The organism is Rhodococcoides kyotonense (assembly GCF_900188125.1).
In the GTDB taxonomy this organism is placed as follows: Bacteria; Actinomycetota; Actinomycetes; order Mycobacteriales; family Mycobacteriaceae; genus Rhodococcoides; species Rhodococcoides kyotonense.
The window spans coordinates 341,380-398,089 of sequence record NZ_FZOW01000004.1 but is presented as its reverse complement, the minus strand read 5'-3'; the positions used below and the strand labels follow the sequence as shown (position 1 = coordinate 398,089).

Below are 56,710 nucleotides of genomic sequence, written 5' to 3'. Positions count from 1 at the left end.
GTCCGACTCGCGACGGTGGCTGGTTCATGCGAGTCGCGCACTGGTCGGTGTGGTCGCGGTCTCGTCGTTGATCGTCAGCGGTGCGGGGTGGGCGGTCTACCGGGAGGCGACGACGGGTCTGACGACGTCCAATGCGTTGGCGGACCTCCCGGACAACGATCCGGCGCAGAACGGCGAGGACACCAACATCCTCCTCATCGGTCTCGACAGCAGAAAGGACATGGACGGCAACGATCTTCCCGCGTCGTTCGTCACCGACGCTCTCCACGCCGGCGACAGTGACGTCGGCGGCTACAACACCAATACCCTTCTGCTTCTTCATCTTCCGGGCGACGGCAGCCGCGCCAAGGCGATCTCGATCCCGCGTGACGATTACGTCGACGTGCCGGGGTACGGAATGCGGAAGATCAAAGAGGCGTACGGGCTGGCGAAGGCCGATGCGGACGCGCAATTGATGGAGGATGGCGTCACCGACCAGGCGGTACGGGAGCGGCAGGCGCGGGAAGAAGGTCGCCGCTCGACGCTCACAGCAGTTCAGCAGTTGCTGCACGTTCCGATCGACCACTTCGCGGAGGTGAACCTCCTCGGCTTCTACGACATCGCCAGCGCCGTCGGGCCGATTCAGGTGTGTCTCAACGACGCCGTCGACGACGATTATTCGGGTGCCAGATTTCCAGCGGGCATCCAGACGCTCGACGCGTCGCAGGCCTTGTCCTTCGTGCGCCAGCGTCACGGTCTCGTCGACGGGGATCTGGACCGGACGAAGCGTCAGCAGGCCTTCGTCGCAGGGGTCATGTCGAAACTGAAGGAGTCGGGCATTCTGGGGAACCTCGGCGAGCTGCGTGCACTCGTCGCAGGTACCAAACAGGACATCGTCGTCGACAACGCTCTCGATCCGGTGTCCCTGGTTTCGCAAGCGGGAAGCATCGTCGACGGGGACATCGACTTCTTCACGCTCCCGGTCGAAGGCTACGAGACGGTCGACGGGCAGGACGTCAACATCGTCGACGTCGACAGGCTGCGGGCCGAGACGGCACGGATTCTCGACCCGGCACCCGCGCCACTCCCGGCCCAGGCGGACACCGTTCTACCCGAGGAGATCCCGTCGCCCGACGCTGCGATTCCAGACGGAGTGCGCGTCGACGGCGGCATCCCATGCGTCGATTGATCAGTACGAGCTGATCAGAACATCCATCAGATCGGCTTCGATTCGAGCGAACTCGGGCGTCGTGACGACGTCGAGCCCGCGCGGCCGCGCCAGCGGGACCTCGACCTGCCGTCGTACGCGAGTGGGCTTGTCGGACAGCACGATCACGCGATCGGACAGGTACACGGCCTCACGTATGTCGTGAGTGATCATCAGGACGGTCCACCGATAGGTCAGCCAGACGTTCTGCAGCCAGCCCTGCATCGCAGTGCGAGTCAACGAATCGAGGGCGCCGAAGGGTTCGTCCAACAGCAACACGTCCCTGCCCTGAACGACGGTGCGCAGCAACGCTGCTCGCTGGCGCATACCGCCGGACATCTCGGCAGGGCGTGCCCGCTCGTACCCGTCGAGGCCGAAGACCGGGAAGAGTTCCTGCGCGCGTCGTCGTGCCTCCTTCTTGTCCACACCCTGGACCTCGAGGCCGAGCGTGGTGTTGTCGAGCACCGACCGCCACGGAAACAACAGGTCCTTCTGCGGCATGTACGCGGACTCGGGCGCCTGCACGACGCCGGAATCCGGGGTGTCCAGTCCGGCGATCATGTTGAAGATGGTGCTCTTTCCGGATCCACTCGGACCGATCACGGACACGAACTCACCTTGCTCGACGTCGAAATTCACGCCGTCGAGCACCGTGCGATCACCGAAAGACTTCGTCAGACCGGAGAGATGTACATGCGTCATGACGACGTCCGTTCCTGCGCCCACGGTGCGACGACGCGTTCGACGGCGTACGTCAGCAGGAACAGTGCGACGCTGATGACGGCCGTGACCAACACGGCGGCCAGGACCAGATCGGTACGGAACGAGTTCTTCTGCTGGCTCATGTAGATACCGAGTCCTGCGCTCGCTCCGGCATATTCGGCGAAAATTGCACCGACCACGGCATACGTGACTCCGATGCGCAACGACGTGAAGAACCGTGGCATCGCCGACGGCAGTCGCACGTAGCGGAATTGCTGCCACCTGCTCGCGCCCATACTCGCCAACAGGGAACGCGCGTCGCGGTCGGTCGATGCGAACCCTTCGATCAGCCCGATGGCCATCGGGAAGAACGTCGCCAGGGCGATCACCAGAATCTTGGGAAGTAACCCGAACCCGAACCAGATGATCAGGAGCGGTGCGATCGCGATGATCGGCAGCGTCTGCGACACGACGAACAACGGGACGACCGCTCGGCGTAACCATGGCGAGAAGTCCACTGCCACAGCAAGAATCCATGCGACGACGAGCGATACTGCGAACCCGACGACCGTGACCTGCACTGTGGCCGCGGCGTTCTCGGCGATGGCGTCGCGGTGTGCCCATCCCTGCGTCACGATGCGCGACGGCGACGGCAGCACCTGAGGCCGGATTCCGCTGACCGAGACGTAGATCTGCCACGCAGCGACGAGAACGACGACGATCGACGCGGACGGTAATGCCCACCGTACGGCTGCTCGGATACGGTGGGTCGAAAGCGACGACGCGTCGGCTGTACCGAGCGCTCGACTCATCTCAGGTCGCTCCGCAGGCTCCGCTCCCGCCGCCGCGTTACTGATCGCCGAGGTACTCATCGGTGAAGTACGTCGACCAGTCCGGCTCGGACTGGAGTGGATTACCGGACTCGTCCGCGAGAACGCCGTTGTCGTACAAGAACTTCGAGTACGCGGTCCACTCGTCGAGGTTCTGTGTCCCGACAGTGCCCGACGGATCCTTCATGTAGCGGTCGGCGAGCATGCGCTGACTTTCGAACACCAGGCTTTCGTCCGAGAACGCGCCGGGGTTGGCGTCGATGACGTCCTGCGCTGCCTTGTCGGGATCGTCCGCGGCGAGTTGGTACCCGCGCTGCAACGCCTGCACGAACTTCTTCGCGTCGTCGGGATTGTCCTCTAGCCAGTTCTCGTTGCCGCTGATGGTGATCGCGTACGCGTCGGGGAATCCGTAGTCGGTGTAGTCGAAGTACTTCATCGGAGTGCCGCTGTGCTCGGCCTCGATCCCTTCCCAGGCCAGGTAGGAGACGGTGAAGTCCGCGGTACCGGAGTACACGGCCTCGTACGCGGAGGTGCCGAGTACGACGGTCTCGTAGTCACCCGTGCCGCCGTCGTTCTGGATGACCTGCCGCAGGCCTGCCTTCTCGCCGGTATCTCCGAATCCTGCGTAGACCTTGCCGTCCAGCGCTTTCGGGCTCGGAATATCGTCGCGATCCGCTTTGACACCGATGCCCGTCGCCCAGTGCTGCAATGGGGCGAGGACGGACACGATCTGCGCTCCGGCTGTCTTCGCGAACGTCGTCGAACTCTGTGTGCTGATTCCGAATTCGGCGTTGCCGGAGTCGACGAGAGTGTCGGGCGAGGAGTTGTTGTAGGGCAACACCTCGACGTCGAGACCCGCGTCGGCGAAATACCCCTCCTGCAGTGCAACGTAGAGACCGGTGTGGTTGGTGTTCGGTGTCCAGTCGAGTGCGAACCGAATGGTGTCGGAGTTCTCGGATTGTGCGCACGCGGCGAGCCCGACGACGGACACAGTCGACACGGCAAGTGCCATGAGCTTTCTCATTGCGACACCGCCATACGGGAGTGGGGCCACGGCGTCGGATGCAGGGCTGTGTCCCAGAACATCGCTTCGTATCGTGTTGCGACCACGAACGCGTCGATCATGGCGTCGCGCTGTGCATCCGTTGCCTGGTTCGCGGCCTCGTCGACGAGTGCTCTTGCTGCCGAGACGATCTCGCGAAACTCCTCGGAATCGTACGTCGAGACCCAGCGTGCGTACGGGTGCTCGGGATCGCGTGCCACCACATCGTGTGCAGCGCCCGCCAATCGGACCGCGACGTCGGCGTAGATCCAGAAGCAGGGCAGGATCGCGGCGGCGGCGACCGGGTACGGCTCGGTGGCCGCCGTGGCGATCAGGTACGACGTGTACCCGAGGCACGTGGGAGAGTGCTCGACCTGCACATCGGACGGCGGCAGAGCGCTCCCCGACAGCAACGACTCGTGCAGCGACGCCTCGTCGACGGCACTCGCGGCCGATGTCGCCCAGAACGCGGCGGTGGTCGCATCGGGTGCCCGAGACGCCAGCAGTGACAGAGCTTTGGTGTATCCGGCCAGGTAGAGCCGGTCCTGCTCGATGTAGAAGCGGAAGGCGTCGAGCGGCAGCGTGCCGTGCCCGAGTTGTTCGAGAAACTCGAGGCGGTCGATGTCCGCGCGGAGTGATTCCGTCGCGTCCCACATTCGGTCCGTATGGCGGACAGAGTCCACCGGTTGCACAGGCGTGTTCATCGCCTTGACATCCCTTCGTCAGCATTAACTGCATCAGGTTCGACGGGTGTGATCTCAGCATCCCTAGGTACGGACGCACCCCGTGTCAGAACAGTGCCGACCATAGCACCATGCGCCGAGCTGCCGTTTCCCGGAGTGCAACGGGCTGCAACCCTGTCGCGTGTGCCTCAGGTCACATAGACATGTGCGTAACCGAAGAACCGATCGAGGAGGATCCGATGCGCGCAGCCGTCTACTACGGCCCGAACAAGGTGGAGATCGCCGACGTTCCCGAGCCGACACCCGGGGAAGGTCAGGTGAAAGTGCGCGTCGGCTACAACGGCATCTGCGGCACCGATCTGCACGAGTACTACGCCGGGCCCATTTTCATCCCGATCGAGCCGCATCCGCTCACCGGGCAAGAATTGCCTCTGATTCTCGGCCACGAATTTTCCGGAACCGTCACCGAGGTCGGTTCGGGCGTTGTGGGCACGACAGTAGGCGATCGTGTCGCGATCGAACCGCTCTATCGCTGTGGGCAGTGCGGACCCTGTCGCGCAGGCAATTACAACATCTGTCAGCAGATCGGATTCCACGGTCTGATGTCCGACGGCGGCATGGCCGAGTACACGGTGGTGCCCGAGAACATGATTCACCGACTTCCCGACAACGTCTCGCTCGAACTCGGTGCACTCGTCGAACCGATGTCGGTGGCGTATCACGCTGCAACACTGGGTGATCCACGGCCCGAGGACACGGCGATGGTGTTCGGTGCCGGGCCTATCGGTATCGGTCTGTGGTTCGCGTTGCGCGGCAAGGGAGTCGAGGACGTCTACGTCGTCGAACCGTCGCCGACGCGTCGGGCATCGATCGAGAGACTCGGTGCGAAGACTCTGGATCCGAGGGCCGTCGACGTACCCGACTACATCGCCGACGTGACCGACGGACGCGGCGCCGACGCCGTCTACGACGCGGCAGGCGTGCAGCCTGCCGTCGAGACCGCACTGGGATGCATCGGCGCTCGGAAACCGTTGGTGAGCGTCGCGATCTACGAAAAGCCTTTGACCACACCGCTTCAGAAGCTCGTCATGAACGAATCGCGGATCCAAGGCTCGCTCTGCTACACCTCTGCGGACTACGACGCCGTCATCGACCTGATGTCGGAAGGCAAGTACGACACGACCGGGTGGGTGGACAAGATCACGCTCGACGGCGTCGTCGAGGACGGTTTCGAGGCATTGCACGCGGGTAACAAGATGAAGGTTCTGGTAACTCCATCGGAAGGGAACTCATGACAGTCGCACTCGTCACCGGAGCCGGCCAGGGAATCGGGCGCGGTATCGCGCTGCGCCTCGCGCAGGACGGACACGACATCGCGCTCGTGGACGTGGCGTCGGACAAGATCGACAAGGTGGCCCAGGAGGTTCGCGACATCGGCCGTAGAGCAACGACTTTCGTCGCCGACGTGACCGACCGCGACCAGGTTTTCGCCGCCGTCGACCATGCGCACGAGACGCTCGGTGGGTTCGACGTCATCGTCAACAACGCGGGGATCGCGCAGGTCGCACCACTCGACGACGTTCGCCCGGCCGACACCAAGAGCATCTTCGCCGTCAACGTCGACGGTGTGCTGTGGGGAATCCAAGCTGCCGCAGCGAAATTCAGAGCATTGGAGCAGAAGGGCAAGATCGTCAACGCGTCGTCGATCGCGGGGCACGACGGCTTCGCGATGCTCGGCGTCTACAGTGCAACGAAATTCGCCGTGCGCGCACTGACACAGGCGGCGGCGAAGGAATACGCGTCGGACGGAATCACCGTCAACGCGTACTGCCCCGGCGTCGTCGGCACGGACATGTGGGTGACCATCGACAAGCGATTCGCCGAATTGACCGGTGCCGAGGAAGGCGCGACGTACGACAAGTTCGTCGGTGGCATCGCTCTCGGGAGGGCGCAGACGCCGGATGACGTCGCAGCATTCGTCTCGTACCTGGCCGGCCCGGATTCGGACTACATGACCGGGCAGGCGCCGCTCATCGACGGTGGCCTCGTCTATCGATGACCCCCACCTTTACATCGACTTGTGAGCTGGAGCACAATTGCCGGTGATGACACAGTCGACAGGCCCCGAACCTGCGCTGGCGGCCGGTGAGGATCCGCGCCGCTATGCGCAGATTCTCACTGCCGTGTACGACGCGACGATGACGGGCGGCAAGTCGCCCGCGCGTCCTCGCGACGTCATCGGCGATTCCTGGCGACGACTGCAGACGCTCGGGATCGATCCCGAGAAAGCGAGCATCGCGGCCCCGCAGATCGATGTCTCGGATCTGGAGCTGAGCCGTCGGGAATCGGGGTTGTTCGACGTACTCGACGACCTGGCGCGCGGGCTCGAATCGGTCGTACAGGACGGGGACAACATCCTCGTCGTCGCGGACCGGCACGGCCGGGTGCTGTGGCGCAGTGGTTCGACGTCGGTGCTCGATCGCGCCGACGGCCTCGGATTCGTCGAAGGTGCCAGCTGGGCCGAGGATTCCGTCGGAACCAACGCGATCGGTACCGCGCTCGTCTCGCGTCGCGCCGTGCAGATCTTCTCCGCGGAACACTATGTGCGAAGCCATCATCCGTGGACATGCGCCGGAGCTCCGATCAAGGATCCGCGGACCGGGCACGTCATCGGGGCGGTCGACGTCAGTGGACCCGCGAACACCGTGCATCCGACGACGCTCGCTCTGGTCGACGCCATCGCCCGGTTGGCGGAATCGCAACTGAGAGAACATCATCGGCAGAATCTCGATCGACTCCGATCGGTGGCGGCACCCATGCTCGCGAGGTTGCATTCGCCTGCATTGGCCGTCGACTCCAACGGGTGGGTCGCGGCGGTCGAGTCCGTCGCGCTGCGTAATCGAATCCTGCTGCCGGACGGTGTCGGTGCCGGTCGGTTCTGGATGCCCCAGCTCGGTGTATGCGATTTCGAGCCGCTCCCGGGAGGGTGGCTCGTGCGCCCGACCGCGGAAGACACCGGAGATGCAACGGCGGTCAGCATCGACCTCCGGCATCCCGGGCAGACACGCGTACGGATCCGTAGCGACGCAGGCGAATGGACGCACGAGCCGACGCCGCGTCACGCCGAGATTCTGTACCTTCTCGCAACCGCACGGGACGGACGAACCGCATCGCAGATGGCCGCCGATCTGTTCGGCGACGACGGTAGAGCCATCACCGTCCGTGCCGAGATGTCGCGTCTGCGTAAGCATCTGTCCGGGATACTGGTGACGCAGCCCTATCGATTCGACGAATCCGCGGCCGTCGAACTGCTTCTTCCCGACGACATGAGCCGGCTGCTGCCGCACTCCACGGCACCCGGGGTACGGGCCCGACGAGACATGCGCTGACGCATCCGGGTGGTGGAGCCGCACTCGCCGCATAGGGTTGCAAGAATGCAACCGCGGATCATCGGAGAGACAGCGCGATTCCTTGCGATCTCCGATCCTGGCCGGTTGCGGCTGCGATCCGCGACGGCGACGACCGTCACCGTCGTCCTGGCGATGCTCGTGCTTCTGCCCAGCTCGGCGGCACTCGGGCAGCCGATCACAGTCGCGATGATCGGAACGGTCGTCGCGATGCAGTCATCGGCGGCGGTCAAGGACAAGGACCAACGCAGCCGCATCGTCACGACCTTGTTCCTGGTGTTTCCGGCCATCGGGGCGGTGACCCTGTCGGCTGTGCTGTCGCAGTTCGGCAAGATCGCCGACGTCGGATTCATCGTCGTGCTGTTCGCGGCGGTGTGGGTGCGCCGGTACGGGCCACGCGGCACTGCCCTCGGCATGGTCGCGTTCATCTGCTACTTCTTCGCGCTGTTCCTGCGCGCGACGCCCGGGCAGGTGCCGATGCTGGCCGCGTCGATCGTCGTCGGCGTCGCGGTGTCGCTCGTCGTGCGCACGGTGATCCTGCCGGACCGTCCCCGGCTCGAATTGCAGCGTCTCGTTCGTGCGCTGCGGGCGTCGTGCATCGATGTGCTCGACGTCGCGTCGAACAGGGGTGACCGCAACATCGACCTGCTGCGCAAGAAGCTCGACCGGCTGGGCAGTACAGCGCTGATGATCGACGACTGGCTCGACCGCAACGACGCCGCGCAGCTGCTCAGCGTCACCAACGCCGACCTGTCGTTGCGCATCTTCGACGCTCAGATCGCCACCGAACAGCTCGTCAGCGCGCTGTGGGCGCTCGATCCGGGCAAACCGTGGCCGAAACAGCTCGGCCAGGCCACCACCGCCCTTGGGTCGTGCCTGCTGAACAATCCACCCGAGGACCAACTGCGGGCTGCCCGACGGCTTGCCGCGTCGGCTGCGGACAAGGCCGACCCGTCGACTCAGGCCGGCATCGCCACCGCAGTGGCGATGCGTGCGGTGCAGGCGCACATCGCAATTCACCACATCACGAACAATGCACTCCGTAGTGAATCGGAGCCATCGGAGGACGACGACAAGGTCGACGACGAGACCACGGGCCTGAACCCGAGTACCAAAGCAGCGATCCAAGTCGCCGTCGCGACCAGTGCCGCAACGGTTCTCGGTGAACTGATCTCGCCGGATCGCTGGTACTGGGCGGTTCTGACGGCATTCCTCGTGTTCACCGGTGCGTCGACGCGCGGCGAGATCCTGACGCGGGCCGGACATCGCGTCGTCGGGACGATCGCGGGAGTCCTTGCGGGAGTTGTGTTGTCGGCCATGGTCGGGCACAACCAGCCGCTTCAGGTGGTGTTGCTGGTCGTGTGCGTGTTCTTCGCGTTCTACCTCGTCACGGTCGCGTATGCGTTGCTGTCGTTCTTCATCACCGTCATGCTCGCGATGCTGTACGGCCTCCTGGGGACGTTCAGCGTCGACGTGCTGGAACTCCGCATCTACGAAACCGCGGCCGGAGGGCTGGTGGGGATCGCGTCTGCCTACTTCATCTTCTCGACCGGTACTCGTTCGACGATGACCGAGAAGATCGACGACTACCTCGATCAGATGTCGGCGATCGTCGACACCGCCATTGGATCCGTCGTCGAGCCGGGTAGGGACACCGATCTGGTCGCGGACATGCGCAAGCTCGACAACGCACTCAAAGACCTTGTCGCAGCGGGTAAGCCACTCGAAATGGGTCCGACGACGCGGACGCGGCACGGCGCGAAACGGCTGCTGCGGATCATGACCGTCAGTAACAGATCCGGGCATGCCCTCGCCCGCGCCGGGGTTGGCGCGTCACGAGCAGAGAAGACCAGCGGCCCGTCCGACGCGACCGCCACTGCGCTCCGCGACGCAGCCGATGTCACCAAGACGATGATCGACGACGTCAAACGCGCGTTGTCCGGCGAGCACGTCGAGCCGCCGGAGAAGCTCACCGAAACGTCGGCATTGGACGTCATGCTCGCGTCGACGACGACGCCCGGGTCGGTGCGCAGCGCAGTCCGGTCCCTGAGCACGCTCAACCGGACGATGGGCGAGGTGTTCACGCGGGCGTGAGCACCTCGGCGCGGCCGTCTGTATGGTGTTCCGCATGGCACACCGGCCCGACGCACGCGCGCGTATCCGCGGCGCATTCGTCGGTGCTGCCTCCGGGACGCTGAGCATCGCCGCCCACGGCGTCGGAGGCGGTGCGATGATGCCGTCGGAATCCGCGCTCGTCTTGCTCGTGGTCGTCAGTGCTGCGCTCGGCGGTGCCGTTGCCATGCTGGGTGGGCGCTTGTCGATGGTCGCTGTCCTCGCACTCGGGCAGGTGTCCGGCCACACGGTTCTGACGATCGCGAGCGAACACCATCATGGGACGTCGATCACGCCGTCGATGCTCACTGCGCACGCCGTCGCAACTGTGGTGTGTGCGTTGCTGATTCACGCAGCACTTCTCGGTTACGGGCGCGCTGTGTCCATTCTGCGCCGGATCGTTCCGGTGCTGTGTCTCGTCCTCCCCGTCGAGGATGCGCGGCCTCGCGAACGCACCGAATACCGCCCCGACGTCGTACTCCGGTTGCCGGTGTCCTCCGGCGTCGGAACGCGCGGCCCTCCCGTCGCTGCTTGATTCGAGTCTTCACGGAGCTTCAGCGCTTCGCTTTCCCCCACCCCCGCGCACACATATGCGTGTGCGCGGGGGTGGGGCTGAGTCCCCAGGTCCCGATGTCCCCCGTTCGTGGGGGTTCACGTGCGGGTTCCTGTGCGCTGGAGCCTTCCGCTCCACATCCACCTGTCGACGTTGCGTCGACGAGACGAATCGAGCACACCCATGTCCACAGTCGTGGCCGAACAACATACGCACGACCCATCCCCACCTGCGCCGTCTCTGGTGATGAGACTGCACTTCTACGCAGGAATCCTCATCGCCCCGTTCATTCTGGTCGCCGCGATCAGCGGTGGGCTCTACGCACTCGCGCCGACGGCCGAAGCCGTCGTCTACCGGGATCTTTTGACGACCGATTCGACGGGGCCGACCCAGTCCGTCGCGTCGCAAGTGCGTGTCGCGCAACAGGAACGACCGGATCTGACGGTCGCCGCGGTGCGGCCGGCGTCGGAACCCGGCGAAACCAGCCGAGTCATGTTCACCGATCCGTCGCTGGGCGAATCGAAGCGTCTCGCGATCTTCGTCGACCCGGTGACAGGCGAGTCCGTCGGCGAATCCGTCGTGTACGGCAGCAGCAACGCGCTACCGCTTCGCACCTGGATCAGCGAGCTGCATCGTCACCTCCACCTGGGTGAACCCGGCCGAATCTACAGCGAACTCGCCGCGTCGTGGATGTGGATCGTCGCGCTCGGAGGTGTCGTGCTGTGGGTACGACGCCATCGCCGTGGCGGCAGATTGCTGACCGTCGACCGTTCCGTGACGGGCCGCGCCCGGACGCGCAACTGGCACGGAGCCGTCGGCCTCTGGATCGCGGTGGGCCTGGTCTTCCTGTCCGCGACGGGCTTGACGTGGTCGAAGTACGCGGGTGAGAACATCTCCGAGCTGCGATCCGCGTTGAGTTGGACGACGCCTGCGACCGCCACGTCGCTCAGCGGAAGCGGCAGCACCGCAGGCGGTGACCATGCGGGACATGACATGTCGTCGATGATGCCCGCTGCTTCCGACGTTCTCGACACCAACGTGGGGCGACTCGACTCCGTTCTCGGCACGGCACGATCTCAGGGGATCGACGGCAAGGTCGAGGTCTCCGTTCCCTCGGATTCGGACACGGCGTTCGTCGTCGCGCAGACGCGTCAGCCGTTCGTGTTCTCGACCAGTTCGGTGGCCGTCGACGGTGCGACCGATGCCGTCGTCGACGTGAATGCGTTCTCCGACTGGCCCATTGCGGCGAAACTGGCCGCGTGGGGCATCGCTCTGCACATGGGCATTCTGTTCGGTGTCGCCAACCAGATCGCGCTGGCGCTGCTCGCTGTGGCACTGGTGACCGTCGTCGTACGCGGTTATGTGATGTGGTGGAAGCGTAGGCCGACGGCCCATCTGCCGGCGCGGGGTGCCGTCAGGACGCGGCCGGTGTGGCAGGTGGCGACGATCGTCGTCGGCAGCATCGTGCTCGGGTGGTACGTGCCGCTTCTCGGAATCAGCTTGCTCGCTTTCCTTCTCGTCGACGCCGCTGTCGGTCTTCGGCGTGGACAACGGACTACGGAGTCGAAATGAACCTCTACAGAACACTTTTCGCGGCAGTGGCCGTAGCACTTCTCGCGTCGGGATGTGCGACGGAAGAACCTGGAACAGAGGCCGATTCCGTCACCGTGCGCGAGGCGTGGATCAAGGCGGCCGACAGCGGAATGACATCGGCCTTCGCGGAAATCCAGAACACCGGTGACGATCAGGTTCGGGTGGTCGCCGCATCGACCGACAGTTCGTCGATGATGGAACTGCACGAAGTCGTCTCCAGCGCAGATGGTTCCATGGTGATGAAGCCGAAGGAAGGGGGATTCGCCGTGGCCGGGAGCGATACGAAAGTGCTGCAGGCCGGCGGTGACCACCTGATGTTGATGGATGTGACGTCACCTCTGACTCCCGGCGTCGACACCGACATCACGCTCACGTTCGAAGACGGTTCGACGTCGACGTTCACCGCGCAGGTCCGTGACTTCGCGGGCGCGCAGGAAAACTACGGTGGCTGAGCATGCACGGCTGAGTCGGCGACACCTCCTCGGAGGGGGCGTCGCCGCACTCGGCGCGGCGGGGTTGACGTACGGAATGGCAAGGGAGCCAGACGAAGTCGCGTTCGGAGGTGATGTCGTGCCGTTTCACGGGAAACATCAGGCGGGGATCGCGACTTCCCCTCAGGCCCACGGGATGTTCGTCGCCTTCGATCTGCTGGACGGCCGAGGGCGGGATGATCTGATCGCGATACTGCGGATGTGGACCGCGGACGCCGGACGCCTGACGCAGGGCTTGCCTGCGCTCGCGGATACGGAGCCCGAACTTGCAACGGAGCCATCGCGTTTGACCGTCACGGTCGGTCTCGGCCCCGGCGCGTTCGAAGCAGCCGGTGTCGAGTCGCCGGTGGGCCCACTGCCGGCATTCGGGATCGATCGGCTCGAATCTCGTTGGAGTGACGGCGATCTCCTTCTGCAGATCTGCGCCGACGACCCGGTGCCCGTTGCGCATGCGGTGCGGGTGTTGACCAAGAACGTGCGGTCGATGGCGTCGACCAGGTGGGTGCAACGTGGATTCCGACCGGCGCGAGGATCGCAGGTGTCCGGGACGACGATGCGTAACCTGATGGGGCAGATCGACGGAACGGAGAACCTCGCTCCGACAACGGATTTCGACACACTTGTCTGGGACGATTCGGGTGGTACGACGCTCGTGCTGCGCAGGATCGCCGTCGAGATGGACGCGTGGGACGAACTCGACCGGGGAGGCCGGGAGTTCGCCGTCGGGAGGCGTCTCGACACGGGTGCCCCGCTGACCGGTGAATCGGAGCACGACACAGCGGATTTCGAGGCGACCGACAAGTTCGGAATTCCCGTGATCTCGCCCGCGTCGCACATCGCTCGGGCGCGTCACCGCCGCGACGGTGAACGGTTCTTCCGGCGGGCATACAACTACGACGATCCACCGAGTAGCTCGGGGTTGATCTTCGCTGCGTACCAACGCGATATCGAGCAGCAGTTCCTGCCGGTGCAGCGCCGTCTCGACGAGCACGACGCGTTGAACGAGTGGACGACGCCGATCGGGTCGGCGGTGTTCACTGTTCCTCCCGGTGTGGCGGAGGGCGGCTACCTGGGGGAGGGGATGTTGTAGCGCATCACGGAACCCACCAGTTGCCGGCGCCGCGGAGGATTGTCCACCCACCCGGAATCTCGACCCACGCGGACACGTCGCCCGACCCGGTGCGAATGGGGCCGGTGTCGAGCGGACCGGGGAACGCGACGCCGGCTTCCTGCGTGGTGTGGTTGAACCAGTTGATCGCGCAGTTGCACCAGTTGTTCAGCGTGAAGTCCGACAGACCGGGCAGCGACGGGTCGACGCGCACGAAGATCTGCTGGTTGACGAAGATCTGGTCCGGACGCCACTCGACGATCGCAGCCGGATCGAAGCCGACGGTGGGGCTGATCGCGCCTGCCGGAACGAAACGGGCCTGTGCCGTTCCTGCCCCGAAGAGCGCGGTAGCGACCACGATGAACACGGAAAACAGGGCAGCGGCGATACGAGCACGTCGCTTCGTCATGGGTGGAACCTCCGTCGTGAGTACGCGGTGATGTTACCCGAGCTCACGGCCTGCCATCGGGGTGAAGTCCGTCGGTAGTGTGGACCTGGTGCGACTACGAAGTGCGGTGCTGGGTCTTGTTCTTCTCGCCGGCGTCGGATGTTCGGCACCGGCCGAGGAGGCGTCGGCTCCGGAGTACCCGAACCAGGTCACCGTCGTGAATCGCGCGTACTCGCCGCAAGCGATCACTGTCCGCGTCGGCGACACCGTCACCTGGGTGTTCGACGACGGTGGCATGACGCACGACGTCGTCGCCGACGACCGCTCGTTCCGTAGCCCGCTGATGGTGTCGGACACGTTCGCGCATACCTTCACCGAGCCCGGGACGTTCACGTACCACTGCACGCCGCATCCCGACATGATCGGAACCGTGATCGTCGAAGCCTGACGCCCGTGAGATGGGAAGGGGGCTTACGGCACCCAGTACCTCGTGGCCAGCTCGTCGACCAGTGGGTGGTCGTCGGCGACCTCGTCGAGCGCGGCGAGGTCGTCTCGGATCGCCACGAGGCGAGGGTCGTCGCCCTCGGCCACCTCGGCCTCGGTGCCGCCGTCCTCGGCGAGCAGCTCACGCATCTTGGCCTGCAGGCGCGCCTTGAGAGAGTCGCTCATTCGTCGTCACCCTTCTTGAACACTCGGCGCGCGGTCGGAATCAGCACTATCAAGGCTCCGACCAGGACCACGATCGACAGAACTTCCAGCCACATGCGTTTCAGCCTACGGTGCGAGCCAGCTGCCTGCCGGGATGTTCCGCAGGACGGTGAAGGTCGACACGATCGCGACGCCGACAGCAATCGACCACACCGGAAGCCGCCACGCGAACAACGGCCTGTCGACGATGCGCGCCCGGACCCACGCACCCCACACGCCGAGCGCGACCACCGCGAGCACGACGAACAGAATGTTCGACGACACCGCCGACGCCACATCACCTCGCACGAGGTCGCCGAATGCACGCGTCGCACCGCAGCCCGGGCACCACACGCCAGTGACAGCGTGAATAGGGCAGGGCAGATACGTCGACGAGCGAGGGTCGCGAATCGACACGACGACCGCCGCCGACGCCACTGCTCCTGCGGCGAGCAGCGGCCCTCGCAATGCGGCGATCGACATGCTGTCGACGATAACGCTCGTCAGTCGTCCGACCGTTGTGCTGCGTGGTCGTAGTAGCCGACGACACCCTTGGCCCCGTGCACCGCGAAGTCGGCCTGCCCGTCTTTCGCCTGCCCGTTCTCGGTGATGCCGCGCAGTAGTCCGTCGACGAGCCGGTCCAGCTCGTGCCACCTGGCAGCAGGGTCGTCGCCGTCGTGTTCGGCCGTCGGTTCGAACCCGCGTCCGACCGACGCGTCGACCGTGGCCAGGTCGTCGAACACAGCTCGGTCGGGAACGTCGATCTCGGCAGCGTTCTCGAGCACGACGCGCACTGCCCAACGGATGTCGTCGACGTGATTGCCGAGCCACGTGCGTCGACGATGAATGTCGCCGAGCGTCGGCCATTTCTTGCGCGCTGCCTGACGCGTTCTGCCGGTGACGACGGCGAGGTCGGCAAGGCTCGCACCGAGCCACAACGCGGTCGCCGCGGCCTCTGCGGTCTGCTCGGCCGCCTCGCGTTCGACGCGTTCCTCGCTCTCGATCGCGTCGCGCAACGCGAGCAGCGCGTCATGTCTGCGGCGGCGCTCGTCCGACACATCGGTCGGCTTGTCACCCGGGTCCAGATCTGACAACTTTTGGTTCACACAGTGAGCGTAGACCGTAAACCAGCGGTTTACAACGGCAGCGTTTGCGTAGGTGCCAGGGCACTGATCTAGTATCTATGTTGTGTCTATGCAGCCATCGGCGTCGGAAACCGCCTACCTGACCGTCAAGGAAATGATCGTCACCGGTGAACTGCCGGGCGGCGAGCTGGTCAGCGAAGGCGACATCGCAGGCCGGATGGACGTCAGCCGCACCCCCGTCCGCGAAGCATTTCTGCGCCTTCAGGTCGAGGGCTGGATGCGGCTCTATCCCAAACGCGGCGCGCTCGTCGTACCCATCGCTCCCGGCGAAGCCGAGCACATCGTGTCCGCGCGCTGGCTCGTCGAGTCCGGCAGCGTACGCACCGTCGTCGCGGACCGACGGGCTCGAACCGAACTCGTGACAGATCTGCGCGCCAACCTCGAGCGCCAGCGCACTATCGCCGCGAGCGGCACCGCAGCCGAATTCAGTGCCGCCGATGCCGATTTCCACCGTCTCATCGTCCGGTCCGGCCGCAACCCGCTTCTCGACGCGTTCTACGACGGCCTTCGCGAGCGACAGCGGCGGATGACGACGCATTCCCTGTCGCGCGATCCCGGCCAGGTCGAACGCATCATCGACGACCATGCCCGGCTGACGGACCACATCGAAGCAGGCGACGCCGACGGTTTCGCGTCGGACGTCGACAGCCACATGCGCCGCGTGCACCGGCTGAACGAAGAAGGTAGGCAATGACACTCACGCAGGACGCACAGACCAAGACCGCGAGGTGGATCCTCGTGGCGGCAGGCATGTTCGCCGTCGCGTGGGGCGGTAACGAGTTCACTCCGCTGCTGGTGATGTATCGGCTCGAGCACGGATTCTCGGCCGTCACCGTCGACACGTTCCTGTTCGCGTACGTCATCGGAATCGTTCCGGCGCTTCTGATCTGCGGCCCGTTGTCCGATCGACTCGGTCGACGACCCGTCATGCTGCCCGCGCCAGCGGTCGCCGCTGCGGGTTCGATTCTCATCGCGCTCGGCGCCGATCACGCGCCCGTCCTGTTCAGCGGACGCGTGCTGAGCGGCGTCGCGCTCGGTATCGGCATGGCCGTCGGTGGCAGCTGGATCAAGGAACTGTCGGCGCACGACGCACCGGGTGCAGGTGCTCGTCGGGCAGCGATGAGTCTGACGGCCGGGTTCGCGCTCGGTGCAGGCGTCGCGGGCATCCTCGCGCAATGGGCCCCGTGGCCGACGCATCTCGCGTACCTCGTGCACGTCGGCATCTGCCTCGTCGCAGGAATCGCGATGCTCTCCGTGCCCGAGAGCCGCCCGGCCGTTCCGCGGCAGGACCGAGCGAGCCTGTTCGACGACCTGAAGATCCCCGCCGCGTCGCACCGCCGGTTCCTGATGGTCGTCGTTCCGTTGGCGCCGTGGGTCTTCGGCGCAGCGAGCGTCGCGTACGCGGTGTTGCCGTCGTTGATGGCCGATCGCAGCGGTGGTCATCCGATCGCGCTGTCGGCGCTGATGTCGGTGATCGCGCTCGGTGCAGGCTTCGCCATCCAAGCCGTCGGACGCAGGATCGACACTCCGAACGCGGCGCGCGGTGCGCTCGTCGGACTCACCATCCTGGTCGTCGGCATGCTGCTCGCCGCGTGGGCCGCTTCGGTGCTGACCATCGCGGCCGCACTGATCGCCGCGACAGTGCTCGGCTGCGGGTACGGCATGGCGCTCGTGTCGGGATTGCAAGAGGTGCAACGCATTGCGGGTCCGAACGACCTCGCGGGGCTCACCGCAGTGTTCTACTCACTGACCTATCTCGGGTTCGCGGTGCCGGCGATTCTGTCGGCACTCACCGAACAGTGGCCGGGCGTGATCACGTACCCCGGCATCTTCACGGTCGGCGCGATCATCGCGGCAGTGTGCTGGATGTTCGTGCGTACCCAATCCACCTCACACCTACCGGTGGAAGAGTCCACGATGCCCTGACCATGTCGGACACACCGGTCAGGGCAGCGCCGGTAGCTGCGTCTGATTCAGCCACTCGTCCCACAGAGTCCGCGGGCATCCGTACCGCGAGGCGAGGTCGGTGAAATCGGCGGTGCTGACCGTCGAGTACCGGTACTTCGACGTCCATTCCTGGATGAGCGGGAAGAACTTGTCGTCGCCGACCGTCGTTCGAAGTGCATGCAGCGCAAGGGCTCCGCGCTTGTAGACGCGGTCGTCGAACATCTTGGCCGGGCCGGGGTCGCCGAGTACGAGATCGCGTGGCAGGCCCCGCTGCATCGTGTGGACGCGTCGCGCCTTGTCCTTCGCCGACGAGCCGCCCGAGTTCTCTGCCCAGATCCACTCGGAATAACACGCGAAGCCCTCGTGCAGCCAGATGTCTTTCCACTTGCCGAGCGTCAGACTGTTGCCGAACCACTGGTGCGCCAGTTCGTGCGCGACGAGTCGCTCGAAATACCGTGTGCCCGAACAGTGATTCGCGCCGAAGATCGACAATCCCTGTGCCTCGATGGGGATTTCGAGGTCGTCGTCGGTGACCACGACGGTGTACGCCGCGAACGGGTACGGACCGTACAGTCGCTCGAACGTGCTCATCATCTCGGTCTGACGGCCGAAATCGTGCTCGAAGTTCTGTCGAAGACGTTGCGGCAGAATTGCTTTCATCGGAACTGGACCGGCGCTCGTGGTGTGTGAGACGTACGGGCCGATCTGCACGGTCGCCAGGTAGGAGGCCATGGGCTCGGGCTGCTCGTACACCCACGTCGTGCGGCTGGCTCGTGTCTGCTTGCTGACGAGCGTGCCGTTCGCGACTGCGTAGTACGGCGAGTCCGTCGTGATCGTGATGCCGTAACTGGCCTTCGACACGGGATGGTCGTCGCACGGAAACCACGACGCGGCCCCGTTGGGCTGGCTCGCGACGATGGATCCCTCGGTCAGCTCGTCCCAGCCGACCTCGCCCCAGAAACCGTTGATGGGCTTGGGAGTTCCGCTGTACTGAACCGTCACCACCAAGGCGGCACCCGACGGGATCGGTTTCGCGGGCGTGATCTTGAGCTTGCCGCGGTGCTGAGCGAACTTGACCGATCGCGACCCGTTGACCGATACCTTGGCCACGCGTAGCGCAGGCCCGAGGTCGAACGCGAACTTCGCGACGGTGGCCGTGGTGACCGCGGTGATCTTCGCCTTGCCCGCGAGCCGATTGCTCTCGACCTTGTACTCGAGGTCGAGTTCGTACCGCGAGACCCGGTATCCGCGATTGCCGTTCTGCGGTAGGTACTCGTCGAGCGGTGCGTCGCCGCCGTCGACGTCGAACACCGGAGTCACCATCTTCGAACCACCCAGTTTCACAGGCTCACCTCGGCAGGCACGATGTGCGAGTAGGGATCGCCCTTGGCCCACGGCGCGATGGGGTTGCCCTGCCACCGCGTGTGCGCGGGCACGGTGTCACCGCGCATCACCAGCGAGGCGGGGCCGACGGTTGCGCCGTCGCCGATTCCCGCCGCAGGCAACGCGACGCAGTGCTGGCCCAGTGTTGCTCCTCGTCCGAGTGTCACGCTGTCCATGGACATGATCCGATCATGGAACAGGTGTGTTTGCACAACGCACCCGCGGTTGACGGTGGCGCCGTCGTCGAGAGTCACAAGATCGGCCTCGGGGAGCCAGTACGTTTCACACCACACGCCGCGGCCGATGTCGGCGCCGAGCCAGCGCAGCCACATGTTCAGCACGGCAGTGCCTTCGGCTGCCCGTGCGAACCACGGGGCTGCGACTGTTTCGACGAACGTGTCCGCGACCTCGTTGCGCCACACGAACGAGCTCCACAACGGGTGCTCGACCTTGTCGATCCGGCCGACCCAGACCCACTTGGCCGCGGCGGACACCGCCGCGGCCACCGCGCCCGCGATAAGCAGCACGACGCCACTGAGCAGAGCCGCCGCCCAATAGCCTGCCGCGTCGGCGATCGCGGTCAACCCGAACAGCACACCCAAACCGATTCCGAACGTCACGACGACGGGAATCAGTCGGCAGGTCTCGACGAGTGCACGCGCGATCTTCAACTTCGTCGGCGGATCGAACGTTCGCGAGCTGTCCGCCCGACCGGCCGCGCGTCGCAACCTGACCGGCGGGCTACCGAGCCACGACGAGCCCGATTTCGCCTTGTCGGGCGTCGCCGACAACACGGCGACGAGGCCGTTCTTCGGGACGGTCCGACCGGGCCCCGTCATACCGGAGTTGCCGAGGAATGCGCGCTTGCCGACCTTCGCGTCGCCGAGATGCATCCAGCCGCCGCCGAGTTCGTAACTGGCGACCATGGTGTCGTCGGCGAGGAATGCCCCGTCCGCGACGGTGGTGAACTTCGGGATCATCAGCACGGTCGACGCCTCGACGTCCTTGCCGATCTTCGCACCGAGCAGCCTCAGCCAGTGCGGTGTCAGCAACGACGCGTACAGCGGGAACAGGAACGTGCGCGCCGAATCCATCAAGCGCTCGGTGGCCCACACCTGCCATCCGATCCGGCTGCGTACGGGGTGGTACCCCTCGGTGAGTCCGATGCTGAGCAGTCGAACCGCGACCAACGTGACGAGCGCGAACACCCCGAGCGACACCAGCGTCGCAACGGGCAGCATGAGCGCGGCACGCCCGACGGCACCGAGAAGCGTCGTCGCCGTGTGCAGCCACCAGCCCATCAGCACGAGCGACACACCGAGCGAGAAGATCGCCATTCCGGACAGGAACAGCGACGCGACGCCGTACGCGAACACCCATTTCGTCGCGCGCGGTGGAGTTTCCTCCGGCCACGGGTGCTCGGCCTTGCCGACCTTCTGCGCAGGCGAGCCCGCCCACAATTGGCCGGCCTTGACGCGGCCCACGACGGCTGATCCTGCACTGACCACGGCGTTCTTGCCGACGGACGTGCCAGGAAGCAGCGTCGATCGTGCACCGACCGTCGCGCCCGCGCCGATCTTGATGTCACCGATGTACACGATGTCGCCGTCGATCCAATGTCCGCTGAGGTCGACCTCGGGCTCAACGGAACAGCCGTCGCCGAGTTCGAGCATGCCGGTGACCGGCGGAAGAGTGTGCAGGTCGACGCCTTTGCCGATCTTCGCGCCGAGCGCCCGCGCGTAGTAGACCATCCAGGGGGCACCCGACAGGTTCGACGCCCCGCTGGCGTCGGTCAGACGCGTTGCGGCCCACAGCCTGATGTGTGCGCTGCCACCCCGGCTGTACGCGCCAGGCTTCAGGCCTGCGAGCAGAATCCGCGAGCCGACCACCGAGATCGCCATACGGCCGACCGGAGTGATGAACAGGACGAAGGCAGCAAGAATCCACCACCACGACACCGTCGGCGCCCAGGAGACCTCGGCGAACCACGACATCACGTTGAACAGAATCCCGAGCCACGTGACCCACTGCAGACCGGTCAGTGTCGTGAGCGGCACGGTCGCAGCGATCTGCGCCCACTGAGCCTTCCTCGACGTCGGTTCCACCTCGCGCGGCACGACCTCGACGGGCGGTTTCAGCTCGTCGAGGTAGCGGGCGAGCGAGCCGAGCCTCGGATGGTCGTACAGCTGGGCGACGGTGATTTCCGGGAACCTCGTCCGCAGGGCCGTCACCAGCTGGGCGGCGGACAGCGAGCCGCCGCCGTTCTGGAAGAAGTCGGCGTTCTCGTCCGTCACCTGGGCGCCGAGGATGTTGGTCCACAGCTCGGCGACCCAGCCCGCGGTGCCGTCGAGATCCGAACCCTCGCCCATCCCAGGCAACGGCCACGGCAGTGCGTTGCGGTCGACCTTGCCCGACGTCCGCGTCGGCATCTCCTCGACGAGGGCGAGTCGCGGAACCAGAGCTGCGGGCAGCTGCTCGGCCAGAAGCGTCCTCGCGGCGTCGAGGTCGAAATTCTTGTCGGTGCTGGCGAGATAGCCGACCAGCACCGAGTTGCCCGCGCCCGTCTTGCGGACCGCGGCAGCTGCGCCTGCCACGCCGGGAAGCGACTGCAGCGCGTTGTCGATCTCGCCGAGCTCGATGCGTCGTCCACCGAGTTTGATCTGGTCGTCGGCGCGGCCCTGGAACAGCAGGCCCTCGATCTCCAACTTGACCAGGTCCCCGCTGCGGTACGCGCGGTCCCATCCGAGTGACGGCATCGGCGCGTACTTCTCGGCGTCCTTCGCCGGATCGAGATAGCGCGCGAGCCCGACGCCGCCGATGACCAACTCACCGACCTCGCCGACGGCTACCGGCTGACCGGCGCTGTCGACGACGGCCAGATCCCAGCCGTCGAGCGGAAGGCCGATACGGACCGGGCCCTTCCCGTCCATGATCGACGCACACGCGACGACGGTGGCCTCGGTGGGCCCGTAGGTGTTCCAGACCTCGCGACCGTCGACGGCAAGGCGTTCGGCCAGCTCCGGCGGGCATGCTTCGCCGCCGAAGATCAGCAGGCGAACCGCTTCGAGCGCGACGGCGGGCCACAACGCGGCGAGCGTCGGAACCGTCGAGACGACCGAGATGTCACGCGAGACGAGCCAGGGGCCGAGATCGAACCCGCTGCGGACGAGCGAGCGAGGTGCAGGAACGAGGCACGCGCCGTGGCGCCACGCCAACCACATCTCCTCGCAGGACGCGTCGAACGCCACCGACAGGCCTGCCAGCACGCGGTCGCCGGGGCCGAGGGGATCGTCGGTCATGAACATGCGGGCTTCGGCGTCGACGAATGCTGCGGCGTTGCGGTGACTGACGGCCACGCCCTTCGGGGTGCCCGTCGAACCGGACGTGAAGATGACCCAGGCGTCGTCGTCGGGGCTCGGGGTGGTGAGGGTGTCGGGAAACGGGGTGTCCTGCTTGTCGGCCGTACCGGCGGCGATACCTCCGGCCGTCACGACTGCCGTCACCTTGGCTTCACCGAAGACGAGTTCGGCTCGTTCGTCGGGGTCGTCGGCATCGACGGGAACGTACGCGGCACCGGCGTTGAGGATCGACAGAATCGCCACGTAGAGAGAGAACGAGCCCGACGGCATCCGGACGCCGACACGGTCGCCGCGTCGTACTCCGGCCCTGGCCAGCCACTGTGCGCCCTCGTCGATGTCCTCGAGCAGTTCGCGGTAGGTGACCGACGTCGTACCGTCGTCGATTGCCGGGGCGTCGGGGTACTGCGAGGTGGTGGATCGCAGGATGTCGATGAGCGTGCGCTCACGCGGAGCGCGGTCGGACCGCAAGAACTCGGCAGGTATCGGCGCCGTCGGCTGCGCCTCTGTCGATTCCGATCGTGATTGCACAGACAACCGGGTGTCCCTCTTCTCGTGTCGGCAACGTGAGCGTTGGTCGTTATCTCATGTTCGGTTTGCCAGAAGGTGAACGAACCCAGGCCTGCGGGAAGTTTACTCGGCTCCGCAGCTCGTGAGTGGCAATGCCGGTCGTGAGTGTTTATGTATAGAGGGCTATACAAAAACACTCACGAGGGGGTTTCCTACCTCCTGGGTTGACAACCCCGGCGACCGTTTGCCATTCTCTTTCTCAGGTCATGAGTACCAGCGTTCAGCCCCGGCTTGCTGGTCGGCAACCCTCCTCCGCGGTGGGGTGCTCCGGGTGACGACCGGGCCGACTCCGGAAAACCGGTGCGGCAAGCGCGGACTCGAATGCCGTTTCGGTGAGAGTCCCTTGATCGACAAGGGGTAATTTGTCATGACTGCTGTTCTCGAAAACACCTGTGCGCCTTTCGCTGCTGTCAGCGGTGCGGATCTGCAGGTCCCACTCGTGGACGGAACCACTTGCAGCTACGCCAATTTCGACTACGCGGCCAGCGCTCCTGCTCTCGCCGAGGTCACCGAGCGCGTCGCAGAACTCCTGCCGTTCTACTCGAGCGTGCACCGGGGCGCGGGCTACACATCGCGTGTATCGACGGCCGCCTACGAGAAGGCGCGCGTCACCGTCTCCGATTTCGTTGGCGCGCAGAATGATTCGGTCGTCATCTTCACGAGGAACACCACCGACTCGCTCAACTTGCTCGCCGGGTGCGTACCGGGTGACACCGTCGTCCTCGACATCGAGCACCACGCCAACCTGCTGCCCTGGCGTAACCGTCGAGTTGTGCAGGCGGGCAACTCTATTGCAGAGACCCTGTCCGCTCTGGATGCCGAACTGGCAGCGAGCCCGGCCGCATTGCTGGCCGTCACGGGTGCATCGAACGTCACCGGTGAGGTGCTGCCCATCGGCGAGCTGGCCGACCTCGCCCACCGCCACGGCGCGCGCATCGTCGTCGACGGCGCGCAGCTCGTCCCGCATCGCCGGGTGGACATCGCCGCTCTCGGCGTCGACTACCTCGCCTTCTCCGGGCACAAGCTCTACGCGCCGCACGGTGCGGGCGTGCTGGTCGGCAAGCGTGACTGGCTCGACGTGGGTGACCCGTACCTCGCAGGCGGCGGCGCGGTGCGCCACGTGACCACGACGTCGACGGACTGGGCTCCCTCACCCGCTCGCCATGAGGCCGGAACGCCGAACGTGTTGGGCGTCGTCGCACTGGCGGCCGCATGTGACGCCGTCGCCGCGCACGACGACGCGGGATCCGCCGATCACGAGCGTCGCCTGTCGGATCGCCTGCGCGACGGACTGACGGCGGTCGATGGAGTTGCGCTTCTGAACGTCTGGAACGACGCCCCGGACAGTGTGGGCATTGTCACATTCACGGTCGACGGTTACGGTCCGGGTGAGATCGCCGCGTATCTCTCGGCCGAGCATGGAATCGGTGTGCGCGACGGCAAGTTCTGCGCTCACCCGCTGCTGCAGCGCCTCGGTCACGCAGGCGGCGCCGTGCGGGCCAGCCTGGGGCTCGGCAGCTCGGAGGCCGATGTGGACCGCCTCGTCGACGCCGTCGCGCAGTTGGTCGAGCAGGGTCCGTCGTGGGTCTACGAAGAGGACAACGGATGGTGGAACCCGGTGCCGGATCCGCGTCCGTTCCCGGCTGTCGCAGATGGCGGCAGCGGCGTGGGATCCCCGTGCGCGAGCGGAGAGGTTAGCATCGGTTCATGACAGCAAATGTCGTGTCGCAGGGGAGTTTCTGGTGCGACAGGTACGTGGATCTGTGCCGCACTGCGTCCGGGTCTTGTAGGCGCTCGGGGTAGCACCTAGCCGACCTATCTCTCCTTCACGACAGGACACCTTTCATGTCGAACACTTCAGCCGTACGCGTCGCAGTCGCCCACTCGGGCGCATGGACCGAGATCACCGACGCCGCAGCGACCGAATCGGTTGTTCGTATCTCCGCAGCAGATCTTCGTGAGGGCCAGCAGGCTCGCACCGCGCTCCGCGCCGACGCCGTGGCAGCGGGCAAGGACGCAGACAGCGTCGCGGTCTTCCTCGACATCGAGTTCCACATCGCGGACGACGCCAGGACTGCGCGTCGTGAATTCGCGACGTTCGACGTCCCTGCCGTGCCGGGCTCGATCCGGTACGTCGGAACGAGTGCGGGTCTTGCAGGGCTCGTCGCCGATGTGAAGGCCGCTGAGGTCGCAGACGGCGTCACTCTCGTCGCCGTCGGTCCCGAGACGCGCAACCTGGGTGACGTCGCATCCGGGGTCGTTCCGTGGTTGGAGGACCGCGGCGTCGCGTTCCACGTCGACGAGCTGCTCGCCGCGACCGGTGCGGTTCCTTCGGCTCGGGTGCTGGCGTCGTAGGGCGACTTACGTCACCTGAACGGCCAGACCTGCGGTGATACGCAGTAGCTCGGTGAACGTCGTCCGGAAGATCGTGTTCGGATGCCCTGCCGCCGCCCATAATTCGGGGTACTGCGACAGCGACTCGTCCACGTACGTCGCCAGGTTCGTCGGATGCCCGACGGGAGCGATCCCGCCGATCGGCTGATCCGTCGCAAGTCTGACGAGGTCGAGCGGGGCTCGCTGCATCGTCCCGCCCAGCCGCTCGCCGGTCGCCGCGAGGTTCACCGGATGCGCTCCGGACACCAGCAGCAGCACGGGGTCGTCGTCGAGCAGGAACACCGACGCTCTGACGATCGCGCCGACGCCCACACCCAGCGATTCGGCGGCGGCTTCCGCTGTCGTCGTGGGTTCGGGCGAGGTGACGACGACGCCGTGGTGCCCGCGCGAGATCAGGATGTCGGCGACATGCGCCGCGTTCGGGTGAAGAAGCCGGGGCATTCCCCAAGAGTATTGCTACTCGGGCGACTTCGCAGGTGTCGCGAGATCTCCGAAGAGTCTCAATCGGGCCATGCCGCCGTCGGGGTAGATGTCCATCCTGACCTCCGAGACGGGGTCGGGGACGTCGATCAGGAAGCGGTGCCGAGTGTCCGGCTGCAGACGAGTCCGGGGGAGCAGTTCGAACCATTCCCCGTCGCCGAGACGCCCTTTCAGCGATGCAGCGCCGGGGGCGTTGCCGAGGAAGCACGACGTGTCGAGTTCGGCCAGCTGAACGCTACCCGTGCCTGCGAGCATGACCTGGACCCAGTCGTTCGCGCCGCCCCGTCGACGGGACGTCTCCCATCCTTCGCCCATCGATCGCGGCGGACCGGGGAACAGCAGGTTGTTCGGGGAGCTGTAGAACATGTTGGAGCAATCCGAGACGTAGCCACCGTTCTCGAGAGCAGCCAGGTCGAACGGGCCACGTGCGAGGAATCGTGGATCCGGTCGTCCGCGTCCGAGCACCCGCAACCGTGCGACGCCGCCGTCGGGATAGATGGACAGCTTCACGTGCGTCCAACGCTCGTCGGACAAGACCTCGAACCGGTTCTCGCTGTCCCCGTCGACCGGGCTGCGGGGAACGATGGTGTCCCACTTCGCGTCGTCGTACAGTTCCTGTCCCGACGGGAAGCCGTCGACCGATGTCGCCTCGATGGAGATTTCCGGTGGGTAGTTTCCGGTGAACCACGCGGTGTCGACGACGACGGCATCCACGACACCGGGAGCGCCGAGACGCACGATCGCCTCGTCGTACCCCTCTTCCCGACGCCGACGCGTCTCCCAGCCGTCGTAGATCTGGCCCTTGTGTCCGAACGTGGCCGTGGAGAAGCCCGCTTTGCCCGGTGTGATCAGGTTTTCCTTCTCCGCGAACAACTCGTCGTTCGCCCACACGACAGCACCGCCCAGCGTGCGGACCGCGAGATCGGGGAGGGGGAGAGGAAAGTTGGCTGTCATACCGCTGAGGATACGGATTGAGTCGCGAGGCATCGGGTACCCGGCCGAGTATGACTGCTCAGAACCCCGACCCGGATGACACCGCAGGACTCGAACGCGGTGGAGGCGTCGCGCCGGGGGACACGCCTCCCGCCGAAACCGGCGTCGGAGGACCGAATCACGAGCCTCCCCAACGCGGACTGACCCTACCGGTCGTTTTCCTCGGCATTCTGGCGCTCGTCGTCATCATCGTCGTCGCCGGATTCATCGGACGCATCGCCGGTCTGTTCTAGCAACTCGATCAGCGATTCCACCAAACCCCCTCGCCAGCAGATGGTTTCGTGGCCTCCGTCGAATTCTCGGTAGGCGACGGGAATGTCTCGTTCCCGGAGGAGCGCGGCGATGTGACGGTTGTGGGCCGGCATGTCGCCCTCGTGGATCCCGGCATCGAGTACGACTCGTATCGGCAGCGTGTCCGACGACCCTCCCAGTAACTCGGCGACGTGACCACCGTCGGGTCCACGAAGGCCACCATGGGACATGACCGGCCACCAGAACGACCCGGATTGACTTGACACGAGCCCGAATCGGCTCGGAAATTGGAGCGCCGCATAGAGCGACGCAAGGCCGCCGTAACTCTGACCCGAAACGACCGTTCGACGCGAATCCGACGTGTACGACGCCTCTTTCGCGGCGAGCGGCAACAACTCGTCGACGACGGCGTCCCAGAACTCACGATGGCACGGCAACTCACGACCGCGAGTCTCGAAATCCATGGAGTCGACGAACAGGAACACCGACGGAGGTAGTGCCCCGTCGCGCACCGCCGCGTCGACGACAGGAGCGAGCGGCGCCTCGTCGATCCATCGACGGCCGTCGAGCACGATCACCAGTGGGCGCTCGGACGGAACGGAGTCGCCGACGGTCTCGTGTATCCAGACGTCGCGCGAATTCTGCAGAGAAGCGCTCTGCCACTGGAGTTTTCGAGGTTCGGCATGCGGCAGGTCGTCGTTCCACCACCGCTGCGTCGGAGCGCCGGGCATCTCGGCGATGGATCCGCGGCCGAAGCGTCGGGAATTGTTGTCGTCGGCGACTGCATGGCCGAGCAGGCCGAGAAATCGGGTCCGGACTCCGTCGCGCGTCGCGGCGATTCCCGGTGGATCCAACTCGGCGACGACGTCCGCAGTGACCGGCATGAAGCAATAGGTGCCGCGCCAGGTGCGCGAGATCTCGGTGCTCCAGAACCAAATTCCAGTGTCGTCCAACCGTGTCATGACGGTCAGGTCCTCGGCGTGGTGGTCGGTCAGCGAGCTCGCGTCGATGTAGACCCGGGACGGCGAGTTGTCCCGTTGCCGCCACAGGAACGTGACTCTGACCTGGCCGTCGGCGCTGTCCTCGATGCGGGGCGTGCCCGAAGATGCGACGGCCGCCCAGAATTCGTCTTCCGTTCCCGTCGCGGCCAACTCGGTGCGCAGCTGCGATGTCACATCGTTTAGCATCAGGTAAGCCTAACCTCTTATCGAAAGGGATTTCACACGTGTTCGGAACAAGAAGCGGCCTGGCCCGCACCGCGGCGGTGATCGCGGCCGCGACCGTGGCCCTCGTCGGGTGTGGATCCTCGGAAGAATCCGACGCGGCGGACGCACCCACGTCGGCGGCAAGCGACGGCGCATGGCCTCGCACCGTGGACACGGAGCAGGGGCCTGTCGAGATCCCTGCCGCACCCGAGCGGATCGTGTCGACGTCGGTCACGCTGACCGGGGGACTCCTCGCCATCGACGCACCTGTCATCGCCAGTGGCGCAACGTCTCCCGATACCGAGGTCGCCGACTCGCAGGGCTTCTTCACTCAATGGGGAGACATCGCCGCCGAACGCGGCATCGAACCGATCTCGTCGGTCGACATCGACGTCGAGCGGATCGTCACCCAGAATCCCGATCTGATCTTTGTCTCCAAGACCGGCGCCGATTCCGCGATCGACCTGTACGACCAGCTCAGCGCAGTCGCTCCGACGATCGTCGTCGATTACGGCAACAAGACATGGCAGGACGTCGCGACCGTTCTCGGTGAAGCGACCGGTCATGAATCGGACGCCGCGGACGTCATCGCGCAGTTCGACGAGACCGTGACGTCGGCCAAGGACGCGATCGACTTGCCTCCGCAGCCCACGACAGCGCTCGTCTACAACGGCGCGGAATCGTCGAACGTGTGGACCGACGAGTCGGCGCAAGGCAAGCTGCTCGTCGACCTGGGCTTCACTCTCGCGGACTTGCCCGACGCCGTCCTCGGCGACAACAGCATGGGTACGCGCAAGGACATCGTCTCCGTCTCACCCGAGAACTACAGCCGCGCGTTCACCGGCACCACCGTCGTACTGGTCAACGCCGACGAGTCCGATGTGGCTGCGTACCTGGCCGATCCGCAACTCGCGCAGACGCCTGCCGTGACCGAACGCCACGTCTACGACGCCGGCCTCGACAGCTTCCGGCTCGACTACTACAGCGCGACCAACTTCGTCGAGCGGCTGCAGGAGCAGTTAACCGCGTAAAGCGTCAGTACGGAGGCCAACCGCCCTCGGGGCCCAGCAGTTTCTGCAACCGAGCGCGGTTGATCTTCGCCAACTCCTCGCGCATCACCTTGCGTTCGGTGTCCCGGTCGTTGTCGAGTCGATGGCCGAGATCCATCAGAACGGCGCGAGGGGCGTCGCCGTCGGACTGCAGTGCCACCGAGCAGACGATGTAGCCGAACTCGAATCGCTCGACGTACATCCGACACGCGTCGATCAGGACGCTCTGCGTCGCCGCATCCAAGCCGGCGCACGTGCGTCCGATCGGCGGGTGCGTCGACGCGAGGACGTCGACGTCGCGATCGGACAGCTCGCCGAGTTCCACATCGGCCCGCGTCAGAAAATCCGAGTACGACGCGTATGCCCGCCCGTCGGCCACCTGCGATGCCCACGTCACCGAGCCGCAGCATTCGTACAACGCATGCACCGCCTTGCGACGCGGCAGGTCGTTGAACGTTTCCAACCCCAGACCCTGATGCATCATCATGGATCGATGATGAGCTGCGGACGTGGGGTGTTCAAAGAGTTCAGCGCGGTGTTAGCCCAGGTGTTACGCGGCGTAACACAGCGTGCTCACCCGTCGGGCGGCCTCCATTAGGCTCGGCACCATGACGGAACACAGCTGGAAGGCATTCTCGGTCGAGATTTCCGACCACGTGGCGGAGGTGACGCTGCTGGGGCCGGGCAAGGGCAACGCGATGGGGCCCGATTTCTGGAGCGAGTGTCCGCAGCTGTTCGCCCAGCTCGACGCCGATCCCGACGTCCGCGCGATCGTGCTCGCCGGATCGGGCAAGCACTTCACGTTCGGACTCGACCTCGCGGCGATGGGCGGCGAGTTCGCGCCGCTGATGGCGGACAAGGCGCTCGCCGCGCCTCGCACCACGTTCCACGACACGATCAAGCGCATGCAGCTGGCGACGAACGCCGTTGCCGACTGCCGCAAACCCGTCGTCGCCGCGGTGCAGGGGTGGTGCATCGGCGGTGGACTCGACCTCATCAGCGCCGCCGACATCCGGTACGCCAGTGCAGATGCCAAGTTCAGCGTGCGCGAAGTGAAGGTCGCGATCGTCGCCGACATGGGATCGCTTGCCCGCCTTCCCGCGATCATCGGTGACGGGCACCTGCGTGAACTTGCGTTGACCGGCAAGGACATCGACGCTGCGCGCGCCGAGAAGATAGGACTCGTGAACGACGTGTTCGACGACGCGGAAGCCCTCCTCGCCGGTGCGCGTGCCACCGCGGCCGACATCGCCGCCAACCCGCCGCTGGTGGTCCAGGGCGTCAAGACCGTCCTCGACCACTCACGGTCGGCGGCCGTCGACGACAGCCTCCGATACGTCGCTGCCTGGAATGCTGCGTTCCTCGCGTCGAACGACCTGACCGAGGCCATCACCGCGGTGTTCGAGAAACGTCCCGCGAAATTCACCGGGAGCTGAGAGACAAGTGGAATACGCCGAAGAACTCGGTAGCCAGCTGGTCCGACTCCAGCGGATCCGCGAACGCAAACTCGCGCAGTTGAAGGACGAGTCGGGTGGTGTGGAAGGGGCAGCGTTCGTCTGCCTGTTCCGGCTGTTGACCGACGGGCCGATGCGCTCGAGCACATTGGCCGCGATGGTCGACTCGGATCCGTCGACCGTCAGCAGGCAGGTTGCGCAGCTCGTCGATCGTGGCCATGTCGAACGGTTGCGCGACGAGACCGACGGCAGGGCCTACGTTCTGGCCGTCACCGAATCCGGTCGGGACGTCGCGCGTCGGATCCAGGAACGACGCACCGCCAACCTCACACGCGTCATCGAGGACTGGTCGGACCCCGATCGCGCCCGTTTGGTCGAGCTGCTGGACAGATTCCTGACGGACTGGGAACGGGTCAAGCCCGATCTGCACGCAGTACGCGGCGGTAGAGTCTGAGGCTCGTCCGTGTCGTCGGACACCGCCGTGGTGGCAGCGTCGGTGCCGAAAAAATGCCGGTGAGGGGGCGAGATGCCCGGAATGCTTGGTCGGTGGACGCCGGGACCGCTGCGCATCCTGGAGACCAACACCCCCGCCACGAGACTCGAGCGCCGGGTCGGGCTCGGTATCGCGATTCTCGTTCCGTTCTTCGCCGTGATCGGTGCCGTCGTGCTGTTCTCGCAGGAAGGCCCGGTCACGGTCGGTAGCCGAATCCTGTGCGCCGTCGTGTTGGCATCGACCATTCCCGTCGGTGCGTGGTGGCTGCGTCGAGGCATTCGCGTCGCCCGCATGCCGGGGTGGTTCGTGTTCTACGCCGACATCGGCGTGGCGATCGTGCTGTTCACCTTCACGTCTCGCGGCTTTGCACTGTCGGTGACGTCGCTGTTCGCCGTCATCGGCACCTACATCGCGTATTTCTCCAGCCGACGGGTGCTTCGCGCACACGCCGTGTTCGTCAGCCTGGTGATCCTCGTCCTTGCGGTCGGGGCCTACCTCGAACACGAGCAGGATCTGTCGGCGGTGATCGCACAGGCGCTCGTCGCGTTGCTCGTCGTCAACTCGGTCATCGCATTTCGAGCGGTCATCAAGACGCAACTCGATCTCGCCAACACCGATTCGCTCACGGGACTGCTCAATCGGCGTGGATTCGATCTTCGCCTCGAACGGCTGCTCGGTGATTGTCCGGGCGGCCGGACCGTCGTGCTCGCGGTCGTCGACCTCGATCGGTTCAAGAATGTCAACGACACCTTCGGCCACGCAGCAGGGGACCGAGTGTTGAAATCGACGGCTCGGCGTCTCTCGGCAGCAGTGTCGCCCAGGGCATGCGTGGCCCGCACCGGCGGTGAGGAATTCACGGTCGCGTCGGTGTCGACTCCATCGGACGCACTCGTCCTGGCAGAAGAACTACGGTCGACGCTCGATCGGACACAGGACGAGATTGCGGTGACGGGGAGTGTCGGCGCCTCACTGATCTCCGTGGACGCGTGGCGCGCGCTCGACGCGGACGAAGCCGCGGAGATGGTGCACGCCGCTCTGCTGAAGGCCGACACCGCGATGTACGACGCCAAACGGTCGGGCGGGAATCAAGCAAGAGTGTTCACCGGGTGAGGCCCGATCCGAGCCTCACCCGCGAGAACGGTCAGCGCAGGGCGCTCTTGGGGTCGTTCCAGAGCTGATCGGTGAAATCCTCCAGCGCGACGAGCACGACGGTGTCCTCGGCCCGGCGCAGGATCGACTTGCTGGCTCGCACCTGCACGACGTCCCCGGACTTGTCGGTCATGCGCCACAGCGAATCGGCGCGCGTCGCAACCGTCGTCAGGAACATGTCCGCCACGTTGACCCCCTCGGGGGCCTGATCGGGGAAGATGTCGTGCAGGTGGAAATCCGAGCGCTCGGAACGATCGGTGCCGAACAGCTCGTCGAACGCCTCGTTGGCGAAGACGATGGCACCGCTCGGATCGACAGCGAGAATCGGCACCGGGATGCGGTCGAGAACGACCGTGACCGGCAAATCGGGGAACTGCGCCGGATCGGAAATGGGTCGCGAATCGGCATTGCGTCGTTCGCCACCTCCGCCGACAGCGCTGCCGGCCGAATTGCTGTCCGTCATATCTCTCCCCACCTGATGCTTTTTTCGTTTCGAGTCCGAAAAGACTCAGTGTTCCGGATTGTCCGCCAAACGCTTGAACGACGCAGCGATTTCGGCTTCTGCCTCGGCGCGGCCCACCCAGTCGGCGGCCGTGACGTGCTTGTTCGGCTCCAGGTCCTTGTAGTGGACGAAGAAGTGCTTGATCGCGTCGAGCTCGAACGTCGAGACGTCGGAGAGGTCCTGGATGTGATCCCAGCGCTTGTCGCCTGCCGGCACGCACAGAACCTTGTCGTCGCCGCCTGCTTCGTCGACCATCTTGAACATCGCGACCGGACGAGCCTCGACGATGACGCCGGGGAAGACGGACTCGGGCAGCAGAACGAATGCGTCCAACGGGTCGCCGTCCTCGCCGAGTGTGCCTTCGATGAAGCCGTAATCGGCCGGGTATGCCATCGCCGTGTACAGGTAGCGGTCGAGACGAACGCGACCACTGACATGGTCGACCTCGTACTTGTTGCGCTGACCCTTGGGGATCTCGATGGTGACGTCGAACGGCACGTGCAGCCCTCGCTCTTCTCTTCGTGTCGTGCGTCATGAACGACGCATGATGCTTCGCGGCGCAAGCGTACCGGACCCGAGGATACTGTTGGATGAACTGCCGACCCGGCAGAGCTCGAAGCAGATGGAGGAATGTTGGCGGGCTTGACCAAGCGAATTCTCGGTCCCACCGCCGGTCGGCGACGACGCAGAAGCCGCATCCTCCTCGTTCTGGTGGCTGTCGTCGTCGTCGCAGCGGGAGGCGTCGCGGTAGCGGCGATCGTCCCGACGGCATCGGATGCCGTCGCCGATCGGGAGTCTTCGCCGGAGCCCGATCCGGTGCTGCCCGTGCCGTCGATCGTGCCGTATCCGGACACGGCGCCGAAGCCGACGGAGGCTGCACTGACGGCCGCGCTTGCTCCCGTCGTCGGATCCGCGGATCTCGGAGCGTTCAGCGGAGTCGTCGCCGACGCGGCCAGCGGCGACGTGCTGTGGTCGTCGAACCCCGACGCACCGAGGACACCCGCGTCGACGACGAAGGTGCTGACAGCAGCAGCCGCGATGTTGGCTCTGCCACAGGAACACCGCGTCACGACGAAGGTCGTCAAGGGCACGACGCCGGGGGAGATCGTGCTCGTCGCAGGCGGCGATCCGACGCTCACCGCGCAACCCGTCGGGACCCCCGGTTTCTACCCGGGCGCCGCTCGCATCGACGACCTCGTCGAGCAGATCGCGAAGTCGGGCACACCCGTCGACAGGATCGTCGTCGACACGTCCGCCTACAGCGGATCGACAATGGCTCAGGGCTGGTTCGCGCCCGATGTCGCTGCGGGATACATCACTCCGATCGAGCCGATCATGCTCGACGGCGGTCGATCCATCCCGACCGAGGACGAGTCGCCGCGCAGCGCAGAACCCGCTCTCGACACAGGCCGTGCGCTTGCACGTGGTCTCGGCATCGATCCGGCACGTGTGGCGATCGGTTCGGCGGGCGAGGGAGCGGATCAGGTGGCGAGTGTGCAGTCCGCGCCGTTGCGTGATCGGCTCGGTCAGATGCTCGGCCGTTCCGACAACGTCCTCGCCGAGGCGATCGGACGTGAGATCGCCATCGAGACCAACGCGGAGGCGTCGTTCACCGGGGCGATCGACTCGATCGGGCAGACTCTGTTCACGGCCGGCTACGACCTGAGCGGCACCGAACTGCACGACACGAGCGGGCTGTCGGTCGACAATCTGATTCCGGCGCGACTGCTCGACGAGATCATGACGTCCGCGGCCGGTTCCGGAAAGTCCGAGCTGCGTCCGATGCTGGACTACCTGCCGATCGCCGGTGCCACCGGCACGTTGTCCGACCGCTATGCCAGCGCCGATCGCATCGGTGCGGGATGGATCCGCGCGAAAACTGGCACACTGTCGACAGCGAGTGCTCTCGCCGGATTCGTCGTCGACGTCGACGGCAGAACGTTGACGTTCGCCTTGATGTCCAACGACCGTCCACCCGAGATCAGCAGGCCTGCGCTCGACGCCGTGGCGTCGACATTGAGGATGTGTGGTTGCCGATGACACTGTGGTTGCCGACGACCGACGCGGATGCCGAGAAGTCGCCGGGGTTCGGCTCGTCGGTGGACTGGGTGCTCGCGGCCAGGACCGGGGCCAAACTCGCCCCGAGAGAGCCGTCGACGTCCCGGTACACCGCGGATGCCGTCGTGACCGAGCTCGCCGACGCGTCCGTACGCGCGGAGGGCCCGGTGCGTGAGACCACCGGACTGGCCGACGGCCTCCCCGTTCCGCAGGCGCGAATCGTCGACCGCGCCGGCTGGATCGACGCGGCCGCGGCGTCGATGAAGCACCTGACCGGCGACGAGGACTCCGAGCCGTCGGGACTGCTCGCGGGCAAGCCCGCAGGGCTGCAGGCAGGCGCGATGCTCGCGTTTCTGTCCAGTGCGATCCTCGGCCAGTACGACCCCTTCACCGGTGAACACGGGACGTTGCTGCTCGTGGCGCCCAACGTCATCGCCGTCGAACGCGCTCTTCGTGTGCCGCCCAGTGACTTTCGACTGTGGGTCTGCCTGCACGAGGTGACCCACCGCGTGCAGTTCTCGTCGGCGCCCTGGCTCGGCGAATACATGCGCAGTTCCGTCGCGGTGTTGTCCGACGGCGTCGACGAGCCGATGGCCGAGTTCGCGAACCGGCTCACCGCAGCGCTGAAGAACCGTCGGCAATCGGACAAGGCCGAGGACGCGGGAATCGTCGGACTGCTGCGGGCAACGCAGGCCCCCGAGCAGCGCGACGCGATAGACCGGCTCTTGGTGCTCGGCACGCTGCTGGAAGGGCACGCCGATCACGTCATGGATGCGGTCGGACCGTCCGTCGTGCCTGCCGTCGCGCAGATTCGCAGCGCTTTCGACGGGCGTCGCCGACGCAAGCAGAATCCGTTGCAGCGGTTGGTTCGGGCGCTGCTCGGGATGGACGCGAAGATGGCGCAGTACGTGCGTGGCAAGGCATTCGTCGACCACGTCGTCGGCAAGGTCGGGATGGATCGGTTCAACACCGTCTGGACCGATCGCACGACGCTGCCGCTGCTCGACGAGATCGAAGATCCCGACCGGTGGATCGCCCGCGTTCTGGCATGACGCGGTTGCCCGAGGGCCGGGCGATCCTCGAGATCCGGCATGCGGTCAGAGCCTGGTTCGTCGCGAGGCCGGGACCCGTCGTCGTTGCTCTGTCCGGCGGCGCGGATTCGCTCGCGCTCACGGCCGCCGCCGTCGCCGAAACGCCGTCGGTGCGCGCTCTCGTCGTCGATCACGGTCTGCAGCCCGGGTCGAGGGATGTCGCCGACGCGGCCGCGTCGGCGGCCCGTGTGCTCGGCTGCATCGACGCGACGGTTCTCCCGGTCGACGTCGACGGGGCAGGCGGGATGGAAGCAGCGGCGCGGCGGGCCCGATACCGGGCGCTCGACGACGCACGAGACGGTGCGCACGTTCTCGTCGCGCACACCCTCGACGACCAGGCCGAGACGGTGTTGCTCGGTCTCGCACGCGGGTCGGGGCCGCGCTCGATCGCAGGCATGGCGGAGTGGGATGCGCCGTGGGGGCGTCCGTTGCTCGGGGTTCGGCGAGCGGTGACGCGGGCCGCGTGCGTCGAGCTCGGCCTCACGCCCTTCGAGGATCCGCACAACGTCGATCCGGACTTCACGCGCGTTCGCCTGCGGCTGGAGGCGTTGCCATTGCTCGAGGACATCCTCGGCGGAGGCGTCGCACCTGCGCTGGCGCGCACCGCCGCTCAGCTGCGGGAGGACTCGGCCGTTCTCGACGACCTCGCTGATGATCTGCTCACGCGCTCACGTGCGGGTCGCGAACTCGACGTGAGCACCGTCGCCGACGCGCCCACTGCACTGCGGCGCAGGGCAGTTCGCGCATGGCTGCACGACGTCGGCGCACATGCGTTGTCGGACAAGCAGTTACGGACCATCGACGGTCTTCTCGTCGACTGGCGCGGGCAAGGTGGAGTCGCGGTCGGAGGCGGACCGGCCGGTGCGAGGTTGGTGGTCCGGCGTCGACATGGCAGGCTTGCAGCAGAGCTCGAATGGAGTCTGCGGGATTCCGGCCGGTCGGGAACAGTGTGAACGCCAAGAGAACCTATGAAGGGACGCGCCGTGTACGAGGGCGATATCGAGTCAGTTCTCATTTCCGAGGAACAGATCAGGACGCGCACCGCGGAGCTGGCCGAGGAAATAGCCAAGCGCTATCCCGAAGGCAGCCCTGAAGGAGATCTCCTGCTCGTCGGTGTCCTCAAGGGTGCCATCATGTTCATGACCGACTTCGCGCGAGCACTGCCCATCCCGACGCAGCTCGAATTCATGGCGGTGAGCTCGTACGGCTCGTCGACGTCGTCGTCCGGCGTCGTGCGGATCCTGAAGGACCTCGACCGTGACATCAACGGCCGCAACGTTCTGATCGTCGAGGACATCATCGATTCGGGTCTGACCCTGTCGTGGCTCAAGCGGAACCTCGCGACGCGTAACCCGGCATCGCTGTCGGTCGTGACGCTGCTGCGCAAGCCCGACGCGATCAAGGTCGACGTCGAGGTCGCCAATGTCGGCTTCGACATCCCCAACGAGTTCGTCGTCGGATACGGCCTCGACTACAACGAGCGCTACCGCGACCTGCCGTACATCGGCACCCTCGCCCCCAAGGTCTACGGCGGCTGAGTCAGTAGTTGTCTCTCGAGACCACGCGTCGTAACGCCCGTAGGTCGCGCTCGAGCAGCCGAAAGATCGAGTACGACGCGACGAATGCCGCTATGCCTCCGACGCACACGACACGTACCACGTCGATGATGTCCGGAATGTCCTCTGCCGGAACGAAAGTGAGACCCGCGACGGCGACGAGGGGTATCGAACCCGCGATCGCCAGGTAGACGACGCTACGGCGGTCGAGCGCCTGCAGTCGCCTCGTGTCCTCGCTGTCGGCGTGACCGTACGGCAGAAGCGACGGGTAGAGACATCGAATCGTGAACAGCGACACCAGAAAGAACGGGTAGGCGGTCGCCATCGCGCCGCACACCCCGAGTGACGCGAAGAAGTGCACGAACGCCTTCGGCGGGATCGATCCGGCCGCGATCTGCAGCGACACCGGATACGCAATGGCCGCAACGATCCACAGGCCGAGACACACCGCGACCACTCGGTCGGCGATGAGCAGTGTGTCGGTGCGGGTGAGCGCCAGGCGTTCCTCGGACACGGCACGCCCCTTGCGCAACGCATGCGGTACCGCCAGCACGCGTCGTCCGCAGAACAGGATCAGCGCAAGACCGAGCGGCCAGCACACGCCGTTGATCAGCGTGCTCACCGCTTCGAATCGCGACTGCGCCTCCGCCGACAGATCACTGATGATGAGCGCCTTGTTGTGCTGGTAGTTGTAGACCGCGGCGATCATGTTGGGTATGCCGATGGCCGCCGTCATCACGGGAACGGTGAACGGACGCAGCCTCAGCCGAGGACTCGACGGCGGCGGATCCACCAGATCGCGGGCATGCGCGTCGAGACACAGGTCGAACTGTTGCGCGAGTTCTCGCCCGGTCGGCCACCGGTCGTCGGGATTCGGTGCCAGGCACTTCAGGAGGACGCGCCGGAGCGTCGTCGGGCAGTCAGCGGGCAACGACGTGAGCGCCGTGTCCTCGACGCCGGCCAGGCGCATCGTCAACAGCCCGTCGATGGTGGTTCGGTCGCCTGCCGTGGGGCCGACGTCGGCCTCGTCGAACGGTTTGTCGCCGGTCAGCAGTTCCCACAGCACGACCCCGAGCGAGTACAGATCGCTTCTGGTGTCGAGATCCTCTGCGGCGCCTGGCTTTCCGGGATGGCAGGCTTCGAGTTGCTCGGGCGACATGTACGACAGCGATCCGCCGAAGTAGGCGACGGGGCTGTCTCCCTTGACGCTCTCGCTGAAACTGATGTTGAAGTCGGCCAGCTTCGGCACGCCCTCGGCGGTGAGCAGGACGTTCGCCGGTTTGATGTCGCGGTGCAGCACACCGCGTTCACCTGCGTAGTTCAGCGCTTCGGCGAGGCGACGGCCGAGCCACGCCACGGTCTCCGGCCACGACAGTGTCGAGAGATGTTGACGCACAGTCGAATCCGTCGGAGTGAGCCCGCCCTTGAGCTCGATGGCCGTGTCGACGGCGTCGAGCAGCGTCTGTCCCGAACGCTCGGAAGCAGGGATCCCTCGTGTGCGTACCAGTACGTCGAGCAACGTCCCGCCGGGCAGGTACTGCATGTACAGCAACCGCAACTGCTTGTCCGGAAGAACCCGCTGATCGAACACGCGCACGATGTAGTCGTGATCGAGCTGAGCGAGAGTCTGAGGTTCGCTGCCGCGGTCCTCGGAGATCTTGACCGCCACGATGCGCTGCATCGACCGCTGACGAGACAGGAAGACGCGGGCGAACGCACCACGGCCCAGGCCCATCAGCAGATCGAAATCGTCCAACCGATCGCCGACGTCCAGATCCTCCAGCTCGTCGCGCTTGCCCGGTTGCGTCCACGACAGATCGGCGGTGGAGGTGCCGGTGGCATCCGGGGTCACGCCTGCTTGGGCGGTGTCGGCAGGGGTGGCGTCGGCCTGGGTGTCGGCCCGCGCGGTTTCAGGGCCTGCGTCGACATCGAACAGCGATGCCTGCAGCGTCGGCGAGCCGTCCGATGCGGCCGGGGCGCTGTCCTGATTCTCCGTGACTCGTTCCGAGCCTGGCTGCACGGAAACTACGATAGACCCGCTCGGGGACTATCGTGCCGTTTGATCGACCATCGATCGGGAGTGCACGACGGGTGGGACCTGATGGGCGGGGGAACGACGGGTGGGACCTGATGGGCGGGGGAACGGTGGGCGGGAACCTGATGGGTGGGATGGACGGTGGGCGGGAACCTGATGGGTGGGATGAGCGTTGTACATCGAAGTAGCGTGTTGCGCCGTCAGGCGTTCTGGGCGTATCGACGCAGCGCTGGGTGCCCGACGCACTTCGGGCCCGGGGCAGGCGTTCGCGGTAGCCTTGAGCATCCGGTGCGCGGCCGGAAGCCGCTCATCGGAGCAGACTGGAAAGGACGAGGCCGTCTCGGCTGAAGCTGTATGAATCGGAAGACAGTTATACGGAACCTGGCCATCGTTTTCGGCATTCTGCTGGTGATCTATGCCTTCAGCTACTTCGGAAACGACACTCGTGGCTGGAAGACCGTCGACACGTCCGTGGCGATAGCGCAGCTCGATTCGAGCAACGTGAAGTCCGCGCAGATCGACGACCGTGAGCAGCAGGTCCGCCTCGAACTGAAGAACGGGAACGACGCCACCGAGGGCGAGACTCAGATTCTCGCGAAGTACCCGGACTCCGCGTCGCAGACCATCTTCGACAAGGTCAACGAGGACGGCCTGGAGAGCTACAACACCGTCGTCTCGCAGGACAGCTGGTTCTCGTCGCTGCTGCTGTTCGTTCTCCCGATGGTCATCCTGCTCGGACTGTTCATCTTCGTGATGAGTCGCATGCAGGGTGGTGGCCGCGGCGGAGTCATGGGCTTCGGCAAATCGAAGGCCAAGCAGCTCAGCAAGGACATGCCGAAGACGACGTTCCAGGACGTCGCGGGCGCCGACGAGGCCGTCGAAGAGCTGTACGAGATCAAGGACTTCCTGCAGAACCCGGCCCGCTACCAGTCGCTCGGCGCGAAGATCCCCCGCGGCGTGCTGCTGTACGGGCCTCCCGGAACGGGCAAGACCCTGCTCGCTCGCGCGGTGGCAGGCGAAGCCGGTGTCCCGTTCTTCACCATCTCCGGTTCGGACTTCGTCGAGATGTTCGTCGGTGTCGGTGCGTCGCGTGTCCGCGATTTGTTCGAGCAGGCCAAGCAGAACAGCCCGTGCATCATCTTCGTCGACGAGATCGACGCCGTCGGTCGTCAGCGTGGTGCCGGTATGGGCGGCGGCCACGACGAGCGTGAGCAGACGCTCAACCAGCTGCTCGTCGAGATGGACGGCTTCGGTGAGCGCACCGGCGTCATCCTCATCGCCGCGACCAACCGACCCGACATCCTCGACCCCGCTCTGCTGCGTCCAGGTCGCTTCGACCGTCAGATCCCGGTCGGTGCCCCCGACCTCGCCGGTCGTCGCGCGATCCTCGCGGTCCATTCGGCGGGCAAGCCCGTCGCGCAGGACGCCGACCTCGAAGGTCTCGCCAAGCGAACCGTCGGGATGTCCGGTGCAGACCTGGCCAACGTGATCAACGAGGCCGCGCTGCTCACCGCACGCGAGAACGGCACGGTCATCACCGAGGCTGCGCTGGAGGAATCCGTCGACCGCGTCGTCGGTGGGCCGCGTCGCAAGAGCCGCATCATCAGCGAGCACGAGAAGAAGATCACCGCGTACCACGAGGGCGGGCACACGCTCGCCGCGTGGGCGATGCCGGACATCGAGCCCGTGTACAAGGTCACGATCCTTGCGCGTGGTCGTACCGGCGGGCATGCGATGACCGTGCCCGAGGACGACAAGGGCCTGATGACCAGGTCCGAGATGATCGCACGCCTCGTCATGGCGATGGGTGGCCGCGCTGCCGAGGAGCTCGTGTTCCACGAGCCGACCACCGGTGCGTCGTCGGACATCGATCAGGCGACCAAGATCGCGCGTGCGATGGTCACCGAATACGGCATGAGCAGCAAGCTCGGTGCCGTGCGTTACGGCCAGGAGCAGGGCGACCCGTTCCTCGGACGGTCGATGGGCGTGCAGTCCGACTTCTCGCACGAAGTAGCTCGCGAGATCGACGAGGAGGTGCGCAAGCTCATCGAGGCCGCGCACACCGAGGCGTGGGCAATTCTCAACGAATACCGCGACGTGTTGGACACGCTCGCGACCGAGCTTCTCGAACGCGAGACCCTGACGCGCAAGGACCTGGAGCAGATCTTCACCAGCGTCACCAAGCGTCCGCGGATCACCACGTTCAACGACTTCGGTGAGCGTGTGCCGTCGGACAAGCCGCCGGTGAAGACGCCGCGCGAACTCGCGCTCGAGCGCGGAGAGCCGTGGCCTCCGCAGCCGATTGCGCCCAAAGTTGTTCCGCCGCAACAGTTACCGCAGCCGAGTTACGCCGGTTCACCGCAGCTGAGCAAGGGGCCGGACGCGCATTCGGGCAGCCGCAACGGTGGGTACCAGAACGGCGCCCCCAACGGCGCACCGAACCACGGTGCACCCAACAACGGCTCGCATGGCCAGCACACCCAGGGTGTCAGCCCGTACAACGGTGGACCCGCCCACGGTCAGGGCAACAACGGTGGTGGTTACCGCGCGCCCGAGCCTCGTCCGCAGGGGTCACGGCCCGACTACGGCGCACCCGCCGGCTGGTCGGCACCAGGATGGCCTCCGCGCGATCAGGCAGGCTCCGGTCCGACACCGACCGAGCCGACGTATCAGCCTCCGCAGTACCAACCGCCTCAGTACCAGCCACCGCAATATCAGCCGCCGCAGTATCAGCCGCCGGAGTACCGCGCACCCGACAACCGTGCGCCCGAGAATCAGGCGCCCGAGTATCAGGCACCCGAGCCGCGTGAGAACCGCGACGAGGGACCGTCGACGCAGCAGTGGGACCCGCTCAGCGGGATGCCGCTGAACCCGGAGCGACGCGCCGACGACTCGGAGTCCGGACGTGACGACGAGGGCGGCCCACGCACCCAGCGCTGGGAGGGGCCGAACGGGCAGCACTAGCTCGTTCTCCTCTTTTGCCCGGGCGATAGGCTGACGAAGAATCCTGGGGTCTTTCCCTACCCCGCCAACGGAGGTGCGATCTTGGTGTCAGTCAGGCATGTCGACGAAGACGGCGAAGCCGTGGTGAACGACGTCGTCGCAGTCGAAACCGGGCGTCGGTTCGACCAGCCACGGGCAGAAGCAGCAGTACGTGAACTGCTCATCGCCGTCGGCGAGAACCCGGATCGCCCCGGTCTCCTCGACACACCCGCTCGTGTCGCGCGGGCGTACCGGGAAATCTTCGGTGGCCTCTACACCGATCCGGACTCGGTGCTGAACACGACGTTCGACGAGGGTCACCAGGAGTTGGTGCTCGTACGCGACATCCCGATGTTCTCCACGTGCGAGCACCACCTCGTCTCGTTCCACGGCGTCGCGCACGTCGGATACATCCCTGGCAAGGCAGGCAAGGTCACCGGTCTGTCCAAGCTGGCTCGCGTCGTCGACCTGTACGCCAAGCGTCCCCAGGTCCAGGAACGGCTGACCAGCCAGATCGCCGACGCCGTGATGCGCAAGCTCGATCCGCGTGGGGCGATCGTCGTCATCGAGGCCGAGCATCTGTGCATGGCGATGCGTGGCATTCGCAAGCCAGGGGCTAGCACGACGACGTCGGCGGTCCGGGGGCTGCTGCAGTCGAGCGCCGCGTCGCGGTCCGAAGCGTTGGATCTCATCCTTCGCAAATGAGTGTTCCCGCCGCGCCCGTCGTCATGGGTGTTCTCAACGTCACCGCGGACTCGTTCTCCGACGGTGGCCGCTATCTGGACCTCGACGCCGCCGTCGAACACGGGCTCGAACTGCGTGACAGCGGTGTTGCCATAGTCGACGTCGGCGGTGAATCCACCCGGCCCGGTGCGGCCCGTGTCGAACCCGACGTCGAGGCCGGACGCGTCGCACCGGTGATCGCTGCTCTGGCTCGACACGGGGTCACGACGAGCGTCGACACGATGCGTGCATCCGTCGCCGCTGCGGCAATCGAGGCTGGCGTGTCCATCGTCAACGACGTCTCGGGTGGTCGCGCCGATCCGGACATGGCTCGTGTCGTCGCCGACGCCGGTGTGCCCTGGGTCCTGATGCACTGGCGTTCGGCAGGGGACTACGTCCATGCAGGCGCCGCGGACCGGTACGACGACGTCGTCGCCGACGTCCGGCGTGAGCTGCTGGAACAGGTGGATCTGGCCTTGGCTGCCGGAGTCGACGCGTCGAACATCGTCCTCGACCCGGGTCTCGGTTTCGCCAAGAACGCATCGCACAACTGGCAGTTGTTGCATGCGTTGCCCACGTTCGTCGAACTGGGAATGCCGGTGTTGATCGGGGCGTCGCGCAAGCGGTTCCTCGGATCCCTTCTCGCCGACGACGGCACCCCCCGCCCGCCTGCGGGTCGTGAGGTCGCCACCGCGGTCGTGTCCGCACTCGCCGTCGCAGGAGGCGCGTGGGGCGTCCGAGTGCACGACGCGCGAGCCTCCCTCGACGCGGTCGCCGTGGTCGCCGCATGGCAGGCTGCGGGCGCATGAGCGATCGGATCGAACTGCGTGGACTCGTCGTCCGCGGGCATCACGGGGTCTTCGACTTCGAGAAACGTGACGGCCAGGACTTCGTCGTCGACATCACGGTCTGGATGGACCTGCGCCCCGCCGCCGAGACCGACGACCTCACACGCACGATGCACTACGGCGAGCTCGCCGAAGCCGCCGCGAAGATCGTCGCGGGCCCGCCGCGCGACCTCATCGAGACCGTCGCCGCCGAGATCGCCGACGGCGTGATGGCCGACGAGCGCGTCGACGCCGTCGAAGTGGTCCTGCACAAACCGTCGGCGCCGATTCCGCTGACGTTCGGTGATGTCGCCGTCGTCGCACACCGGAGTCGTGCGTGAGTCGCGCGGTGCTGTCGATCGGCAGCAACGTCGGAGATTCGCTCGCGCACCTGCGATCGGTCGTCACAGCGCTGGGGTCTCACCTCGTCGCCGCATCGGCTGTCTATTCGACGGCGCCGTGGGGAGGCGTCGAGCAGCAGGATTTTCTCAACGCAGCGCTTCTCGCCGACGATCCCGCCAGCAGCCCGCGGGAGTGGCTCGACTTCGCCCGCGCTTGCGAGGAAGCCGCCGATCGAGTTCGCGTGGAGCGATGGGGACCTCGCAGCCTCGACGTCGACATCGTCGTGTGCGACGACGTCGTGAGCCACGACCCCGAACTGCTGCTGCCGCATCCGCGCGCACACGAGCGTGCGTTCGTGCTGATTCCGTGGCTCGACGTGGACCCGTCGGCAACGCTCGAGGCTGACGGCACCACGCTCGCACTCGCCGACTGGCTGAGCGCGCTGAGCGAGGAAGAGCGCGCAGGCGTACGACGCACCGACATGACTCTCGACACAGCGGAGCCCACGTGAAACCGACCCGTGTCTGGGATCTGGTCGCACTCGCCGTCATCGCGGCCGTGGCCACCTGGTTGTTGGTGCGCACGTTCTACGGTTCGCTCCCGCCGATCCCGGTCTACGCAGGTGCATCGCTGTACCCGGTCGCAGTGGTCGAGGTCGTCCTCGCGTTCGTGATCCGCTCGCGCGTCGACAAACGGCAGATCGGCGACGGGCCGGCCCAGATCCATCCGATCACCGCTGCTCGTGCATTGGCGCTGGCCAAGGCGTCGGCGCTGGTCGGTGCCGCGGCCGCCGGAGTGTGGATCGGCTTCCTGTTACATGTCCTGCCGATGGTGTCGACAGTGCGGGCCGCCGCATCCGACCGGGCCGGTGCAGTCGTCGGTCTCGTCGCGGGTGCTGCGCTCGTCGGCGCTGCTCTGTGGCTCGAGCACTGCTGCCGAACACCCGACGACTCGCCCGACGAACCCACATCGTGAGCGTCGCGCACACCCGGTGAACACCCGGGTCGACACGAGTCCCGTGGTGGCTCGATTCAGCTTGGCCTTTGTCGGCCGATTCGCCAGCTACCCTGGTTGCCATGACCGAACCGACTCGCGCGAAAGCGACCCGCCGTCCGCGGCGCAGTGCGAGCCAGCTGTTCATCGCCGCTCTGGTGGTGTTCGGCATCGCAGCCAGTGCGCTGCTGCTGTTCAGCGAGAACGTTCAATGGTTGCGCGTCGGCCTCGTCTCGGCTTTGTGGGCCGCGATCGTCGGCGCCTTCGCCATGACGAAGTACCGGCGCGACGCAGTGGCCGACCGAGCAAAAGCCAAGGATCTGCAGACGGTGTACGAGCTGCAGCTCGCACGTGAGATCTCTGCCCGACGCGAGTACGAGTTGGGCGTCGAGGCTCGGGTGCGTGGCGAAGTGCAGCTCGAGACCAGCGAAGTCGCCGCGCTCCGTGCCGAGCTGGCGCACCTGCGCGAGAATCTGCAGCTGCTGTTCGACGGAAACCTGCCCACCGAACGCGTCGCACTGCGCGCGGAAGCGACGCGGGTTCAAGAACTCGGCGGCCGCAGCTACGGCGGCTACCAGCCTGCAGCGTCGGGGCTGTACGTCCCCGGTGGGGCGCCCGACCGTCAGGGCGGCAACAACACCGATGCCGACAGCTCACCGGTCGCGGGACTCGCGACACCGTTCGACGAGCCCGTCACCGCCGAGACCTCCGTGCTGTACCCGGACGCGCCGATCGGCAGCGAGGACCCGGCGACGGCCGGGTACGCGACCTATACGCCGAACCGCCGTCGTTCCGAGCGCGTGACACCAGAGACTCGCGCCCCTGGTGCCGGTCGACGAGCACCGACGCCGCCGCGGGCACCGATCTCGCCGCTCGTGAACGAGCCCGTCGGATCGCCGGCTGGACCTCCGTCGATTCCGGAACCCGAGCCCGAGCCGGCCCCCGTACCCGCCCCGGCTCCCGAGCCGACGCCGGTCGTCGTCGCTCCCGAGCCGGAGCCCGTTCCCGAGCCCGTTCCCGAGCCCGAGCCTCAGCCGGTTGCCGTGGCGGAGGAGCCCGAGCCCTCGTTCGCGGCGGACGCAGATCTTCCAGCCGCTCCGCGGCGTCGTCGTCGCGCCGAGCCCGAGGACGACGTGGCAGGAGCTCATTCGAACGGCCGATCCGTCGCTGAGATCATGGCCGGTCTGCAGTCGGGCAACGAACCGTCGGCTCGGAGGCATCGCCGTCGCGCCGAGTGAGGCAGCTTCGGCCGTGAAATAGATCACGGCTCAAGCCCATGGCCGGTCGGCGCAGTCTGCCGCTATCCTTTCCGAAGGACGTCTGGTACCCGCCGAGCGGGACTGGAACGAACGAGAGGATCTATCGGTGACCTCATCCGAGTTCACCGCCGACATCGCACCTGCACGCCTCACCGTGGGACTCGTGTCCGCGGGCCGTGTGGGAACTGCTGTCGGCGAGGCGCTGGAACGCGTCGGACATGTCGTTGTCGCGTGTTCCGCTGTATCCGCAGACTCCGTCGAGCGAGCCACCACTCGTCTTCCCGACACAGAGATCTTGCCGGTCGACGAGGTAGCTCGTCGCGCCGAGCTTCTCGTACTCGCGGTTCCCGACACCGAACTCGCTTCCATCGCTGCAGGTTTGGCGTCGACGGGTGCGGTCGCGCCGGGCAAGCTCGTCGTGCACACATCGGGAGCCAACGGCATCTCGATTCTCGCGCCGCTCACCGCGCTCGGTGCGATCCCGCTGGCCATCCACCCGGCGATGACCTTCACCGGTGAGCCCGAGGACACCGATCGACTGTCGTCCGCGTGTTTCGGCGTCACTGCCGCCGACGAGATCGGGTACGCCGTCGCGCAGGCTCTCGTACTCGAACTGGGCGGCGAGCCGGTGCACGTGTCCGAACAGAACCGTCTCCTCTATCACGCAGCATTGGCGCACGGTGCCAATCATCTGGTCACCGTCGTCGCCGACGCGTTGGATGCCCTCGGTGTGGCTCTCGAGGGTCCTGGATTTCCGGGGATCGACAAGGATCCGAACACGGCGGTCCGAGTTCTCGCGCCGTTGGTCACGGCAGCGCTCGAGAACACGCTGCGACGCGGTCAGTCCGCGCTGACCGGGCCGGTCGCCCGCGGCGACGTCGACGCAGTCGCATCGCATCTGACGTCGCTCGACTCGGTCGATCCCGGTATCGCCGACGAGTACCGGGCTCTCGCGCTGCGCGCGGCACACAAGATCGGCTCGAAGTCCGAGCTCGTCGAATTTCTGGAAGGTGAACGATGACCCTGGCAGGCAGCTACAAGGCGGGGGAGTTGACGATCCATCACGATCCGGCCGTTGTCACCTCGGTATCGAAGGCGCTGCGGGCCGTCGGGAAGACGGTTGCGCTCGTGCCGACGATGGGCGCGTTGCACGCCGGGCACATCCACCTGGTCCGCCAGGCCAGGCGTACCGGTGCCGTCGTGATCGTGTCGATCTTCGTCAACCCGCTGCAGTTCGGCGTCGGCGAGGATCTCGACGCGTACCCGCGCACTCTCGACGCCGACGTCGAGCTTCTGCGTGACGAGGGCGTCGACATCGTCTTCGCGCCGTCGGCCACGGACATGTACCCGGCGGGTCCGCGTACGACGATTCATCCCGGTCCGCTCGGAAGTGAGCTCGAAGGCGGTTCGCGCCCTACGCATTTCGCGGGGATGCTGACGGTCGTCGCCAAGCTGCTGCAGATCGCAGCCCCGCACGCGGCGTATTTCGGAGAGAAGGACTACCAGCAGCTGACGTTGATCCGACAGATGGTGCGGGACTTGAACTTCGACGTCAAGATCTTCGGCGTTCCGACGGTTCGCGAGCAGGACGGCCTCGCGCTGTCGTCGCGCAACAGGTATCTCGGCGCCGACGAACGGGAGGCGGCCATGGTGTTGTCGGCTGCGCTCGTCGCAGGCGCGCATGCCGCGGCCGGTGGCGCGGAGGCGATCCTCGCGACCGCGCGCGGAGTGCTCGACACTCGGCCCGAGGTGGACGTCGACTACCTGGAACTACGAGGCGTGGATCTCGGTCCTGCGCCCGAACGTGGCGATGGGCGTCTGCTCGTCGCAGCGAAGGTCGGCACGACGCGGCTGATCGACAACGTGGGAGTTGCCGTGGGAACCGGTTTTCTAGAGCATGCAGAATCAACGGCGTAGGGAGAGAACATGTTTCGCACGATGATGAAATCCAAGATCCACCGCGCGACGGTGACGCACGCCGACCTTCACTACGTGGGCTCGGTGACCGTGGACAAGGACCTGATGGACGCGGCGGACTTGCTGGAGGGTGAGCAGGTCACCATCGTCGACATCGACAACGGCGCACGCCTGGAAACGTACGTCATCACCGGTGAGCGTGGCAGTGGCGTCATCGGAATCAACGGTGCCGCAGCACATCTGGTCAATCCGGGTGACCTCGTCATCCTGATCGCGTACGGCGTCATGAACGAGCAGGAGTGCAAGGACTACGATCCGCGCGTCGTGTTCGTCGACGAGAAGAACAAGCCCGTCGTGCTGGGTGCAGACCCCGCGTACGCGCCGGAGGGCTCGGGGCTGATCAGCCCGCGCACGCTGCGCGCCGACACCGTCGCGGTGTAGCGATGCTGCTCGCGATCGACGTGCGCAACACGTCGATGACGTTGGGGCTCTTCACCGGAAGTGGAGACCACTCGAAGCTGCATCGAGACTGGCGTATGCGCACCGACCCTCGTGTCACCGCCGACGAACTGGCGCTGATGCTCCGTGGGCTCCTCGGTGACGACGTCGACCAGATCACCGGTGTGTCGGCACTGTCGACGGTTCCGTCGGTCCTGCGAGAGATGCGCACGATGCTCACCAGGTATTGGAAGCACGTGCAGCACGTCGTCGTGGAGCCCGGAGTGCGGACGGGTGTCCCTCTGCTCGTGGACAATCCGAAAGAAGTCGGAGCAGACCGGATCGTCAACACTCTCGCGGCACACGATCTGTACGGAAGTGCTTGTATCGTCGTCGATTTCGGCACGACGACGTGTGTCGACGTCGTGTCGGCGAAAGGTGAGTTCCTCGGCGGAGCCATCGCGCCGGGGCTCGAGATATCGACGGCGGCAATGTCGTCGAGATCCGCTGCGCTGCGCGAGGTCGAGTTGATCCGCCCTCGATCGGTCGTCGGCAAGAACACGGTCGAGTGCATGCAGGCGGGGGCGGTGTTCGGATTCGCCGGCCTCGTCGACGGCCTGGTCGGGCGCGTCAGGCGCGAGCTGCCGGAGTTCTCGGGCACGGACGTCGCGGTCATCGGCACCGGTGACAGTGCCCCGCTCATCATGGACGAGAGCGTCTCGATCCAGCATCACGAGCCGGATCTGACGCTCGAAGGCCTACGCCTGGTGTACGAGCGGAATCTGGCGAAAAGGCGCGGGCGCTAGCGCAATCGCAAGTGCTGTGTAAGAATCGTCGGCGTGATGATGTGCATGGGACCCCAGGAGTGTTGTCGAGGCTGACCGCTGCCTCGTTCAATTGCCTACCCTGGAGTAGTTTCCGTGCTTTCCACACCTGTATTTTCTGCATCTGCGCTGTCTGCAGCTCCGTCTGTTTCGCCGCAGCTGACGCTGCCGACTCGACTGCGACCTCATGACCTGCTGCGCATCACCGATCAGGGTGCTGCCGATGTCCTCGAGGGGCGTTTCGACCAACTTCTGCCCGATGGCGGCCTGTGGCCGACCGAGGAGCGTTGGGCGAGACGACTGCACTCCGACGACGACCTCGACGTCTGGCTCATCAGCTGGGTCCCCGACCGCTCGACCGAACTTCACGATCATGCAGGTTCGCTCGGTGCGTTGACGGTTCTCAGCGGTTCGCTCGTCGAATACCGTTGGGCCGGAGACGGTTTGAAACGCCGCCGCCTCGACGCCGGAGATCAGGCGTCCTTCCCGCTCGGCTGGGTTCACGACGTGATGCGCGCACCCGCGTCGATCACGACGGGCCCGACGCTGAGCGTGCACGCCTACTCGCCTCCTCTGACCGCGATGTCCTACTACGAGGTGACCGACAAGTCGGCACTTCGACGTACTCGCACCGAGCTCACCGACGAACCCGAAGGACCTTCCAAATGACCATCGTCGAAATGCTCGAGCAGGCTCGCACCAAGATCGACCGCATCACCGTCTTCGAGCTTCGCGACGCCGTCGCACGCGGCGCGATCGTCGTCGACATCCGGCCCCAGGCTCAGCGAGCGATCGAGGGAACCCTTCCGGGCGCACTCGCGATCGAACGCAACGTCCTCGAATGGCGTCTCGACCCGACGAGTGATGCGCGGCTGGCAGTAGCAGTCGATCACGACGTCGAATGGATCGTCATCTGCTCCGAGGGCTACACGTCGTCGCTGGCGGCTGCGTCGTTGCAGGAGCTGGGTCTGACGAAGGCAACCGACCTGGTCGGCGGCTATCAAGCACTGAAGTCCGCCGGTTTGCTCGGCGTGCTCACACAGGCCAAGCACTGCGTGCGTGAGGCAGAGGCCGTCGCGTCGCACTGACGCGTCCTCCCCGCTCCCCACGCACATGCATGTGCATGCGCGTGGCCGTGCGGATGTGCACGGTCCTCGGCCCTGGTTGGGCGGTTCTTCGATTGTCGGGGGCGACGGATAAAGTGTGTGCCTGTGACTGATGCAGCTTCCCCCACGATCGACGACACTCCGGAACAGCTACGGATTCGTCGTGCCAAGCGGGACCGGCTGCTCGAGCAGGGCCGGGAGGCCTACCCGGTCTCGGTGGCCCGCACTCACTCGCTCGGCGAGATCCGCACCCTCTACCCGAACCTCGAGCCCGACACCACCACGGGTCGGCTCGTCGGTGTCGTCGGCCGCATCATCTTCGTGCGCAACACGGGCAAGCTCTGTTTCGCGACACTGCAGGAGGGTGACGGCACCCAGCTGCAGGCGATGATCAGCCTGGCAGGCGTCGGCGAGGAGTCGCTGACGGAGTGGAAGGCGGACGTCGACCTCGGTGACTTCGTGTTCGTACACGGTGAGGTCATCTCGAGTCGACGCGGTGAGCTCAGCGTCATGGCCGACGCGTGGCAGATGGCGTCGAAGGCGCTGCGTCCGCTGCCCGTCGCGCACAAGGAGTTGAACGAGGAGACGCGCATCCGTCAGCGCTACCTCGACCTGATCACGCGCCCCGAGGCCCGTGAGGTCGCGCGCAAGCGCATCGCCGTCGTTCGTGAGCTGCGGAGTGCGCTCGAACGCCGCGGTTTCCTCGAGGTCGAGACGCCGATGTTGCAGACGCTGCACGGTGGTGCTGCGGCGCGTCCGTTCGTCACGCATTCCAACGCACTCGACACCGATCTCTTTCTGCGCATCGCGCCGGAACTGTTCCTCAAGCGGTGCGTCGTCGGTGGCATCGAGAAGGTCTTCGAGATCAACCGCAACTTCCGCAACGAAGGCGCCGACTCGTCGCACTCACCCGAATTCGCGATGCTCGAGACGTACGAGGCCTACGGCACGTACGACGACTCGGCGAAGATGACGCGCGAGCTGATCCAGGAAGTCGCGCAAGCCGCCCTCGGCACACAGGTCGTCGTACTTCCCGACGGTTCCACCTACGACTTGAGTGGCGAATGGACGACGCTCGAGATGTATCCGTCGCTGTCGGAGGCGATCGGCGTCACGGTCACCCCGGACACGAGCGTCGACGAGCTTCTCGCTCTCGCGGAGAAGGTCGGGCTGGAGGTTCCCCGCAAGGACGGCAAGCCGATCTACGGACACGGCAAGCTCGTCGAGGAATTGTGGGAGCACCAGGTCGGTGACGATCTGTTCGCCCCGACGTTCGTGCGAGACTTCCCGGTCGAGACGTCGCCGTTGACGCGGCAGCACCGGAGCATCCCCGGCGTCACGGAGAAGTGGGACCTCTACGTTCGCGGATTCGAGCTGGCGACCGGCTATTCCGAGCTCGTCGACCCGGTCATCCAGCGTGAGCGTTTCGAGGATCAGGCACGCCAGGCCGCCGCGGGCGACGACGAGGCAATGGTTCTCGACGAGGACTTTTTGGCTGCGATGGAACAGGGTATGCCGCCGACGACCGGTACCGGCATGGGAATCGATCGGCTGCTCATGGCGCTCACCGGTCTGGGGATACGCGAGACCATCCTGTTCCCCATCGTGAAGCCGTCGAAGTAGCGACGGTTCTTGTTCGCCAGCAGCGGACAGCGAACAGGAAACGAAACCGCCCGTGGACGCGTTATGAACGGTAAGCAGGCATAGAGGGCCCCGGGCGGCACCGAGAACCGGAGCTGTTTCCGGGACCGAGGGTCGGCAAGCGCACCACCGGCCAACTACAGTGAAGCTGGAGGCGCAGACGCATCACGCGTCGACGTAACACCTTCAATGCCGAGCGACCCCGTGTTACCGCAAAGTGTGGTGCTGGAAAGACCTGGTGGGTGAGTGCTACCACCCACCGAGAAGTGAGGGAGAGCGATGTTCGAGAGGTTCACCGATCGCGCGCGGCGTGTTGTCGTCCTGGCTCAAGAAGAAGCCCGGATGCTCAACCACAACTACATCGGCACGGAGCACATTCTGCTCGGTCTCATCCACGAGGGTGAGGGCGTAGCGGCCAAGTCTCTGGAGTCGCTTGGTATCTCCCTTGAAGGAGTCCGCAGCCAGGTCGAGGAGATCATCGGTCAGGGCCAGCAGGCTCCGTCCGGTCATATTCCCTTCACCCCGCGCGCCAAGAAAGTCCTCGAGCTCAGCCTGCGTGAGGCGCTGCAGCTCGGCCACAACTACATCGGCACCGAGCACATCCTGCTGGGTCTGATCCGCGAAGGCGAAGGCGTCGCTGCTCAGGTTCTGGTCAAGCTCGGAGCCGACCTCAACCGTGTACGCCAGCAGGTCATCCAGCTGCTGTCCGGTTACCAGGGCAAGGAGCCGTCGGAATCCGGCAGCGGCCGCGGCGAGGCAGGCACTCCGTCGACGTCCCTGGTTCTCGACCAGTTCGGACGCAACCTGACCCAGGCTGCCCTCGAAGGCAAACTGGACCCGGTCATCGGTCGCGCGAAGGAAATCGAGCGCGTGATGCAGGTCCTGAGCCGCCGTACCAAGAACAACCCTGTTCTCATCGGTGAGCCCGGCGTCGGTAAGACCGCGGTGGTCGAAGGTCTCGCGCAGGCCATCGTCAACGGCGAGGTCCCCGAGACACTCAAGGACAAGCAGCTCTACACCCTCGACCTCGGATCCCTGGTCGCCGGCAGCCGTTACCGCGGTGACTTCGAAGAGCGCCTGAAGAAGGTCCTCAAGGAGATCAACACTCGCGGTGACATCATCCTGTTCATCGACGAGCTGCACACTCTCGTGGGTGCAGGCGCAGCCGAGGGCGCTATCGACGCGGCCTCGATCCTGAAGCCGAAGCTCGCCCGCGGTGAGCTGCAGACCATCGGTGCCACGACCCTCGACGAGTACCGCAAGTACATCGAGAAGGACGCGGCCCTCGAACGTCGTTTCCAGCCGGTGCAGGTCGGCGAGCCGACCGTCGAGCACACCATCGAGATCCTCAAGGGTCTGCGCGATCGCTACGAGGCACACCACCGCGTCTCGATCACCGACGGTGCTCTCGTCGCCGCGGCCACGCTGGCCGACCGGTACATCAACGACCGGTTCCTGCCGGACAAGGCGATCGACCTCATCGACGAGGCAGGCGCGCGGATGCGTATCCGCCGGATGACCGCACCGCCAGACCTGCGCGAGTTCGACGACAAGATCGCCGACGCCCGTCGCGAGAAGGAATCCGCGATCGACGCGCAGGACTTCGAGAAGGCCGCGAACCTGCGCGACAAGGAGAAGCAGCTGGTTCACCAGCGCACCGAGCGCGAGAAGCAGTGGCGCTCCGGTGACCTGGACGTCATCGCCGAGGTCGACGACGAGCAGATCGCCGAGGTCCTCGGTAACTGGACCGGCATCCCCGTCTTCAAGCTCACCGAGGAGGAGACCACGCGTCTGCTCCGCATGGAGGACGAGCTGCACAAGCGGATCATCGGCCAGGAGGACGCCGTCAAGGCAGTCTCGAAGGCGATCCGTCGTACGCGTGCAGGCCTGAAGGATCCCAAGCGCCCGTCGGGCTCGTTCATCTTCGCCGGCCCGTCCGGTGTCGGTAAGACCGAGCTGTCGAAGGCTCTCGCGAACTTCCTGTTCGGCGAGGACGACGCACTCATCCAGATCGACATGGGCGAATTCCACGACCGCTTCACCGCGTCGCGGCTCTTCGGTGCTCCTCCCGGATACGTCGGCTACGAAGAGGGTGGCCAGCTCACCGAGAAGGTTCGCCGCAAGCCGTTCTCCGTCGTCCTGTTCGACGAGATCGAGAAGGCACACCAGGAGATCTACAACACGCTCCTGCAGGTGCTGGAAGACGGACGTCTCACCGACGGCCAGGGACGTACGGTCGACTTCAAGAACACCGTGCTGATCTTCACGTCGAACCTCGGTACGTCGGACATCTCGAAGGCAGTCGGCCTCGGGTTCTCGTCGGGTGAAGGCACCGGCTCGAACTACGAGCGCATGAAGCTGAAGGTCAACGACGAGCTGAAGAAGCACTTCCGCCCCGAGTTCCTCAACCGTATCGACGACATCGTCGTGTTCCACCAGCTCAGCAAGGACGAGATCATCCAGATGGTCGACCTCATGCTGAACCGCGTGGAAGGTGCGCTGAAGAACAAGGACATGTCCATCGAGGTCACCGAGAAGGCGAAGTCCCTGCTCGCCAAGCGTGGATTCGACCCGGTCCTGGGTGCGCGGCCGCTGCGTCGCACGATCCAGCGCGAGATCGAGGACCAGCTGTCGGAGAAGATCCTCTTCGGCGAGATCGAAGCCGGCCAGATCGTTCTGGTCGACGTCGAGAACTGGGACGGCGAAAGCCAGGGCGAGGACGCGAAGTTCACGTTCCGTGGTGAGAAGAAGCCGATCAGTGTTCCCGACGAGCTTCCGGTCGACCTGGCCAAGGCCGCGGGCGACAGTGACAGCGAGTAAGTAGCAAGACCACAGCGGGCCGTACCTCGACGAGAGGTGCGGCCCGCTTTGCGTGGGCTGGGTCAGCACTTCGCACACCGAAGGTGAGGCACAGGGGTGTCCGCTGAGTTTTACTGACGCTGTGACTTCCACCTCGAAAGGTTCGTCTCCCGCCCGTGCAGGGCTGGTGTTGTTCGTTCTGATCCTCGTCGCCGCGGTGGCGAATCTGAACCTTGCGGTCGCCAATGTCGCTCTGCCGGAGATCGGCCGCGACTTCGACGCCAGTCAGACTCAGCTGAACCTGGTTGCCGTCGCGTACTCGTTGGGGCTTGCCGCGTCGGTGCTGTACCTCGGTGCGGTAGGGGACCGGTACGGGCGCAAACTTCTGCTCGTTCTGGGCATGACGTTGTCGATTCCGGCGTGTTTGGTGGCAGCCTTCGCGCCGAACGTCGAGGTGCTGTTCGGCGCTCGGCTGCTCGGCGGTCTGTCCGCCGGGCTGGCCTATCCGACGACGCTGGCGCTGATCACCGCTCTGTGGTCGGGGCCGCCGCGGACCAAGGCGATCGCGTTGTGGTCGGCGCTCGGCGGCGCGTTGTCCGCACTCGGCCCGTTGATGTCCGGTGCGCTGCTCGAGAAGTTCCATTGGGGTTCGGTGTTCATCGTGACGCTGCCTCTCGCGCTCCTCGCATTGGTCCTCGCTGTCGTACTCGTGCCTGCGCACGTCAACGAGACGACCGATGCGGTGGACCATCTCGGCGGCATGGTGTCGGTGGTGTTCATCGCTGCCCTCGTGCTCGGTATCAACTTCGCCCCCGTGCAGGGAATGGGGACGTTGGCAATCGGGCTGGGAGCCATCGCCGTCGCGGCGGGGACGGTGTTCGTGATCCGTCAGCGTCGCGTCGAGTCCCCGCTCTACGATCTGAATGTCGCACGTCGTCGAACATTCTGGGTGGCTGCGGTGGCCG

Annotated in this window: 56 protein-coding genes and 2 riboswitches (2 of these 58 running past the window's edge); of the genes, 39 read left to right on the top strand and 17 right to left on the bottom strand. The window is 65.8% G+C overall.

Translation table 11 applies throughout. The annotated features are described in order from the left end of the window. Window positions 1–1,168 carry the 3' portion of an LCP family protein gene (locus CHB96_RS09635; protein WP_089245411.1) on the top strand. 71 nt of this gene lie to the left of the window's left edge, so only the last 1,168 of its 1,239 coding nucleotides appear in the window; the start codon falls outside the window, past its left edge; the stop codon is at window positions 1,166–1,168. Here the strand turns inward: CHB96_RS09635 and CHB96_RS09630 are convergent, their stop codons facing one another. From CHB96_RS09630 to tenA, 4 genes are all read right to left on the bottom strand, one after another. Continuing rightward, on the bottom strand, window positions 1,169–1,888 hold the full coding sequence (locus CHB96_RS09630; protein WP_089245533.1) for an ABC transporter ATP-binding protein: 720 nt from the start codon (window positions 1,886–1,888) through the stop codon (window positions 1,169–1,171). Continuing rightward, window positions 1,885–2,760: an ABC transporter permease gene (locus CHB96_RS09625; protein WP_176444220.1), complete on the bottom strand. Its 876-nt coding sequence runs from the start codon at window positions 2,758–2,760 to the stop codon at window positions 1,885–1,887. Before CHB96_RS09625 ends, CHB96_RS09630 begins: the two co-directional genes overlap by 4 nt. After that, complete coding sequence (locus CHB96_RS09620; RefSeq protein ID WP_089245409.1) at window positions 2,738–3,742, bottom strand: ABC transporter substrate-binding protein; 1,005 nt, start codon at window positions 3,740–3,742, stop codon at window positions 2,738–2,740. The genes CHB96_RS09625 and CHB96_RS09620 overlap by 23 nt, the downstream gene beginning before the upstream one ends. Then, on the bottom strand, window positions 3,739–4,464 hold the full coding sequence (gene tenA, locus CHB96_RS09615; RefSeq protein WP_089245529.1) for a thiaminase II: 726 nt from the start codon (window positions 4,462–4,464) through the stop codon (window positions 3,739–3,741). The genes CHB96_RS09620 and tenA overlap by 4 nt, the downstream gene beginning before the upstream one ends. After that, a riboswitch (TPP riboswitch) is annotated at window positions 4,458–4,557 on the bottom strand. (Overlaps the previous gene by 7 nt.) A gap of 125 nt (window positions 4,558–4,682) precedes the next feature. On the opposite strand from tenA, the gene CHB96_RS09610 reads away from it, so the two are divergent. From CHB96_RS09610 to CHB96_RS09575, 8 genes are all read left to right on the top strand, one after another. Continuing rightward, window positions 4,683–5,738 (top strand): 2,3-butanediol dehydrogenase, encoded by a 1,056-nt coding sequence (locus CHB96_RS09610; protein WP_089245407.1) that lies wholly within the window; start codon window positions 4,683–4,685, stop codon window positions 5,736–5,738. Further along, complete coding sequence (locus tag CHB96_RS09605) at window positions 5,735–6,502, top strand: acetoin reductase (RefSeq protein WP_089245405.1); 768 nt, start codon at window positions 5,735–5,737, stop codon at window positions 6,500–6,502. The genes CHB96_RS09610 and CHB96_RS09605 overlap by 4 nt, the downstream gene beginning before the upstream one ends. A 46-nt stretch (window positions 6,503–6,548) precedes the next feature. Continuing rightward, complete coding sequence (locus CHB96_RS09600) at window positions 6,549–7,832, top strand: GAF domain-containing protein (RefSeq protein WP_089245403.1); 1,284 nt, start codon at window positions 6,549–6,551, stop codon at window positions 7,830–7,832. 45 nt (window positions 7,833–7,877) lie between these two features. After that, on the top strand, window positions 7,878–9,944 hold the full coding sequence (locus CHB96_RS09595; protein ID WP_089245401.1) for an FUSC family protein: 2,067 nt from the start codon (window positions 7,878–7,880) through the stop codon (window positions 9,942–9,944). 34 nt (window positions 9,945–9,978) lie between these two features. Then, complete coding sequence (locus tag CHB96_RS09590) at window positions 9,979–10,497, top strand: hypothetical protein (RefSeq protein ID WP_245865397.1); 519 nt, start codon at window positions 9,979–9,981, stop codon at window positions 10,495–10,497. Between the two features lie 201 nt (window positions 10,498–10,698). Next, window positions 10,699–12,087: a PepSY-associated TM helix domain-containing protein gene (locus CHB96_RS09585; protein WP_245865395.1), complete on the top strand. Its 1,389-nt coding sequence runs from the start codon at window positions 10,699–10,701 to the stop codon at window positions 12,085–12,087. Next, the gene (locus CHB96_RS09580) at window positions 12,084–12,560 is read left to right on the top strand and encodes a copper chaperone PCu(A)C (RefSeq protein ID WP_089245397.1); all 477 of its coding nucleotides are present in this window, start codon (window positions 12,084–12,086) and stop codon (window positions 12,558–12,560) included. Before CHB96_RS09585 ends, CHB96_RS09580 begins: the two co-directional genes overlap by 4 nt. Further along, window positions 12,553–13,689: a Dyp-type peroxidase gene (locus CHB96_RS09575; RefSeq protein WP_245865394.1), complete on the top strand. Its 1,137-nt coding sequence runs from the start codon at window positions 12,553–12,555 to the stop codon at window positions 13,687–13,689. The genes CHB96_RS09580 and CHB96_RS09575 overlap by 8 nt, the downstream gene beginning before the upstream one ends. A gap of 4 nt (window positions 13,690–13,693) precedes the next feature. On the opposite strand, the gene CHB96_RS09570 is transcribed toward CHB96_RS09575, so the two are convergent. Beyond that, the gene (locus tag CHB96_RS09570) at window positions 13,694–14,116 is read right to left on the bottom strand and encodes a hypothetical protein (protein WP_089245395.1); all 423 of its coding nucleotides are present in this window, start codon (window positions 14,114–14,116) and stop codon (window positions 13,694–13,696) included. A gap of 88 nt (window positions 14,117–14,204) precedes the next feature. Between CHB96_RS09570 and CHB96_RS09565 the strand changes: the two genes are divergently transcribed. Further along, window positions 14,205–14,543 (top strand): plastocyanin/azurin family copper-binding protein, encoded by a 339-nt coding sequence (locus CHB96_RS09565; protein ID WP_089245523.1) that lies wholly within the window; start codon window positions 14,205–14,207, stop codon window positions 14,541–14,543. A gap of 23 nt (window positions 14,544–14,566) precedes the next feature. Here CHB96_RS09565 and CHB96_RS09560 read toward each other — a convergent pair whose 3' ends face one another. The 3 genes from CHB96_RS09560 to CHB96_RS09550 form a co-directional block, all read right to left on the bottom strand. Then, window positions 14,567–14,764, bottom strand: coding sequence for a hypothetical protein (locus CHB96_RS09560; protein WP_089245393.1), 198 nt, complete (start codon window positions 14,762–14,764; stop codon window positions 14,567–14,569). A 105-nt stretch (window positions 14,765–14,869) separates the two neighbouring features. Further along, window positions 14,870–15,265, bottom strand: coding sequence for a DUF2752 domain-containing protein (locus CHB96_RS09555; protein WP_089245391.1), 396 nt, complete (start codon window positions 15,263–15,265; stop codon window positions 14,870–14,872). Window positions 15,266–15,285: 20 nt separating this feature from the next. Continuing rightward, the gene (locus CHB96_RS09550) at window positions 15,286–15,888 is read right to left on the bottom strand and encodes a hypothetical protein (protein ID WP_089245389.1); all 603 of its coding nucleotides are present in this window, start codon (window positions 15,886–15,888) and stop codon (window positions 15,286–15,288) included. Between the two features lie 88 nt (window positions 15,889–15,976). Between CHB96_RS09550 and CHB96_RS09545 the strand changes: the two genes are divergently transcribed. Both CHB96_RS09545 and CHB96_RS09540 read left to right on the top strand, forming a co-directional pair. After that, complete coding sequence (locus CHB96_RS09545) at window positions 15,977–16,621, top strand: GntR family transcriptional regulator (RefSeq protein ID WP_176444226.1); 645 nt, start codon at window positions 15,977–15,979, stop codon at window positions 16,619–16,621. Then, window positions 16,618–17,853, top strand: a complete 1,236-nt coding sequence (locus CHB96_RS09540; RefSeq protein ID WP_089245385.1) for an MFS transporter — start codon at window positions 16,618–16,620, stop codon at window positions 17,851–17,853. The genes CHB96_RS09545 and CHB96_RS09540 overlap by 4 nt, the downstream gene beginning before the upstream one ends. An 18-nt stretch (window positions 17,854–17,871) precedes the next feature. Here the strand turns inward: CHB96_RS09540 and CHB96_RS09535 are convergent, their stop codons facing one another. Both CHB96_RS09535 and CHB96_RS09530 read right to left on the bottom strand, forming a co-directional pair. Further along, complete coding sequence (locus CHB96_RS09535; RefSeq protein WP_176444225.1) at window positions 17,872–19,197, bottom strand: M1 family metallopeptidase; 1,326 nt, start codon at window positions 19,195–19,197, stop codon at window positions 17,872–17,874. 17 nt (window positions 19,198–19,214) lie between these two features. After that, window positions 19,215–23,150, bottom strand: a complete 3,936-nt coding sequence (locus tag CHB96_RS09530) for a Pls/PosA family non-ribosomal peptide synthetase (RefSeq protein ID WP_089245381.1) — start codon at window positions 23,148–23,150, stop codon at window positions 19,215–19,217. Between the two features lie 235 nt (window positions 23,151–23,385). Beyond that, a riboswitch (SAM riboswitch) is annotated at window positions 23,386–23,501 on the top strand. Between the two features lie 49 nt (window positions 23,502–23,550). On the opposite strand from CHB96_RS09530, the gene CHB96_RS09525 reads away from it, so the two are divergent. Further along, a complete protein-coding gene (locus CHB96_RS09525; RefSeq protein WP_089245379.1) occupies window positions 23,551–24,894 on the top strand; it encodes an aminotransferase class V-fold PLP-dependent enzyme in 1,344 nt (447 codons plus the stop codon). Window positions 24,895–25,028: 134 nt separating this feature from the next. Continuing rightward, window positions 25,029–25,538: a hypothetical protein gene (locus CHB96_RS09520; RefSeq protein WP_089245377.1), complete on the top strand. Its 510-nt coding sequence runs from the start codon at window positions 25,029–25,031 to the stop codon at window positions 25,536–25,538. Between the two features lie 6 nt (window positions 25,539–25,544). Here the strand turns inward: CHB96_RS09520 and CHB96_RS09515 are convergent, their stop codons facing one another. Next, on the bottom strand, window positions 25,545–26,018 hold the full coding sequence (locus CHB96_RS09515; RefSeq protein ID WP_089245375.1) for a YbaK/EbsC family protein: 474 nt from the start codon (window positions 26,016–26,018) through the stop codon (window positions 25,545–25,547). 15 nt (window positions 26,019–26,033) lie between these two features. Then, entirely contained in the window at window positions 26,034–27,011 is a 978-nt protein-coding gene (gene alc / locus CHB96_RS09510; protein WP_089245373.1) for an allantoicase, read from the bottom strand. A gap of 50 nt (window positions 27,012–27,061) precedes the next feature. On the opposite strand from alc, the gene CHB96_RS09505 reads away from it, so the two are divergent. Continuing rightward, on the top strand, window positions 27,062–27,283 hold the full coding sequence (locus CHB96_RS09505) for a DUF6480 family protein (protein ID WP_089245371.1): 222 nt from the start codon (window positions 27,062–27,064) through the stop codon (window positions 27,281–27,283). Here CHB96_RS09505 and fes read toward each other — a convergent pair. Beyond that, window positions 27,197–28,477, bottom strand: coding sequence for an enterochelin esterase (gene fes / locus CHB96_RS09500; protein WP_245865392.1), 1,281 nt, complete (start codon window positions 28,475–28,477; stop codon window positions 27,197–27,199). The two genes, CHB96_RS09505 and fes, sit on opposite strands and share 87 nt — an antisense overlap. 50 nt (window positions 28,478–28,527) lie before the next feature. Between fes and fepB the strand changes: the two genes are divergently transcribed. Then, on the top strand, window positions 28,528–29,538 hold the full coding sequence (gene fepB / locus CHB96_RS09495) for a Fe2+-enterobactin ABC transporter substrate-binding protein (protein ID WP_245865390.1): 1,011 nt from the start codon (window positions 28,528–28,530) through the stop codon (window positions 29,536–29,538). Between the two features lie 4 nt (window positions 29,539–29,542). On the opposite strand, the gene CHB96_RS09490 is transcribed toward fepB, so the two are convergent. Beyond that, window positions 29,543–30,043, bottom strand: coding sequence for a 2-oxo-4-hydroxy-4-carboxy-5-ureidoimidazoline decarboxylase (locus CHB96_RS09490; protein ID WP_089245365.1), 501 nt, complete (start codon window positions 30,041–30,043; stop codon window positions 29,543–29,545). A gap of 121 nt (window positions 30,044–30,164) precedes the next feature. On the opposite strand from CHB96_RS09490, the gene CHB96_RS09485 reads away from it, so the two are divergent. The 3 genes from CHB96_RS09485 (at window position 30,165) to CHB96_RS09475 (ending at window position 32,613) form a co-directional block, all read left to right on the top strand. Beyond that, entirely contained in the window at window positions 30,165–30,992 is an 828-nt protein-coding gene (locus tag CHB96_RS09485; protein WP_089245363.1) for a crotonase/enoyl-CoA hydratase family protein, read from the top strand. 7 nt (window positions 30,993–30,999) lie between these two features. Then, window positions 31,000–31,464 carry a MarR family winged helix-turn-helix transcriptional regulator gene (locus tag CHB96_RS09480; protein WP_089245361.1) on the top strand — a complete coding sequence of 155 codons (465 nt, stop codon included), beginning with the start codon at window positions 31,000–31,002 and terminating at the stop codon, window positions 31,462–31,464. Between the two features lie 72 nt (window positions 31,465–31,536). Continuing rightward, a complete protein-coding gene (locus tag CHB96_RS09475; RefSeq protein WP_089245359.1) occupies window positions 31,537–32,613 on the top strand; it encodes a GGDEF domain-containing protein in 1,077 nt (358 codons plus the stop codon). Window positions 32,614–32,644: 31 nt separating this feature from the next. On the opposite strand, the gene CHB96_RS09470 is transcribed toward CHB96_RS09475, so the two are convergent. Together CHB96_RS09470 and CHB96_RS09465 are read right to left on the bottom strand one after the other, a co-directional pair. Next, window positions 32,645–33,115: a PAS domain-containing protein gene (locus CHB96_RS09470; RefSeq protein ID WP_089245357.1), complete on the bottom strand. Its 471-nt coding sequence runs from the start codon at window positions 33,113–33,115 to the stop codon at window positions 32,645–32,647. Window positions 33,116–33,160: 45 nt separating this feature from the next. Continuing rightward, on the bottom strand, window positions 33,161–33,652 hold the full coding sequence (locus CHB96_RS09465; protein WP_089245355.1) for an inorganic diphosphatase: 492 nt from the start codon (window positions 33,650–33,652) through the stop codon (window positions 33,161–33,163). A 132-nt stretch (window positions 33,653–33,784) separates the two neighbouring features. Between CHB96_RS09465 and dacB the strand changes: the two genes are divergently transcribed. The 4 genes from dacB to hpt are packed head-to-tail and all read left to right on the top strand — an operon-like array spanning window position 33,785 to window position 37,841. Then, window positions 33,785–35,194, top strand: a complete 1,410-nt coding sequence (gene dacB / locus CHB96_RS09460; protein ID WP_089245353.1) for a D-alanyl-D-alanine carboxypeptidase/D-alanyl-D-alanine endopeptidase — start codon at window positions 33,785–33,787, stop codon at window positions 35,192–35,194. Beyond that, window positions 35,191–36,264 carry an Rv3626c family coenzyme F420 biosynthesis-associated protein gene (locus CHB96_RS09455; RefSeq protein ID WP_089245351.1) on the top strand — a complete coding sequence of 358 codons (1,074 nt, stop codon included), beginning with the start codon at window positions 35,191–35,193 and terminating at the stop codon, window positions 36,262–36,264. Before dacB ends, CHB96_RS09455 begins: the two co-directional genes overlap by 4 nt. Further along, a complete protein-coding gene (tilS, locus tag CHB96_RS09450; RefSeq protein WP_089245349.1) occupies window positions 36,261–37,256 on the top strand; it encodes a tRNA lysidine(34) synthetase TilS in 996 nt (331 codons plus the stop codon). Before CHB96_RS09455 ends, tilS begins: the two co-directional genes overlap by 4 nt. A gap of 30 nt (window positions 37,257–37,286) precedes the next feature. Continuing rightward, a complete protein-coding gene (hpt, locus tag CHB96_RS09445; protein WP_089245519.1) occupies window positions 37,287–37,841 on the top strand; it encodes a hypoxanthine phosphoribosyltransferase in 555 nt (184 codons plus the stop codon). A 1-nt stretch (window position 37,842) separates the two neighbouring features. Here hpt and CHB96_RS09440 read toward each other — a convergent pair whose 3' ends face one another. Then, window positions 37,843–39,879: a serine/threonine-protein kinase gene (locus CHB96_RS09440; RefSeq protein ID WP_245865388.1), complete on the bottom strand. Its 2,037-nt coding sequence runs from the start codon at window positions 39,877–39,879 to the stop codon at window positions 37,843–37,845. A 369-nt stretch (window positions 39,880–40,248) separates the two neighbouring features. Between CHB96_RS09440 and ftsH the strand changes: the two genes are divergently transcribed. The 16 genes from ftsH to CHB96_RS09360 form a co-directional block, all read left to right on the top strand. Next, window positions 40,249–42,858: an ATP-dependent zinc metalloprotease FtsH gene (gene ftsH, locus CHB96_RS09435; RefSeq protein ID WP_089245347.1), complete on the top strand. Its 2,610-nt coding sequence runs from the start codon at window positions 40,249–40,251 to the stop codon at window positions 42,856–42,858. A gap of 84 nt (window positions 42,859–42,942) precedes the next feature. After that, window positions 42,943–43,581 carry a GTP cyclohydrolase I FolE gene (gene folE, locus CHB96_RS09430; protein ID WP_089245346.1) on the top strand — a complete coding sequence of 213 codons (639 nt, stop codon included), beginning with the start codon at window positions 42,943–42,945 and terminating at the stop codon, window positions 43,579–43,581. Continuing rightward, the gene (gene folP, locus CHB96_RS09425; protein WP_245865386.1) at window positions 43,578–44,408 is read left to right on the top strand and encodes a dihydropteroate synthase; all 831 of its coding nucleotides are present in this window, start codon (window positions 43,578–43,580) and stop codon (window positions 44,406–44,408) included. The genes folE and folP overlap by 4 nt, the downstream gene beginning before the upstream one ends. Continuing rightward, window positions 44,405–44,767, top strand: coding sequence for a dihydroneopterin aldolase (folB, locus tag CHB96_RS09420; protein WP_089245515.1), 363 nt, complete (start codon window positions 44,405–44,407; stop codon window positions 44,765–44,767). The genes folP and folB overlap by 4 nt, the downstream gene beginning before the upstream one ends. Then, complete coding sequence (folK, locus tag CHB96_RS09415) at window positions 44,764–45,279, top strand: 2-amino-4-hydroxy-6-hydroxymethyldihydropteridine diphosphokinase (protein WP_089245344.1); 516 nt, start codon at window positions 44,764–44,766, stop codon at window positions 45,277–45,279. Before folB ends, folK begins: the two co-directional genes overlap by 4 nt. Next, on the top strand, window positions 45,276–45,743 hold the full coding sequence (locus tag CHB96_RS09410; protein WP_089245342.1) for a DUF3180 domain-containing protein: 468 nt from the start codon (window positions 45,276–45,278) through the stop codon (window positions 45,741–45,743). The genes folK and CHB96_RS09410 overlap by 4 nt, the downstream gene beginning before the upstream one ends. 101 nt (window positions 45,744–45,844) lie before the next feature. Next, the gene (locus CHB96_RS09405) at window positions 45,845–46,999 is read left to right on the top strand and encodes a DUF6779 domain-containing protein (RefSeq protein WP_089245340.1); all 1,155 of its coding nucleotides are present in this window, start codon (window positions 45,845–45,847) and stop codon (window positions 46,997–46,999) included. A gap of 127 nt (window positions 47,000–47,126) precedes the next feature. After that, on the top strand, window positions 47,127–48,041 hold the full coding sequence (locus CHB96_RS09400; RefSeq protein WP_089245338.1) for a Rossmann-like and DUF2520 domain-containing protein: 915 nt from the start codon (window positions 47,127–47,129) through the stop codon (window positions 48,039–48,041). Continuing rightward, entirely contained in the window at window positions 48,038–48,937 is a 900-nt protein-coding gene (gene panC, locus CHB96_RS09395) for a pantoate--beta-alanine ligase (RefSeq protein ID WP_089245336.1), read from the top strand. The genes CHB96_RS09400 and panC overlap by 4 nt, the downstream gene beginning before the upstream one ends. A gap of 9 nt (window positions 48,938–48,946) precedes the next feature. Next, a complete protein-coding gene (panD, locus tag CHB96_RS09390; RefSeq protein ID WP_089245334.1) occupies window positions 48,947–49,378 on the top strand; it encodes an aspartate 1-decarboxylase in 432 nt (143 codons plus the stop codon). 2 nt (window positions 49,379–49,380) lie between these two features. Continuing rightward, window positions 49,381–50,181: a type III pantothenate kinase gene (locus CHB96_RS09385; protein WP_089245332.1), complete on the top strand. Its 801-nt coding sequence runs from the start codon at window positions 49,381–49,383 to the stop codon at window positions 50,179–50,181. 147 nt (window positions 50,182–50,328) lie between these two features. After that, window positions 50,329–50,868, top strand: a complete 540-nt coding sequence (locus CHB96_RS09380; RefSeq protein ID WP_089245513.1) for a cysteine dioxygenase — start codon at window positions 50,329–50,331, stop codon at window positions 50,866–50,868. Further along, a complete protein-coding gene (locus CHB96_RS09375; protein WP_089245330.1) occupies window positions 50,865–51,287 on the top strand; it encodes a rhodanese-like domain-containing protein in 423 nt (140 codons plus the stop codon). The genes CHB96_RS09380 and CHB96_RS09375 overlap by 4 nt, the downstream gene beginning before the upstream one ends. A 123-nt stretch (window positions 51,288–51,410) precedes the next feature. After that, the gene (gene lysS, locus CHB96_RS09370; protein ID WP_089245328.1) at window positions 51,411–52,928 is read left to right on the top strand and encodes a lysine--tRNA ligase; all 1,518 of its coding nucleotides are present in this window, start codon (window positions 51,411–51,413) and stop codon (window positions 52,926–52,928) included. 297 nt (window positions 52,929–53,225) lie between these two features. Beyond that, entirely contained in the window at window positions 53,226–55,766 is a 2,541-nt protein-coding gene (locus tag CHB96_RS09365) for an ATP-dependent Clp protease ATP-binding subunit (protein WP_089245326.1), read from the top strand. A gap of 121 nt (window positions 55,767–55,887) precedes the next feature. Further along, window positions 55,888–56,710, top strand: the 5' portion of a protein-coding gene (locus CHB96_RS09360) for an MFS transporter (protein ID WP_089245325.1). 776 nt of this gene lie beyond the right edge of the window; 823 of the gene's 1,599 nt are visible here — the first part of the coding sequence; the start codon lies at window positions 55,888–55,890; its stop codon lies beyond the right edge, outside the window.

What these genes read in the sequence shown, in the direction of transcription:
- CHB96_RS09365 (WP_089245326.1), top strand. Translation starts at nt 53,226, where the DNA reads ATGTTCGAGAGGTTCACCGATCGCGCGCGGCGTGTTGTCGTCCTGGCT.
- CHB96_RS09560 (WP_089245393.1), bottom strand. Translation starts at nt 14,764, where the DNA reads ATGAGCGACTCTCTCAAGGCGCGCCTGCAGGCCAAGATGCGTGAGCTG.
- CHB96_RS09585 (WP_245865395.1), top strand. Translation starts at nt 10,699, where the DNA reads ATGTCCACAGTCGTGGCCGAACAACATACGCACGACCCATCCCCACCT.
- folB (WP_089245515.1), top strand. Translation starts at nt 44,405, where the DNA reads ATGAGCGATCGGATCGAACTGCGTGGACTCGTCGTCCGCGGGCATCAC.
- CHB96_RS09620 (WP_089245409.1), bottom strand. Translation starts at nt 3,742, where the DNA reads ATGAGAAAGCTCATGGCACTTGCCGTGTCGACTGTGTCCGTCGTCGGG.
- CHB96_RS09405 (WP_089245340.1), top strand. Translation starts at nt 45,845, where the DNA reads ATGACCGAACCGACTCGCGCGAAAGCGACCCGCCGTCCGCGGCGCAGT.
- CHB96_RS09475 (WP_089245359.1), top strand. Translation starts at nt 31,537, where the DNA reads ATGCCCGGAATGCTTGGTCGGTGGACGCCGGGACCGCTGCGCATCCTG.
- panD (WP_089245334.1), top strand. Translation starts at nt 48,947, where the DNA reads ATGTTTCGCACGATGATGAAATCCAAGATCCACCGCGCGACGGTGACG.
- CHB96_RS09555 (WP_089245391.1), bottom strand. Translation starts at nt 15,265, where the DNA reads ATGTCGATCGCCGCATTGCGAGGGCCGCTGCTCGCCGCAGGAGCAGTG.
- CHB96_RS09545 (WP_176444226.1), top strand. Translation starts at nt 15,977, where the DNA reads ATGCAGCCATCGGCGTCGGAAACCGCCTACCTGACCGTCAAGGAAATG.
- CHB96_RS09385 (WP_089245332.1), top strand. Translation starts at nt 49,381, where the DNA reads ATGCTGCTCGCGATCGACGTGCGCAACACGTCGATGACGTTGGGGCTC.
- CHB96_RS09540 (WP_089245385.1), top strand. Translation starts at nt 16,618, where the DNA reads ATGACACTCACGCAGGACGCACAGACCAAGACCGCGAGGTGGATCCTC.
- CHB96_RS09610 (WP_089245407.1), top strand. Translation starts at nt 4,683, where the DNA reads ATGCGCGCAGCCGTCTACTACGGCCCGAACAAGGTGGAGATCGCCGAC.
- CHB96_RS09595 (WP_089245401.1), top strand. Translation starts at nt 7,878, where the DNA reads ATGCAACCGCGGATCATCGGAGAGACAGCGCGATTCCTTGCGATCTCC.
- CHB96_RS09580 (WP_089245397.1), top strand. Translation starts at nt 12,084, where the DNA reads ATGAACCTCTACAGAACACTTTTCGCGGCAGTGGCCGTAGCACTTCTC.
- CHB96_RS09515 (WP_089245375.1), bottom strand. Translation starts at nt 26,018, where the DNA reads ATGCCCCGGCTTCTTCACCCGAACGCGGCGCATGTCGCCGACATCCTG.
- tenA (WP_089245529.1), bottom strand. Translation starts at nt 4,464, where the DNA reads ATGAACACGCCTGTGCAACCGGTGGACTCTGTCCGCCATACGGACCGA.
- alc (WP_089245373.1), bottom strand. Translation starts at nt 27,011, where the DNA reads ATGACAGCCAACTTTCCTCTCCCCCTCCCCGATCTCGCGGTCCGCACG.
- CHB96_RS09505 (WP_089245371.1), top strand. Translation starts at nt 27,062, where the DNA reads ATGACTGCTCAGAACCCCGACCCGGATGACACCGCAGGACTCGAACGC.
- CHB96_RS09625 (WP_176444220.1), bottom strand. Translation starts at nt 2,760, where the DNA reads ATGAGTACCTCGGCGATCAGTAACGCGGCGGCGGGAGCGGAGCCTGCG.
- tilS (WP_089245349.1), top strand. Translation starts at nt 36,261, where the DNA reads ATGACGCGGTTGCCCGAGGGCCGGGCGATCCTCGAGATCCGGCATGCG.
- CHB96_RS09535 (WP_176444225.1), bottom strand. Translation starts at nt 19,197, where the DNA reads ATGGTGACTCCGGTGTTCGACGTCGACGGCGGCGACGCACCGCTCGAC.
- CHB96_RS09490 (WP_089245365.1), bottom strand. Translation starts at nt 30,043, where the DNA reads ATGATGATGCATCAGGGTCTGGGGTTGGAAACGTTCAACGACCTGCCG.
- CHB96_RS09470 (WP_089245357.1), bottom strand. Translation starts at nt 33,115, where the DNA reads ATGACGGACAGCAATTCGGCCGGCAGCGCTGTCGGCGGAGGTGGCGAA.
- panC (WP_089245336.1), top strand. Translation starts at nt 48,038, where the DNA reads ATGACCCTGGCAGGCAGCTACAAGGCGGGGGAGTTGACGATCCATCAC.
- CHB96_RS09375 (WP_089245330.1), top strand. Translation starts at nt 50,865, where the DNA reads ATGACCATCGTCGAAATGCTCGAGCAGGCTCGCACCAAGATCGACCGC.
- CHB96_RS09520 (WP_089245377.1), top strand. Translation starts at nt 25,029, where the DNA reads ATGTCGAACACTTCAGCCGTACGCGTCGCAGTCGCCCACTCGGGCGCA.
- folP (WP_245865386.1), top strand. Translation starts at nt 43,578, where the DNA reads ATGAGTGTTCCCGCCGCGCCCGTCGTCATGGGTGTTCTCAACGTCACC.
- CHB96_RS09630 (WP_089245533.1), bottom strand. Translation starts at nt 1,888, where the DNA reads ATGACGCATGTACATCTCTCCGGTCTGACGAAGTCTTTCGGTGATCGC.
- CHB96_RS09570 (WP_089245395.1), bottom strand. Translation starts at nt 14,116, where the DNA reads ATGACGAAGCGACGTGCTCGTATCGCCGCTGCCCTGTTTTCCGTGTTC.
- CHB96_RS09525 (WP_089245379.1), top strand. Translation starts at nt 23,551, where the DNA reads ATGACTGCTGTTCTCGAAAACACCTGTGCGCCTTTCGCTGCTGTCAGC.
- CHB96_RS09605 (WP_089245405.1), top strand. Translation starts at nt 5,735, where the DNA reads ATGACAGTCGCACTCGTCACCGGAGCCGGCCAGGGAATCGGGCGCGGT.
- CHB96_RS09590 (WP_245865397.1), top strand. Translation starts at nt 9,979, where the DNA reads ATGGCACACCGGCCCGACGCACGCGCGCGTATCCGCGGCGCATTCGTC.
- CHB96_RS09600 (WP_089245403.1), top strand. Translation starts at nt 6,549, where the DNA reads ATGACACAGTCGACAGGCCCCGAACCTGCGCTGGCGGCCGGTGAGGAT.
- CHB96_RS09455 (WP_089245351.1), top strand. Translation starts at nt 35,191, where the DNA reads ATGACACTGTGGTTGCCGACGACCGACGCGGATGCCGAGAAGTCGCCG.
- CHB96_RS09485 (WP_089245363.1), top strand. Translation starts at nt 30,165, where the DNA reads ATGACGGAACACAGCTGGAAGGCATTCTCGGTCGAGATTTCCGACCAC.
- dacB (WP_089245353.1), top strand. Translation starts at nt 33,785, where the DNA reads ATGTTGGCGGGCTTGACCAAGCGAATTCTCGGTCCCACCGCCGGTCGG.
- ftsH (WP_089245347.1), top strand. Translation starts at nt 40,249, where the DNA reads ATGAATCGGAAGACAGTTATACGGAACCTGGCCATCGTTTTCGGCATT.